Below are 57,671 nucleotides of genomic sequence, written 5' to 3' on the forward strand. Positions count from 1 at the left end.
TCCGCGTCTGCTGGAATTTGCCGATCAGGAAATCGTAGAAGCACTCAGCTATCATCTGCGAGACAGTCGCGTTACGATGCGCCTCAATGAAGAGGTGGAAAGCGTCGAAGAGCTTCCCGACGGAACCGTCATCGCAAATCTCGAAAGCCGGAAACGCGTTTCCGGCGATGCACTGTTGTATGCGGTGGGACGCTCCGGCAATGTGGACGAGCTGAATTTAGCAGCAACCGGAATCGAAGCCGATGCGCGTGGCAGAATCCCCGTCGACAAGGATTACCGGACCAAGACGCCGAACATCTTTGCAGTCGGAGATGTCATCGGATTTCCCAGCTTGGCATCAGTGTCGATGGAGCAAGGCCGTATTGCCGTGGCACGGGCCTATGACGACCACAACATCAGCTCCAATCCGAGCTTCTATCCCTACGGCATCTACACCATCCCGGAAATATCGTTCATCGGGAAAACAGAAGAGCAGCTGACGGAAGAGGATGTTCCTTACGAAGTGGGCTTGGCCTACTATCGGGAGATCGCACGAGGGCAGATCCGCGGAGATACTACCGGACGCCTGAAAATCATCTTCCATCGCGAAAGCCGCCAGCTCTTGGGGGTTCACATCATCGGCGAAGATGCCAGTGAGTTAGTGCACATCGGACAAGCCGTGATGGTTCTCGGTGGCACGTTGAACTATTTCATTGATACCGTCTTTAATTATCCGACCCTGGCCGAGTGCTACAAGGCAGCAGCTTTCAATGGACTGGGACGGTTAACAAGATATCAGCAGGAGTAAAGAACCATATGGCCAGAACGATCGGCGTAGTCATGACGGATCGCATAGTGGCCGGGCTGGTTGACGGCAACCACATCACAGAGTCGCTGCGTCAGTTCCCGGCTGATCCGACAACAAAGAATGGTTTGGTCGAGATCCCCTCTGAACGTCTATCCGAACTGATCGGCAGCATCATCGCCGACGTCGCACGGGGTGCAAGTGAACTGCAGGCAGTCGGCGTAGCGGTACCTGGAATCGTCCGCAATGGAGTAATTGAAGATTCCCCGAACCTGCCACAGCTCAAGGGCGCCAAGCTTCGCAACAATCTCGATTCTGCACTAAAAGCCCGGAACATAAATCTGCCGGTCTGCATTTTCAACGATGCTGACGCAGTGGCAGCAGGGCTGGCTGCCACTCGCGGGCATCTTGACCGCTTAATCCACGTCTGGACAATCGGAAACGGCATCGGGTTTGGTCGTTATCCAACCACAGAGGGCCCCTGGGAAGGCGGGCACATGGTTGTTTCTCTTGACCCGAAAGAGAACTACTGCGGTTGTGGCGGTCGCGGGCACCTTGAAGGCATCATGGGATACCGCGCCATGCGGCGACGCTTCCTTGACATGGAGCCGGAGGAGATTTTCGCAGCGGCAAAGAAAGGCGATCCACGGTGCTCTGAATTCGTTCTCCTCTGGCATCGGGCACTCGCTGCAGCTACGGCAACGACCATACACATAGAGGGAGCCGGACGATTCTTCTTCACTGGGCGAAATATCCAATTCCTTCAGGAAGATCTCCTGAAGCGCTTTCTCGATGAAACGGTAATGATGAGTCCGTTGCAGAGTTACACGATCGAGATTCTGACGGAAGATCAGGAGACCGCTATCATCGGTGCAGGAACTGGAGCATCTTTATCAAAGTTGAATGCTGCAGCCTAAAAGCATTTCCCGCAAAGGTGTAGATCGAAGCAACAGAAGTTGGTACGGCTTTCCGCCAAAGAAAGCCGCTCTTCACCTTACTTGGAAAGTTCACAGTATTTCGGGAAATGCCTTAAGCTTTACCTGACCTCACCGAAGAAGAAAGGCCGCCAATTGCTGGCGGCCTTTTTGCGAAACATGCTTTGCGTCTATTTGTAGCTACGCTGATAGGTGCGGGTCAAACGGTCATGCCATCCGAGATGATCCTCATCGAATAAGGCCCAGAGGAATCCCATTCCCATTGCAGCCAATGAAAGCAAGGTTGCAGGTATGCGCTTCCGCATTTGCTCACGGCTTGGATTCTCATCATTGAAGGTACACAAGGCGATGTGGGCGTAACGCATGCCGGGTGTCCCCTCGGCGAAGGTAAAAAACAGGTACTGGTAGATCAAGTGAAAAGCAAGCCAGGTAAGTGCAACTGCTACCAAAGCACCATTGCCCGTAGGCAGGTGCGGCGTACAGGCAACAAAGGCCGCCACAAACCCCAGATATCCGAGGGAGACAAGACTCATATCCACCAGACTTGCCATGAGCCGATCTCCCAATCTGGCTGTGGATAGTGGCAGCTCATCGAGAATGCTGCTGGAAACACCGCTGGCAGGCACAGCATAGGTTGCGGGCTGTGCATCCAGTTCGATCGAGGACCACCCAGCTAAAGGCTTGGTCGGAATAGGGGGTTCCTTTTCCGCCACCACCTGCTTCTCCGAAGCGTCAACCTCAAAAATACTCAACTGCGATTGATCGGCCTCTTCGGCAGGCTTCTTCTCGCGCAGGGGACCTTCTGCTGTCCTCGGGCGGGCCTTTTGGGCCGCGACTAATGTGCGAGGGAATTCGATCAGATTTCCCGGAATAGGTTCAGCCGGTTCAACAAAAACTGCTGCCTGCGCAACCTCCGGCAGAAGCTCCTGCTGCTGTTCTGAATTTTTAGGCTTGATAATCGCTTCCGGAGCCGTCTGCCTTGGAACAAAATCCGGAGGAGGCACGATCGTCTTTGGCTCCTGCGATACCGGCGGGAGAGGAGGCTCGACAGCAGCGGCAGTAGGAGTAGTGATAACCGGAGCAGAGGCTTCCATCACAGGCTCCGGTTCAAAAGCAGGCATTGACGCAAGCTGATCCATTTCCGCAGCAGGAGCCTGCTGATGGACAATTGGCTCCTCGGTCCGAATATCGAGTCCCTGCAGAATGGCCTGTGCAGCGGCGTGAGCTTCTCTTGCAGCATCCGCAGCAGCAGAGGCCGCTCGAGCGGCATTGCGCGCTTCATGGGCCAATAGCTCGCTATAACTAGGCGCATTCGCATACCGGGCAGCAACGCGAGCGGCGACTTTCTGCGCACGCGATTCTGTCTGCTTCATGATCTGAGGAGTCATCGGCAACCCCGTTTGTCCGTTCTCGTGCTTTGCATGGCGAGTGCGGTGTGCAGCCAGGCGTTCGTTAACCTCCCTTTTCCACGACGGAACGGGGTCGCGGGGAGGTTCATACGGAAGACTGGAAGAAATACTCAATTTTCGTTTCCCTCGTATCCTTCGGTCGAGCACATCCTCTCTTGTCGTTCTGCAACGCACAGAGACAAACACAGCGTCATCTCTCCGGAAATACAGTTTCCCCTATCCACAAAGGAACCCTGTACCGGGTGGAAGAGCTGTTCTCTGACTTTCTTATCCAAGCGTCGTTGAGAGAAAAATGTTCTAGAAAGATGGATGCATGCCGCAGGATCGCGGCCTTCCAAAACGGCTGATGGCGTTGTTGCCTTCATAGCGGGAAGGACGGAGGTCGGTATAAAGACGAGTCTGCGCGCATTGGATACAGCCAATGTTTTGGAGACAGTCGCCTATATTTTCGCAGCCAGAGCAGCGGCTAACTCGTCAAAACGGAATAGCCAAGCCTTTGTTATGCTGGCATTGTCCCGGTGATGAGAACCCGCACCTTTGTGTGTATCACGGCGTTGACCCTGTGTCATCCGCAGGTTTGGTCTCAGGCAGTATCAAAGCAGTTTCCCCCGCAGGTCGTGGAACAATCGACAGGCAATGAGTGGAAGCAGCAAGTTGGAGAACCAATCGCTTCCGCGGAGCAGGAGAGTAAAAACGCCGAATTGCCTGATGCTCCCAGCATCATCGCTATACCTGTCGCTGAACCCGAACCATTGCCCAAAGTGGGAACAGATGTTCGCATTGAAGCGCACCAACAAAGAAAAGTCGGAGACGTGTACACGCTCGAAGGGGAAGTAGTCATTTACTACCGTGACTACGTCATTCGTGCCGACAAGGTGACCTACAACGAGGCCGACGATGAAGTTGAGGCAGACGGGCACCTGCAACTCGAGGGAGGCCCGGACGACGAGGTGATCACCGCAACCCACGGGACCATTCACCTTGCCAGTCAGACAGGTCGTTTCTTTGACGTGATGGGCACCATCGGAGTCAAACGTGCCGGCCATAGCACCGTTTATACGACCGCCAATCCCTTTATCTTTACCGGGCGCGTCGTTATCAAGGGTGGCCCCGATCACTACAAAGTAGTCGATGGCTCCATGACGTCCTGCCGCCTCCCTAAACCGGACTGGAGGCTGCTGGCTCATACCATTGCGGTAGACAACGATCAGGCGCGGGCTGCAAATACTACCTTTCGGCTGAAGAAGTTGCCGATTTTTTACCTGCCATACGTCACCCATCCGGTAGACACGAGCTCTCGACAATCAGGTTTCCTGATTCCGGTTATCTCCAGCTCTTCGTCGAAGGGAACAATTATCGGAGAACAGATCTACTGGGCTATCGATCGCTCAAGAGATTTACTGATTGGCGCCGAATATTTCAGCAAGCGCGGTTGGGCACCGAATGGCAGATTCCGTTATCGCGGCCGTGACCTCAATTTTCTAACGGTGCAGTGGAATGCCTTGTTGGACCGAGGTCTGGCCACGAACCACAAGAATCAGGGCGGTGTCGACCTTACGCTGAATTGGCGCCACGACTGGAGCGAATCGACCCGAACGGTGTCGAATGTCGAATATTTGAGCTCTTACATCTATCGGCAGGCGTTTACAGAGAACTTCAATCAGGCAGTCAGCTCCCAGGTCAAATCCGAAACATTCCTGACCCATAACTGGAGCGGCTTTACTTCCGAGGTCTATTTCGACCGCTTCCAGAGCTTCGAAAATGTCTCCCCGGTACAGGAAGTACGTATCCTGCACCTGCCTACAGTTGCTTTTAGTGCTGTCGATCGTCCTCTCGGGAATTCTCATCTTTACTGGGGTTTAAGTTCCTCGGTAAGCGGCTTGTCCCGCACAGAGCCTAATTTCCAAACCTCTCGTGAAGTAGGGAGAGTCGATCTTTACCCGCACATCTCGTTACCTCTGGTTCTGGATGGCTGGACCTTGCGGCCCTCAGTTGCCGTACGCAATACGTTCTATACCAAGAGCCAGTATCCCGGTCTTGGGACTCCTGTAGAACGTGGAGCTTCTCTTAATCGGAGTGACCTTGAAGCGGGAATGGAGCTTCGCCCGCCTGCAATGGAACGGGATTTCAACCTCCCGTGGGGCAATCGCGTGTTACGGCATGTGATCGAGCCGGAGATTGACTACTCGTACGTGGGAGGCATTGGAGACTTTAAATCGACGTTGCGCTTCGACACGAACGATGTTGCAAGTAATACGAATGAAGTTCAGTATTTTCTGACGCAGCGATTCTTCATTCATCCGGCCAATGCCAAACCTTGCATTGAATCGGAACAGAGCGGGCCCTGTAGCGCCAAGGAGAGGGAATGGCTCACCTGGCAAGTGGGACAAAAGTACTTCATCGATACTTCTTTCGGTGAGGCACTGAGTCCCGGACAGCGCAATGTACTGACCAGCACATTGGACTTCTCAGGCGTCTCCTTCCTTGTTAACCCGAGAGATATTTCTCCCGTAATCTCAAGGCTGCGCCTTCATGCTACGGACAACGTCAATCTGGAGTGGGATCTGGATTATGACACCCGCGCCGGACGCTTTGCGGCTAGCAATCTTTTCACAGACTACCGTCACGGCAACATCTTCACAGGTCTGACCTATGCCAATCTGGCGGCTCCGGAAGAGAGCGGCACGACAGCGTCCTTGATTAAGTTCAGCCAATTCCGCCCATTCATCGCCTGGGGGAACCCAAGCCGCAGGGGATTCAACGTTGCTGCCAATGCGGGCTACGATTTCGTGCTGAACGATCTGCAGTATGCAGGAACGCAAGTTGCATATAACTGGGACTGCTGCGGCTTCAGTGTCGAGTATCGGCGTTTCGCTCTAGGATCGACACGTAACGAGAATCTCTACCGGTTCAATTTCACTTTGGCGGGAGTCGGAACAGCCGGAAATCTGCGTCATAGCGAACGCCTCTTCTAGCTTTTTGGGAAGATTCGGCTCCATCGAGATTTAGGCCGGATCTTCCGGGATTCTGCGGTTCTTCACCTGTTAATTTCGCTATTTGGGGTAGCAAGAGATACAGTTTTCTTTCTGATTCGCCAGCTTTTCTGGTCGAATGAGATAATCAGACTGTACTAATAATGAGGATGAATTTGATCCGATCAAAGATGTTCCTTGGTGGCCTGTTGCTGCTCTGCGCAATCGGCTGCAAAGCCCAGAATCCTGCCGGTTCCAGTGCAAATTCAGCAGAGGTTAACCGCAGGATCGAAGTGCTGGTTCGTTCCCAGTTTCGAGTTCCGCCGCAGTATTCCGTTACCTTCGGAACCCGCGAAAAGAGTGATTTGAAGGGCTATGAATCGCTTCCGATCACCTTTACGCTGAATGGAAAATCCCGCACCATCAATTTTCTGATTTCCTCCGACGGAAAGACATTAGCGAAGCTCGATACCTTCGACATCTCCAAGGATCCTGCCGACGCAATTTCCGTTGCAGGACGCGCTGTCCGGGGCAATACCAATGCCAAGGTAACTTTGGTCAACTTCGACGATCTCGAATGCCCTTATTGCGCTCGGATGCACCAGGTACTCTTCCCATCTACGCTTGAGCGTTATAAGGATCTGGTTCGCTTCGTCTACAAAGACGATCCGTTGATTGAAATTCATCCCTGGGCCATGCACGCCGCAATTAATGCGAACTGCCTGGCAGGCCAGAGTAATGCAGCCTACTGGAATTACATCGATTACATCCACAGCCATGGACAGGAAGTTGACGGCGAGAAGCGCGATGTGAAGGCAAGCTTTGCCACTCTCGACCGGTTGGCGACCCAGGAAGCCGAACGCTCGAAGGTCAGTAACACCGCTGAAGTACAGGCATGTTTGGCTAAGCAGGATGAATCCGCAGTGATGGCTTCTAGAAGGGAAGCAGAGAGTTTAGGGATCGATGGTACCCCCTCCATCTTCGTCAATGGCGAACGTATGTCCGGGTTGGTTCCGGAGCAGGAACTCTGGGCGGTCATTGATCGGGCTTTGCAGGCGGCTGGGGTGACTCCTCCGCCCGCTCCAGTAACACCGGCACAAGCGGCCCCTGTGGGCAAATAAGGCTTGGTGCTATGCTTCATCCGGTTATGGCGTTTTTCCCTTCAATAAACAGGTGTACAAATGCAGCTAGGCTGATGGTCTCCGCGGAGACCATCAAGCGGCGCAGTGACTGGTATAGTCACTAAATTCGGGAAATTTCGCTTTTTCTAGTTTTTGTGAGCAGACGCGGGAAATATCCTGAAGGCTGGCATGGCATTGGCTTCTGATGAGAATCAGGGCTGAAGGTATATTTAAGCCGTACCGGTTCAGATAAGGAGAACTGGGTTGCAAGTTATTAATCGTAATTTCTTTGCTGTTGGCACTTCTTTGATGAAACGTCGTGCGACCTGCTCTGTTGTTCTTGCTGCGCTCTGTCTGGCTCCGCTTGTTGTCGGTTGCAACCGCACCCACTCACCAGACGTTATGGCTGTCGTGAATGGGAAGAAGATCATGCGCGCCGATGTCGAGAAGTACTTTCGAAACTCGTTGGGCGATTCAAAGCAGGAGCCACCCGCTGAGCAGGCAAATATCGCTCGCCTGAATATTTTGCGTCAGCTTATCGACGACGAGATCCGGATGCAGCGGGCAGCCAAACTGAATTTGACTGCAAGCGACGAAGAAGTAGACGCGAAGCTGAATGAGATCAAGTCTCCTTACACGCAAGAGGAATTCAACAATCGCCTCAAAGCGAAGAATCTGACACTTGATGATTTGAGAAGAGATCTACGCCGTCAGATCACCGGCGACAAGCTCGACAATAAGGAAATCATCTCGAAGATCAACATCACCGACGGGGACATCACCAATTACTACAACGTCCACAAGGCTGAGTTCAATCTTGTCGAGCCGCAATACCACTTGGCACAGATCATGGTGACCTCGGTACCGGCGCAACAGGCCGGCAATCTACAAAACAGCAAGGCAATGAACGATGCCGAGGCCCGCAGAAAGATTGAGGCGTTGCACAATCGCTTGGAGAATGGGGAAGATTTCGGTAACGTGGCAATGAACTTCTCCGAACAGCCGGGAACAGCCAACAATGGTGGCGATCTCGGATTTGTTCCTGAGTCTCAGTTACGGCAGGAACAAGATGTCTATAACAGTGTGACCAAGCTGAAGGATGGACAGATTACGAGCATCCTGCCTCTCCGGGACGGCAACGATCCAAAGAAGATCATGGGGTATGCCATCTACAAGCTGATCGCAAGGGATGCTGCCGGACAGAGGGAACTGAACGATCCTCGCGTACAGCAGGCAATTCGCACTCTCTTGCGCGATAGCCGTGCTCAGCTGCTCAAGAATGCGTACTATGAAATCCTTCGCGACCAGGCTAAAGTTCAGAACTATTTCGCTGAAGAGATTTTTAAGAACACAGTGCAGTGAAAAACCAGCTAAGAAGCAGGCAGCTATAACCCGGTCAGCTAAGATCCGGGCAGCTTAAAAACGGCCAGCAGGTATCATTCACCTGCTGGCCGTTTCCTTTCCTTAATCTTCTCCGTCGCTACCAAAGTAAGCGTCCGATGGTCGCCGTAGGAATGCGTGTACGTCTAGCCGGCAAGTGTGCGTAGAAATGGGCTAAACGGCTGGGCTAAGTGGATACCTGATCTCTTGGGCGTCTCTGCAAACAGCGTCCCACTCAGCTTCGGAGTTGATCTCGGAAATGAGGTCCGGCGTGAGGGGATTCTGCAGGTATAGTCGTCGAACAAGATCTAAGTTAAGGGTCTTCTCGTAGTATTCGTTTGCGAAGCTCGCGTATGTCTCAGGATCGCCATCCAGCATCCATAGTAGGTTCTCAGAGCCGTCGGGATCATCTCCGGGAGGAAACGAGACAGGACCTAATTGCCAACGTTCGTCATTGTTTGCTCGCCATATACAAAAGCTTGTGTTGCCTAGACTGAAGGCCGGTTCCGTCAAGAAGTCGCCAAAGATCGCAGGCACATGGTCGAGTACTCCTGGCCAAACCTCTTTCGGTTCTCGAGTCCATGGGCTCATGGCAGCCTCATGATCGAAGCCCTTCAGAATCCCTCCTTGCGGGCCGAAAAGTAAAAAGTATTCATCGCCCGAGCCATTCCGCATGGAAGCCATCCTCTCCTGTTTCGATGGATCCCATTTTGAATTAAAAGAAAAGTATCGATACTCCCATTCCGGCGAAATGATGGCATCCAGCATTGCAATCGATTGACTGAGCTGTTCGAGCCTAGGCAAATCTGGTAGCCCGGAGAGATCTCTCGTAGAAACTGGCATGTAGCTATGATGCACCATACGAATTTGATCCAGCGTCGCTTCAACGATGCGTCGCTTCTCCTCAGCGCTACGGTGAACACGTTTCGTAGAGTCACGGCGTGGCAACTTGAATCGTCTCGCTCACAATGCCATCGTCGGCCCACTCAGGCTTCGTATCCATACGGCGAGAAGCGGACACTTACCAACCAAATGCGGGACACGGATTAGCTACTGACATTTGGAATATTTGGGCTGCGGGATTTTCCATCTGCTTTTTATAGGGAAGCACGCAAAGAACGCTCCGTGTACTGCTGGTTCGTGTTCCATTCATCGTCCTGTGCATCCAGGAATCGTTCTTGGCTGGGATTAACTCGAACTCTGTTCCGTATATCTGGGAGGTGAGAGCAGAGAACACCCAGTCAAAGTACAGCTACGGAATACAAAGGCATTCAAGACATAACTCACGAATAGTGTCGCAACTTCATAACCTCACCGCTAAACGCGAGGGCGATGTTTAAGCTGACCGCTTTTCAGCTGGCTGGAGTTTAGCCGACCGGTCCATCGCTGCCCGCTTTATCAGCTGCCTTTCCCCAAAAACTCAGGGCCTTTGCATAGCAAAGGCCCTTCAGAAGATGGAGATTGGGAAGCACGGAGCTTGCTACTTCATTTGCCCGCTAGAATCCATTACGATACCGCCAGGCTGCTGGCTCTTCTTCTCTTCATTCTGTTTCCGGGTACCCATGGCCTTATTGCGCCAATCGTCAGCTTGCTGAATGTCTGCCTTGCGAGCAGCATCATTTCCGCATTCCAGATCGGCCTTACGGCGATAGATCAGGTTGAGGTAGGCCATGGCATCGTCGTAGTTCGGCTTGACCTCGACGGCCTGGTTGAGGAACTTCAGACCTTCTTCAACAAGAGGACCGTTTTCCTGCTGCAGTTTGGAGCATATATTCTTGGGCATCTTTGCATTGCCAGCGCCGTCATCTTGCATTCCGGCAGGCCCAAGCTCTTTCAGGACGTTCTTGTGAGCAACGCTCCAGTCGATAACGCCGATCGTGTAGGCTGCTTCCGCATCCTTGGGATCGACTTCCATAACTTTCTTCTGCCACTCCTTCGCATCGTCAAATCGCTGGATGCTGAAGTAGAGAGAGGCGACACCTTTCAAGCTGTTGGTGTCTTTAGGATCCTTTTGAAGGACTTCCTTGTAGTTATCAATGGCCTGTTGAGCAAGCTTGATATTATCCGGCGTGGTCAGGTCAGGAACAACTTGCTGAGCGTAGGCCGTTGCCAGATAGAGCTTAGCCATTGGAAGGGTTGGATCCAGTTGTACTGCTTGCTGGAAATGGCCAATCGCCTCTTCATACTTGGCGCTCTTATAGGACTGAACCCCCTTGTTCAGCTGATCGCGCGCCTTAAGGCGATTGCACCCGGTTGTAAAAGCCAGCAACGAAAGGGCTACTGCTGCCAGCACCGGAAAACGTGCGCTTCGATTCATTCTGCTTCTCATCTCCTTAAGATGCCGGGTTTTGTAGGCACCTTCCAAGCTTGCGGGCGAGAAGAGCCACAAGCACTCCGCGCTGTGATTGTAATTGGTTTCTGCCTTCTGGCAATCCCTAAACAATCGCTCCGCACCTGCGGCGGCATAATTCCGCCGCAGAAACAACGTGACTACCTTACTGTCCGGCTTCGACTTTCTTGGTCATCAATCCAACGTGGTCTACGCCCGCCTGATGGCCAATATCAATTACATCGGCAATATCCGAGAAATTGAGATTGTCGTCGCCTTTAACGAACATAATGCGTTCGGCGCGACTTGCGTAGATAGCAGTCAAGCGAGTTTGCAAATCGCCCCTGTTGCCTACGCCATCTTGATTAATCTTATAAGTCGGCCTGCCGCCGGCTCCTTCCAAAACCTGCACAACGATCGTGCGGTCGTTATTGCTATCATTCTGCGGATTCTTTGGCGGCTGGGGCACCAAAGCGTCCAACCCCTTAGGCGTAACCGGTGTGATGACCATGAAGATGATCAAGAGCACCAGCAGAACGTCGATCAGTGGGGTGACGTTGATGTCGGACGATAGTCCACCCGGTCCGCTACCACTTCCCATTGCCATAGTTGTTTCCTCGTTTCCCTGTCCGCTACACGAGTGGAGTTATTGGCCGCTCTGCTGGCCCGGGACCTGACGTTTTTCTGTTAGCAGACCAACCTGATCCACACCTGCGGTGCGCACGTTGTCGATGGCATCGGAAACAGCACCGTAGTGCGCACGGGCATCGGCGCGCACAAAGATCTGCTTCGAAGTCTTGTTCTCGAGCATGCTCGAAACCTTCGATCCGAGATCAGCCATCGGAACGCGATTCTGTCCGACATAGGTAGATCCGTCGCGCGTAATTGCAACTACGACTGAATCTTCTTTATCGGCATCCGGCATCGCGGTTGGATTGTCGGTCTTGGCCAAATCGACGGCAACCTTATTTTGGAGCATGGGAGTGATGACCATGAAGATGATCAACAGCACCAACATGACGTCCACCATAGGTGTGACATTGATATTGGAATTGACCTTTTTTCCTTCGTCTCTTCTGACAATTGACATGCTTGGCTCCGTAATACGAGCTCTTTGAGGATCTGCGACTGTCCTGGCGGTAGCCCGTTTCGTGAGTCAGACAGGATGTGTGGCCCTCAAAACCACACATCCTATCGATTCAGGATTCCCGCTGTCTCAGGCAATGCGGTGTCGCTTAGCGACGGCCACCCTGCTTGAGGAAATAGTCGATCAGTTCGCTTGAAGAGTTGTCCATTTCGACGTCGAACGACTCCACCTTGCTAGTGAAGTAGTTGAAGGTCATAACAGCCGGGATAGCAACCATCAGACCGAAAGCAGTGGTAACAAGAGCTTCCGAAATACCACCGGCGACTGCTCCGATACCGGAAGTCTTCTGTGTCGCAATCTGTTGGAATGCGTTCAAAATACCGACGACGGTTCCGAACAGTCCGATAAACGGTGCGGTAGAACCGATGGTGGCCAAACCACTCAGACCACGCTTCAGCTTGGCATGAACAATGGCTTCGGAACGCTCGAGGGCGCGCTTGGAGCTCTCGATCTGATCTTCGGTTATTGCGCCACCGCTGGCATAGTTGCGGAACTCCTGCAGACCGGCAGTAACAACCTCGGCGAGGTGAGACTTCTTGTTGCGATCTGCAACCTTGACAGCCTCATCCAGCTTGCCTTCGCGCAGAGCTCCGGCAACGCGAGGAGCAAACTCACGAGACTGCTTACGAGCAGCCGAGAAGTACAGAGCGCGATCAATGATCACAGCCAATGACCAGATCGACATAATGAAAAGGATAATAACCACGCCGCGGGCGAGGTTACCCATGTTGTGCCACAGATCCATGGGGCTGAATCCTACTGTTTGCTCTTGGAAAAAGAGGCCAAGGGTTGCCGGATGGACGGCGAGGTTTGTGAGATGAGCGAGAATCACTTGAATCTTTCCTCCTAAGGAGATACTTCTTCAAATCGTTTACCGTAAGGCTTAGACGAAGGCACCATTACGAAGGTTCGTAGAAGTGCCCAGGAAATTGTCCCTCTCAACCACCGAGGTTAAAGATCACATTCACCTGCGTCTCAACCTCAACCGGTTCGCCATTCAGCAGATAGGGTTTATAACGCCAGGACTTAACTGCGTCGAGCGCAGCTTGTTGCAACATCTGGGGACCACTGATTACGTGCAGACCTTCAATGGTTCCGGTTTTGGAGATCGTAGCAGCCAGAACGACAGTTCCCTGAATACGAGCTGCCTTGGCAATGGCCGGATACACCGGCATGGTCTTGTTGATCAGGTTACCGGCCGCAACACCAGAAGAAATTGCAATCTTCTTCGGAGGTGCTTGCTTCACTGCAGGCGGTGCAGGAGCAGTACCCATTCCACCAAAAACTCCACCCAGGACTCCTCCGCCACCAGATCCGCCTCCTTCACCGATACCACCGGCAACACCAAAGCCGGCTGATGGTGCGGGAGCAGCTTCTTCATGGACCATCTTGATCTGCTTAGGAATCTTGGTTGGGGCCGTCAGCTGATTGTTCAGCATTTCAGACACGGCCTTTATCGCTTTCACGGGCGCCGACGGCGGGGGCGGCGGTGGGGGTGGTGGTGGGGGCGGCGGTGCGACAAGCAGGGTCGCCATCGCCTGCTTGGGCAGTGCCTCAGGATAGATCAAGGGAATGAGAATCATGATGAACAGCACGGAGCCATTAAAAATAAAGGCTGCGATCGCCCACCATCTACTCTTCGTCTTGAGCTTGCCGCCTGACTCCAACAGGCTATCTTCAAACATGGCCTACCTCGGACGAGCTAACGTTAATACCTATAGACACCACGGGAGAGAAATAGGGTCCCGGATTTCCATTTAAAAACTGCATTTTTTTTGAATCTACAGCACAAACTTCCAATTGAACAGCTTTAACGATTTTCTTGCACCAAAATCTATGCTTTTGAGTAGCAATTTTCACGTCAAAAACCATCCAAAATCCGTTTCTGTTCTAGCGCTTCGCCGCAGGTAAAACCGTTGACTTGCCGCGACTGGCACGCCAATCTTGATAGGCAACCAACATTGGAGAAGCCACCGCGATAGACGAGTAGGTTCCAATCAGGATTCCCACTACAAGCGCAAAGGACATACCCCGTAGCACTTCGCCACCAAAAAGGTAGATCGATACTACGGTCAGGAATGTCAGGCCCGAGGTCAAAATGGTTCTGCTCAGCGTCTGATTAATACTGCGATTGACAACGTCGGCCAAACCTTCCCTGCGGGAGAGGCGCAGATTCTCACGGATTCGATCAAAGACGACGATCGTATCGTTCATCGAATATCCGATCAGAGTGAGAATCGCAGCGATAACCGTCAGTGAGATCTCCATATTCATCAAGCTGAAAGCGCCAAGCGTGATCAACGTGTCGTGGAAGACGGCAACGACTGCGGCTGCTCCATAGATAAATTCGAAACGGAACCAGAGATATACCAGCATGCCAGCAAGAGAGTAAATCGTCGCAAACAATGCCTTCTGACGAAGCTGAGCTCCCACCTGTGCTCCAACAGCTTCCACATTGCGGACATTGAAGCCTGACAGATAGGTATCCTGCCGGAGTTCATTCACAATTACAGGATCTGCGATGGAGCTCAATTCGTTGAGAGACCCGATCAAACCGCTTTTGGTCTTATCGCGATAATCGAGAATGGCTGTCGCCGCTTGCCGATACTTCTGGTCGGAATCTGCCGAGGACCCTATATGCAGCGGATCTTTCTGCTGCAGGAGACTTGCTAGAGTGCTCCGGCCGACATTGTCCAGATCGACCTTACCCTCCGCTTGAATTTTCGAATAATTAGTTTCCAGAGCCCGGATGATGGTTGTGCGACCGGCATCAAGTGCCGACTCGCTGGTCTCCTTCAGCGGTAGAGCAACGATTACCTCGTTGGCAGAAGGCTGACCATAACCTTGGATGCGTGCATCGTGAATTCCGATACTGTCAACCGACTTACGAAGCCTATCGAGATCTGGAGCTTGGTCGAATTTCAAATAGACCAAGGTGCCGCCGCTGAAATCAATCCCAGGCTTGATATGGTGCCAGAAGAGCATCGAAAAGATGCCGGCAATGCTGAAAATAAGCGAGAAACCCAGGAAATACCATTTTTTCCCGAGCCAATCCACGTTTGGGTTACGAAACAGTTCCACGGTCGTTAGCCTATTTCCTTGCAGACCTGGATTCCATTGCCAAGGTCCGCTCAAATTTCTTTTCTGTACGTAACCTGTCCGGTTACCTGTACATCAGTTCCTAAACTCAAAAGAACCATTGCGCAGCATCTTTTTGCTGCGCAACGTTTTAAATCGACAAGGGCTCCCCGTGCTGGTGCTTGTTCAGGTGCGAGTCGAAAATGACGCGCGAGACGAAAACCGCCGTGAACAAGTTCGCCAGTAGACCGAAGGTCAAGGTGACAGCAAAGCCACGCACCGGTCCAGTTCCGAAGAGGAAGAGAATTGCTGCCGAAACAATGGTGGTTACGTGTGTATCCACAATCGTGACCCAGGCGTGAGCAAAACCCTGATCGACTGCTGCAGATGGCGACTTGCCATTGCGCAACTCCTCTCGGATACGTTCGAAGATCAGAACGTTCGAGTCGACACCCATACCGACCGTGAGAATCACACCGGCTATTCCGGGCAACGTCAAGACCTGCTCGCTGAAGCCCATGAAACCAAGCAGAATGACTAGGTTCAGGATCAGTGCCAGATCGGCATTGATACCGGCTCCACGGTAGTAGATCAGCATGAAGGCCATGACAGCCAACATGCCGGCTACGGCAGCCGTCACACCTTGGCGGATGGAGTCAGCACCGAGGGAAGGCCCAACTGTACGTTCTTCCAAGTAAAGAATGCTTGCCGGCAAGGCTCCGGTACGAAGCATGAGCGAAAGATCAGCTGCCTGTTGTTTCGTAAATCCACCGGAGATTCGGCCCTGATCACGAATTGCCTGCTGAATGTTGGCAACCTCTTTAACGTGGTTGTCGAGAACAATCGCTAACCGTTGTCCAACGTTTGCACTGGTGAACTGATAGAAGCGCTTGCCTGCTTCACTGGTCAGAATAAAGGTTACGTCCGGTCTGCCATTCTCATCCTGCGATGGATCAGCAGAGCGGAAGTCCAGACCGCCAACCTCAGGGACCCGATCAAGTAGCCAGTACTGATCGACAGAGGTATCGGTTGTGACTTCGCCAGATCCACGGACCAGTACTTGATCCGGTGGAACAACCCCGCCCACAGACTGCAGAGCCGCAGCCTCATCGGCAAAAGGTCCGCCGAGCACATGGTGAATCTCGAGACGGGCAGTCGATTGAATGATGCTCTTTACGCGATCAAGATCGTCAACGCCAGGAAGCTCGACCAGGATCTGGTTAGCGCCCAGATTGTATTCCTGAATCACAGGCTCGCTTACACCGAGCTTATCGACTCTCTCGCGGATCGTATCGATCGCCTGAGCCAGAGTCCGGCGCTCGATCTCTGTAACCTGGGTCGGTTTCAGAGTCAGAGTCCAGGAATTGTCGGCTGCGCCGGAAACGTCATATTGGTTGCCGTACTTGGTATTCAGGGTGGAGCGGATGTCGTTCGCACGATCCGCAGCTGTTCCCAGAATTTTGATTACCTCGGGATGAACCGTCGGTTCCGGCTTGATAACGGAGCTGAAGGTGAGGTTGTTCTGCTGGAGATCCTGTTCAACTCGCCGGGTCATGCTATCTGTTTCAGCATTGACCGCATCCTTCACCTGCACCTGCAAAATGAGGTGGGCTCCACCTTTCAGGTCGAGACCGAGATGGATGTGGTTAGCGAGAGCGTCTTTCCAAGCGGCACTATTTACCCCTTTGGGAATACCAAAGATGCCGAAGATAAAGACAAGGAGTACCGCAACGATAAGAGCAATTTTGCCGCGAAGATTCTTACGCATGGGATTCAGTCTTGGTTGGCCTGCCGACAGAGATAACTTAAAGACGTCTCCGCCGGTCTTGGCATAGTTACTTCGTTTCCTCTTGCGTGGTAACGGAGGCGATAGCTGTCTTGACAACCTCAATCTTCAGGTTGTCCGGTGGAATCCGAAGTTGGATTGCATCGTCTTTGAGCGAGAGGATGGTTCCGCGAATACCGCCTGTTGTTGTAACTCTATCTCCCGGTTTCAGATTGTTCAGCATCTCCTGCCACTGCTTCTGGCGCTTTTGATTCGGCCGGATCAGCAGGAAATAAAAGACAACAATAATCAAAACGAAAGGGAGGAAGGACATAAATGCCCCCCCGGGGGGCACGGCAGCGGCAAAAAAAGCAAAGGTGTTTAACACACGCATCCTTAATTACGGACCCAGCCTGACATTCAGGCGAGAATCCTTTCAGAATTCAAGTTTTCTCCCGCGGAAGGCCCTACCTTAAGCATTGCTCCTGGCTCCCACAGATGAGACTGGATTCATTCCTTATAACCAGTCTTTGGCGAGGAGCCACTCTCCATGAGCTCTCTGCCTTACATCCTAGAAAAAGACCAAGAGACGACTATAGGCCATCAGGGCTCGGAAGGAGGGCGATATCCGCCCAACTGCCTGCTGCTTCCTTGCGACAAGTAATCGAACGGAAGTTTGCCGCCAAGCATGTTCCTAACAGGCTCCACTGGCTACAAAATCCGAACGGGTACCTATCGCAATAGAATACGCGCCGAGGGCCTAGTGTCAAGGATTTGGCGTACCGGTTTTGGGGCAATCCGCGAAAATTGCAGTCTATTCGGATAATTTTGCTGGTTGAACGGTAATTGGAAGAGGCGTCAGCTTCTTGAACCGACGCCTGTTATTACGCTTTACTTCCTTTACTTTCAGCAATTTCCTTCCGGACTTTGCTCATCGTTTCCAGATAAAACGCCAGATTGTGCCACGTATTCAAAACGGCGGATAGAGGTTCCTGTGCAGTCATCAGATGCCGCAGGTAGGCACGAGAGTAGCGGCCGCAGACCATGCAACCGCATTCGGGATCGAGAGGACCCTGATCCTCGGCATAGCTGCGGTTTTTGATATTGATTCGCCCTTGGGAAGTGAAGAGCAATCCATGCCGCGCAGCACGGGTGGGAAGGACACAATCCATCATGTCGATACCCATTCTGGCGTAATCCGCGATTTCATCCGGATACCCCACCCCCATGACATAACGAGGCTTGTCCTTGGGGAGGTAGGGCAGCGTTTCCGCGATGATTTCGCGTGTCAGCTCCCTCGGCTCCCCCACACTCAGGCCGCCAATCGCATAACCGGGAAGATCCATTTCGACCAGACGCTCAGCCGATTCCCGGCGCATCTCCGGGTACATTCCGCCTTGGACAATTCCGAAGAGATTTTGCGTCTGCCCGCCCAGCTCCTCATACCAGGGAACCTTTTGTTTATTGGCTTCGAAATGCTGCTTGGAACGTTCGGCCCAACGCAGGGTAAGGTCCAGAGACTGCCTCGTCCGGCGTTCGTCCGCAGGATATTCCGTGCATTCGTCAAAGACCATCATGATGTCCGCACCAAGGGCAATCTGGACATCCATCGAATGCTCAGGAGAAAAGAAATGAGAGGAGCCGTCCAGATGAGAACGGAAGCGAACCCCTTCCTCTGTGACCTTGCGCAACTCATTCAAACTGAAGACCTGAAAACCGCCAGAGTCGGTCAGCATGGCGCGAGGCCAGCTTATGAACTTGTGCAGGCCACCAAGCCGACGAATCAGTTCGTGGCCCGGCCGTAGATACAGGTGGTAGGTATTGCCGAGGATGATTCTGGCATCCAGCTCCTCGATCATATGCTGGGGCATCGCCTTCACTGAGCCTGCGGTTCCAACCGGCATAAAAACCGGAGTCTCCACCACCTGGTGAGGCAGGGTCATCGTGGCACGACGTCCGCCCTGTTCGGTAACGTTATGGATTTGAAATTTGAGTGACACTGATTGTGATTCTAGAGCCTGTCCTCATTTTGTAGAGTTCACATGAGTTTCAGAGTCCATAGGGAAGGGCATCGTGCTTACAACCGCACCTAAAGCCGTTCCACCGCCTCCACCCCATTCTCGCCTTCGAGAGGGAGCCTTTTTAGTAATTCCGTTACCGAACAGCCAAGGACAGGATGCTGTAAATCTGGAGCAATCTCCGCCATTGGAGCAAGGACGAATCGTCGCTTTGCCAACTCCGGATGGGGAAGTATCAATGTGGATGTCGACATTTGAAGGTGGTCTACCAGGAGAAGATCGAGGTCAAGAGTCCGTGGCCCCTTCAGAGGAACAATCTGACGATCACGGCCAAAATCAAGCTCGATTTGGAGTAAGGATGCAAGGAGTATCTCAGGCTCTAATGTCGTCTCCAGTTCGACAACGGCATTCGTAAAAGAAGGTTGTTCCACATCCGAGATTGGACGCGTACGATAGTACGCGGATTTCTTTTGAACTCTCCCAAGCTCACTTAGTCGTTGGATAGCCGCTCGAAGGGTGTCTTCTGGCGACCCGACGGTGGAGGGTAGATTCGCGCCGAGTCCGATGTACGATCTGTGCAACATTCATATCCAGCTTAAATCTCTCGATTGTTCTCCCCCTTAAACGGTGTTACAAAAATCTGAAATAAAACCATTAAAGTTTTCTGAATATTCACCGATATAGCCCGATGAGGCTATTTAGATTTGTTTGCTGAACGAGGAAACAATGACAGAAACCAAACAAGCAGTCAGCAAAGATACCTGGAAAGGACCGGGAGATCGCAGACGCAGTCCACGTTTGGAATGCTTGGGAAATGCACAGCTGCGCATATTGGACTTTGAATCCGCTCATACGGTACAGGTTCAGGGCAAAATCCTGAATTTGAGTTTGATTGGCTGCTGTATTGAAGCAGAAAGACCTGTTTGTTTGCGCGTCTTGGACAAATTGGAGGTCTACTTTCATCTGAATGGGACCCCGATTTTGGTAATGGGAGTAGCCAGGGCGATTCACTCGAAGACACGGATCGGCATTGAATTCGTGGATGTAAGCTCACGCAAAGAGGAGCAGATTCGCTTCATCATGAACGATCTCCTGGAAACCCTGAAGGAGAAGGCAAAGAACAAGAATAAGGAGCTCGATGACGACTTCTAAGTAAATCCGTTGTGGCGTTTGTGCTAGGGCAGAGAGTTGTAGCCTTTTGCCCTGCCCCCAACACTTCGCTCGCGGATGCAAGATGGTTGTTTCATGTTCTCTGTTTCGAAACATAGATTTCGTCCGTCCATCCGATTTACCTCTCTCAAAAGAACTGGGACCAAGAGCGCTCTATACGCCTCTGGGGACTAACTGGCTGTTGAATATCCTGCGCCCCCGCCTGCTGCCAGTTGATCGATTCCTCTTTACCTGAACAGTCCTGGACAAGGATGTTGGTACCGGTACTGCGATTTCCCATGATTTCACTCTTGTTACCGTCTGCCTGTAGCATCAGAAGGGTGTTCTCTTTGGAGAACGCCGAAGATGAGAGCTGAACTCAGCCTCGATTCAGGGAAAGGCCATAGCATAGCGACGTATGAGGGTTGCCTTATTTGGTGGAAGCTTTGATCCCCCGCATTGCGGCCATATCAAGATAGCAAGAGCTGCCCAGGCTGCTCTCAATCTGGACAAGATTCTAATGGCGCCAGTAGGCAAACAGCCCCTGAAGGCCCCCTTTCACAACGCCAGCTTTCAGGATCGCCTGCAGATGGTCGCGTTGGCTGTAGCCGGGGAAGAGAAAATGGAGGCTTGCGACATCGACGCGCCCCGGCAAGATGACCAGCCAAACTACACCGTTGACACGCTAAAGAAACTCCGCGAGAAACTTGAACCCGCAACCAAGCTCTTTTTCTTGATGGGAGCCGATTCTCTCCACTCTTTTCGGAAATGGCAGCAAGCTGAGGAGCTCCTCTTTACAGCGGAATTCGTAATAGCTGCCCGCCCCGGGTTTTCGCTTTCCGATCTGGCCGCAGCGCTCCCAGCGGAGATAGAGATTTCCGAGTCTCAGAAGGAATCCTGCATGCACACATTGCTTCTGGCTAACGATTCCGGAGCACAATCGCATCTTTACCTCCTGCCGGACCTTCACGAAGATATTTCGGCAACGGAAGTTCGCACAGCCCTTCGGGAAGGCAACGAGGAGCAAATAGTAGTCCCTAAGCCGGTTCTGGAGTACATCAGGGCGAAGAGGCTCTATAGGTAAACAGCATTTCTTCTTAATGCCTGTGGGCCCCCTTCAAGGAAGAGGAAAGAGTGATTTTGACGCAGTATCCCGTTTCCGGTAAGTACCGGATTGCGTTTTTAAGGCAACTCAAACACACTGTTATTTGCTCTGATCAAGCCGGAATGTAAAACCCTATAGCTTTGCACCTCGAGTCCACGCTACGATGGTGCGTCAACCATAAGGAGCAGTGCCCAGACGAATGGCCTCAAAAGAAACTCACCGCATGGTCTTAGCTGCAACCGCAGCTTGTGAAGACAAAAAAGCAGAAGACACAAGAATTTTGGAACTGGATCCTATGGATTCCGGGTTCACTGATTTTTTTGTGATCACCAGCGGTACGAATGAACGGCAGACACAAGCTATTGCAGATGAAATTGAGCTTCGTCTGAAGCGCGAATTCGGAACCTATCCCAACTCCGTAGAAGGCAGAAGACAAGGGGAATGGGTCTTGATGGATTACGTCGATTTCGTAGTCCACATCTTCCTCGCAGAACGTCGCGCCTACTATGACATTGAACGCTTGAGAAAATCTGCAAAGGCGGTCGACATCGCTAGCCTGAAGGCCGCTCTTACCGAAAAGACGAAGGCAGTACGGCAAAAAGCCTCCGCTAAGAAGAAAGCAGCACCACCAGCAGCCAAGAAGGCTCCCGCAAAGAAGGTTGCAGCAAAAAAGGCAGCAGCCCCGGCCAAGAAGGCGGTCAAAGCGGCGGCAAAACCTACAGCGGTAAAAACCGCCAAGAAGAAAACCGCAGCAAAGAAAGCGGCGGCAAAATCCAGCCGCAAAAAATAGCAGCAGTATTACAGCTCAAACTCAAAGGGGACGAATGCCAAAAGCATCCGTCCCCTTTTTCTGTCCTAGACTGGGCGACTTTAGAAATTGAATTTTGCCCAAAACCGGATCTGGCGACCATCCGTTTCTCTGGCAGAACTTTTATTCATAAAAGCCGTGCTTACAAGATGCTGAAGGTTTATATCGAGGGCACCTACGTTGTTGTGATTGCCTACGTCCTGAGCCTCACAACGAAACTGCAGAGCACCCCCCTCCAGGTGTTTTCCATGTAGAGGTACACTTTTTTGCAGCGAGAGGTTCCAGTATTGGACTCCCGGATTCTTGAAGGAATTCCGGCTTACGTTCCCTTGTTGTCCGGAAGGAATGAGGAAGCGCTGTTTTGCCGGGTCCACTACGCTACAAGCCTTTGTAACCTTGCAGCTATAGAAATCGTAGTAGGTTCCACCTTTGCCGCCTACAAGCGCTCCGTCGATTCCAACCGCGGTATAAGGGGCATTGCGGTTGCGTTCGATAGGCCGGTCATTGTTCGTAATACCGTCGCCGTTACTATCGATGCCATTGAAATTCCAGCTGCTATATGGCCCCGATTGAAATTGAGTAATCCCGGAAATTGTCCAGTGTCGAGTAACACCCGATAGCAGACCATCCACCCATTTATCTTGGGCGTGAAGTCCGGGAATGGCCCATACATACAAAAATGAGGCGTAGTGGCGATGATCGTAGGATGAGGGCCCCCACTCTCCGGACTGTCCCCCAGGAGCAGGATTGGCAGCAAACAGGCTGGGCTGGCTGAAGGTGACATAAACCTCAGAGCCGGTATCCAGGTTCTTGCTGTAGGTATAGGTCGCATTCACAGTGACTCCATGTGCGAAGTTATGAAGTACTTGTGTTTGCAATCCGTGATAGATGGAATCGCCAAAGTTGCCGCGTGCGACGATCTGTCCGTAACTTGGATTGATACGATTCCCTGATGGCGCAATGTTGTAGTTGTACGTTTGATTCAGGTAAAGCTTCTCGCCTCGCGTCCCTACATAATTCAGAGTCCACTTGATATCGCCGGGCAAGGAACGCTCGATTCCGAGGTTCCATTGCTGAGTCATGGGATTTACCAAGTTATTGACCACCGAAGTTACAGAAGAATTGAGCTTGAGCTGTGGACTAATCTGCGATATCAGTCCGGTTGCATTTGCAAGCCCTCGACCCTGTGTGGCTGTAAGTAACCCGGAGGTCACATTGGGAGCAGTAGCCGCTGCGTTTCCAACGATTGCGGAGAATAAGAAATCGTAGAAGACTCCGTAGCCGGCGTGATATACAGTTTTTCCATCCGCTAAAAATCTGTGGCCCTCATGCGGGTTATAAGCGATACCGACACGAGGGCCGAAGTTGTTCCTGTCTTCCTTAACCTTAAAGACATTGCCGACTACTGTACCGTCGCTCTTAAGGCTCAGAATTCCGAAGGGATTATTAGGGTCGATCGATGGATAGCGAAGAGAGTTCTCCGGACTGCGCTGATACTCATAGCGTAGTCCTACGCTTACAGCCAGATCGGCCGTGACCTTGAAGTCATCCTGAACAAAATAGGCGTGGCGAGTCGCATGGGGATCGAAACGTTGATTCCCGAATACCCTGGCGGCTGTTCCAGAGGGACCAAGATAGTTGTCGATGAAATTGGCAAAGGCTGAATTGTTACCGGTGGATGGTCCGGCAAAGGCCAGCGTGCCATAGCGATTGAAGGGAATAAGCTCAATCTCAATCTGTCGGCTGATGTCGAAGCCAGTCCTCAGATTGTGACGCCCTTTCGTCCAACTGAGTGTGTCTTGCAGCTGGTAGAGATCGTCCGTTCTGCCTTGAGGAAACCGTGAAAGGCTGCCGAGAGGAGCCAAACCGGCAATTCCAGAGATTGTGATCCCAGGAATTTTCGTAAGGGGATTTGCCTTAGCCTCGGGAGTCAGATCCCAAAAGAAAGAGACACGAGTCTCGGTAGCCCGAAACTCATTGAGTAGATTGTTCCTGAAAATATGCGTCCAGGTTCCCGATCCAATTTCACCGGGGCCACCTTCGTTAGTGTCGAATCCCGGCAACTGATAGGGATTACTGCCCAGGTCCGGCGTAACCAGCTGGCGATCATGAAAGTAGCGGAACGAAAACGTATCTGCAGTACTGGCAAGATAGTCCACGCGATAGAGCCACTGTGTATCCGGGCTTTTTAGATTGGGAGCCTGGCGATAGAAGTATCCGAACTCGACAGAACAATTCGGAGTAGCTGCCGGACAGTCCGCTGGATTTACGGTGCCGACACCAGGAGAACCTGCCTTTGTATTTGGCTGATAGCTGCTGAGATAGGAACCATTGCCAAGTATCTGCTGGAGCAGTTGAGAATTAGCTGTCGTTATCGATTGAAGCGTCGCAAAGCCTTGCTTAGTTGGCAAGGAAACCATGCCGGGCTGCACTTTGCCGTAGTAGCGGCTCCATTGCGCTGAGCCAAAAGCAAAGAGCTTGTCCTTGATAATCGGACCACCCACGCTAAATCCAAACTGGTGCTGGTTATATCGCGCCTTCTGGCCGCTGGACGATTGGCGTATCTGTCCATTCAGGGCATTCAGACCGGAACCGCTATAGAGCTCCCAGACAGATCCGTGGAATTTATTCGTTCCACTCCTTGTGATCAGGTTGACCACAGCACCACCAGCTCCACCGTATTCCGCAGAATAAGCATTGGTCAGCGCAGTAACAGACGAAAAGATCTCAGGTATTTGAATAGGAAACGCCTGACCGCTCTGCGTCACGTCGTTGATATTGGCGCCGTCCATCATGAAAGTGTTAGCTCGTGCCCGTGCTCCGTTTACCTGAATGTTTACGCCATCGGCAAACGCATAGTTAGGCAGCTTTGTATCGACGATCTGCACGCCTGGAATGGTGGTGGTCAATTCAACAGGATTTAGTGAGTAGATAGGCACATCGCGCAGCTCGGAAAGATCTACGACACCGGCAAGCTGGCTGTTCTCCGTATTGATGCCATTACTATTTGCCTTTACTTCAATCGTGCTGGAAGCAGCACCCACATGTAAGACAGGATCGTATGACGTTACGACGGAGGGAGCTATTTTCAGTTTTTTGACATTGAGCGTCTGAAAATCCTTTGCTTCCACTCGAATGGAGTAGACTCCTGGCGCAATCGCATCGATGCGATATTCACCACTCCCATTGGTAGTTGTCTTACGGGTCTCCGATGTCTGTTCGTTGGTTAGGGCGATACGGGTATACGCAATCAATGCACCGGATTCATCTCGAACTGTTCCGGACAGCATACCCTTACTGGTTTGAGAATAGGCAGAGGGAATAAATACGGGTGCATTCGCTCCCGTAAAAAGGGACGCGGCGAGAAGCAGCGCTCCTAAAAGATATTTTGGTCTCATTTTTTTTGATGGGCCTTTGCAATTGCTCTGTTCGGTATTAAAGCACCTATACAGCTACAGAATGTGTCAATCTGCCATCCGCACCAACGACTGTCCCAAAAATCTACGTGCCTCTTCGCATTTCCCACTTTTCCGCTGCTTTTCATCACATTTCGATACTTGGCTATAAAGGATGTGCATTGCTATAGGGCTATAGATTTTTATGCCGTATGGAAGAGGAAGGCACTCTATGCCAAACGAAGAAGATACAGCCGATCTTGGCTGCTTTTGCTGCAATGGTATTGAACCGGATGCTCATGATTTGAGATTTGTTTGACATGCCTGGGTAAAAGCTGAAATTCCGCCAGGTCATAGATGGGAAAATAGATAAGCTGCAGATTTATGAAGATCAGTTTGTGCTCTATCGCTAATCGGTCCCGCGGGGATGAATTCCAGTCCCTGGCGAATCTCTATGTTGAGAGATCAACTCCTTACGCAAATCTCGAATTGGAGTTTTTCCGGAGCGTGGAGCAATTTTTTACGATGCTCGAAAAACTTCGCGGTCGAACTACGCCATTTTCGATACTCCTCGACAGCAGGGGGAAGCAACTCTCTTCCGAAAGCTTTGCACAGTGGATTGCGACTCGCCGAGACGAAGGATTACAGCATCTGATCTTTGCGATTGGACCTCCTGACGGGTGGTCGGAAGAAGCGAGGAAGAAGGCAGCACTCCTGCTTTCCCTTGGTTCCATGACGCTCCCTCATGAGCTCGCTCGAGTGGTTTTAGCGGAACAGATCTACCGGGCATTTACAATTCTCGCTGGGCATCCGTATCACACCGGACATTCGGTATGATTCTCAGCCAGGAGCTGTATCCCCCGGTTTCGAGCTATCGATCTTTGCTTTCATAGGGATACGCCGGAAGAGGAAGAATCCGGCAATTTATGCTCAGATCGACGGTAGAGAATTACGAGTGCCTTTGAGTGAGCGAACGGCCAGTCGCTGTTCCTAGCCAGAAGAAAGGTTTTTCAGAATGACCTGGTTCAAACGGGTAGAGAGCGAAATTGAAAGCAACGCGGAAAAGCGAGTCAAGACCGAAGGTCTTTGGATCAAGTGCGAAAAGTGCCGACAGATCATCTGGAAAGCCGATCTAGAGTCGAACATGAACGTCTGTCCGAAGTGCGATCGCCATTTCCGCATCGGCGCCCGCCAGAGGATAGAACAACTTCTGGATCCGGGCTACGAGTTCGTCGATGGGGACCTCAAATCGACCGACCCCCTTTCGTTCGTTGACATTAAGCCCTACAAAGAGCGGCTTGAGAAGGCGCAGCGTGAAACCGGACTGAATGATGCCATCATCAATGCCGTAGGCTCGATCGGGAAGCATCGCGTCGTCCTCAGCGTGATGGAGTATTCCTTCATCGGGGGAAGTATGGGTTGCGTGGTCGGAGAAACCATTACAAGAGCTATCGACCGCTCCCGCGAAACCCGGAATCCTTTGGTCATCGTAGCGGCATCCGGCGGTGCGCGCATGATGGAAGGTGTCGCCAGTTTGATGCAACTGGCAAAGATTTCTTCAAGTTTGGCTCTTTTGGACCAGGAGGGGGTTCCCTTCATCTCGGTTCTCACCGACCCGACTACGGGAGGCGTAACCGCAAGCTTCGCAATGCTGGGAGACTTGAATATTGCGGAGCCCGGAGCCCTGATCGGCTTTGCCGGACCACGAGTCATTGAGCAGACTATCCGTCAAAAGCTGCCTGAGGGCTTTCAGCGCTCGGAATTCTTGGTGGAACACGGAATGCTCGATGCTGTCGTGCATAGACGGGACCTCAAGGGCTATCTGGCTCGCGCCTTCGATTTCCTGAAAAAGTAGATCTCAAATCCAGCGAAGAAAGGCGTCCCCAGTAGGATGCCTTTCTTTATTTAGGTCTTTGAAAATGTGTTCGGAAGAGCCGGATTATCGCCCTATCGACGATTTTTCCTAAAACAATAGGAAATTTGTTACCACTGTACCGTAACTACCTTGGCTCCCCCCGTTACAACCCGGGCAACCTGGTTTAGTATCCAGTAAATTCTTCAAACAATCGAGGATCTGACGCCAACGTCGGATCAGGAAGACGCCAGGGGGAAAGAGGGTCTAGAGCTCCCGGGAGAGCCGGTGCTGGCCTATCTTTGCAAGCCCTCCTGCGGAAGAGAGACTCTCTTCAAGGCTCCTCGATAGCCCTGGTATGAAGGCAGATTCGGGCGAGAGTCCGCCGGGGCACCACACCGCCTTCGCAACGCATAAAATAAATACATGTCTTACAGTGCGGCGATACAGAGTCTCTATGGGCTCGGTGCCGAGTTACACAGTAAATCTGGCTCTGCCCGGCATAAATTTCGCCTGGAGGATATGCGAGCCTTAGTCGCCGGGCTCGGAGATCCGCAGACGCGCTTTCCCGCAGTTTTGATTGCCGGAACAAACGGCAAGGGCTCTACCAGCGCGACCCTGTCTAGCATTCTTATTGCCGCGGGCTACCGGACCGGCCTGTATACCTCTCCTCATCTGATTCGTACGAATGAACGCATTCGCATTCAAGGAGAGGAGATTTCCGACGACGATTTCGCACGCTTGTACTTCGTTGTTGAAGCACGGGCACGTGAGCTGGTTGCAGCCGGCACCTTACCCACAACACCCAGCTTTTTCGAGACAATGACGGCCATCGCCTTTCTGTACTTTGCAGAAAAGAAAGTCGAAATTGCGGTTCTCGAAGTTGGCATGGGAGGACGGCTGGACGCTACAAACATTGTCGAACCACTCGTTTCGGTCATTACCGATATCTCTCTGGACCATACCGAGTGGCTGGGAAACACAATCGGAGAAATTGCCAAAGAAAAGGCCGGCATTCTGCGGAAACAGGGAATCATGGTGACGCTTCCGCAACATCCCGAGGCCAATCAGGCATTGGGGGAAGTCGCTATTCCATTGGAGGTTCAGGCAGTAAGTGCAGCCGAATATGTACCTGCACATTCGCCGGAACACGGCTCGGCATACCCGATTACCGTTCTCGGTGAAGGAATTACAGTGGACTCTCCCTTGGTGGGAGCGCATCAGCAGCGCAACATCGCATTGGCCGTTGCGGCTGCCGTCGAATTACGTAACAAAAAAAGTTACAATATCACGACAGGCAACATTGAAGCGGGTATTCGCCAAACTCGCTGGCCGGGAAGAATGGAAAAAATAGCCGCTAATCTTTGGATGGATGTGGCGCACAATCCTGCCGGTGCCTGGGCATTGCGTTCTGCTATTTCCCAATTCATCAAAAATCCGACCACGCTGATCTTCGGCTGCTTGGCAGATAAGGCCGTCCAGGAGATGGCTCAAATTCTCTTTCCGGTCTTCGAGCAGGTGGTGCTGGTAGAGGTAAATTCCCCTCGGGCTGCAAAGATGGAGCAGATGCTGGCTGCAGCCAAACTGACAGGAGCCAAAACCTACGTAGCCGAAGATGTGAAGTCGGCTTTGGTAAGGGCTCGTGAGCTAACTCCGGCGAATGGTGACATGATCATTTGCGGATCGGTTTATCTTGTTGGCGAGGCACGGCAAGTTTTGCAAGAAGAGGTTTCGTTACGATGAGAAGACCGTCCCCATTACCCAGACTTTGTCGCTGGCGTACAAACCTCATTCAAGCCCCTGCATTTTTTGCTGCAACCGCCTTCTTCGGCAGCCTGTCTCTGGCAGCCTCGCTCTTCGACAAGAGCGGGCGCCTGCAGCATCGGATTGCCCAGACATGGGCTAAGGTGTCGGTTCGTGCCAGTCTGTCTCCCCTTACGGTTCTCGGAGCGGAGAATCTGAAGAAGCACGCCGTAGCCGTATATGCCGCCAACCACACCTCCTACATGGATACACCGGTCATCTTCAGCTCCTTGCCCTTTCAGTTCAGAATCCTGGCAAGGAAAGACCTCTGGCAGATTCCATTTATCGGCTGGCACCTGAACAGATCAGGGCAGATCCCTATCGACATGGAGAACCCACGAGCATCGATTGCCAGTCTCAGCGCGGGAGTGCGCGCGCTCAAGTCTGGGATGCCGCTCTTTGTTTTTCCTGAGGGAGGACGTACGCATACCGGCCATGTCAACGACTTCCTGGGCGGAGCTGCTTACCTTGCAATTCGTGCGCAGGTTCCCCTGGTCCCTATGGCTCTGGTTGGCGTTTATGAGTTGCTGCCTATCCATGCCCGGCATTTCTATCCGCAGCCACTGACTCTTGCGGTAGGGGAGCCTATCGATAGCGGCATTTACACACTCAGGCAGGTCGATCAACTGACAAAAAGACTGCGTGACGAGATTACAAAGCTTTATTACCAGCATTCCGAGTTCAAGCAGTCTTCAGATGAGCGCCCGGAGCCCGAACCGGTCTCCTAGATCTTCAGCAGTTCTTCGCGCGGCAATTTCGGATTTACTGTACTCTTTTCGAGATCACAGCAGATGGCATTCTCTTGTACGGAATTTCATCTGCTGTTTCGGTCTACACTGAATCCGAAAACTCTATAGAGACCATGACTGCCCGTATCGCGATACCCGAGCCTACGAGTTTTGACACCGCTTACAACCAACGCACCTTTCCGCATTACTTAGCTGCACTGCAATCTGCTGGAGCCATAGCCTTACCGATTCCGCTACACGAGTCGCAGGCTAGCGTGGCTCGTCTACTTAGTCGCTGTAATGGAATCCTCCTCCCGGGAAGCAAGGCAGATATTAATCCCCAAGCCTACGGAGAAGAGGCAATTCCCGAATGTGCACCTCCTGATCCTGCCCGACAAGCTGCAGACGAACTCCTGCTACAAGACGCCTTTAATCTCCATAAGCCGGTTTTAGCTATCTGTTACGGCATTCAGGCCCTCAGTGTTTGGCGTAACGGCAGCCTGGTGCAGCATCTGGAGACCGCAAAGGAGCACGAATCTGGGGGAAATCCCACACACAGCCACGAGATTGATGTCACAAATGGATCTCGTCTCTGGAAGCTCCTCCAACAAGCTTCCGATTTCGATTCCGGTACAGGGAAAGTATCGGTAAACACCAGCCATCATCAGGCAGTTGCAGTTCCGGGCGGGGGGATGCAGGTTTCAGCTCGCTCTATTCCGGACGGAGTTATCGAAGCGATTGAGCTGGCTTCGTCTGAGCACTTTGTGCTTGGGGTTCAATGGCATCCCGAGCGCACCTATACCTCCAGCGCCTCCACCCGGGCACTCTTTGCTGCCTTCGTTAATGCTGCTGCGAGCTGGAGACCCCGGTTCGCAACGGTTTAGAGCCATTTCCGGCATAGATACAGCGGCCAGTGACGAAAGATGCGGCTTCCTTTTAAAAGGGGAAGCCGCCGAAGCCTTTATGCCTCCGATAGGCATCGGTGTAAAAGAGAAGAGATGAGTAATCTCGATCTCCTGAACCAGATGCTTTTGCAAGGCGGATTTTCGGGCCTCTCCCCGGAGGAGGGCCAGGCTTTCGATAGTTATCTCTCTTTGTTGCTGAAATGGAATGCGAAGCTGAACCTCACAGCTATCCGCAACATCGACGGTATCCTGCGGCGTCATTTTTTTGAGTGCATCGTCTGTGCCCGAAGCCTTCCCCCTGGAATTGAGACGCTGCTGGACTTCGGCTCCGGAGGCGGCTTCCCGGGCGTTCCCATCGCTATCTGCAGGCCGGAGATACAGGTGACTCTCGGAGAGTCGCAGAACAAGAAGGCGGTGTTCCTGAGAGAGGTTGTCAGGACGTTAGGACTGAAGGCCAAAGTTGAACAAGGGCGCACCGAGGATCTCAGTTCTTTATTTCACGTGGTTACTCTCCGGGCAGTCGACAAGATGGAGCAGGTGATTCCCATGGCGACAGCGAAGCTGCTTGCCGAGGGATTGCTGGTCATGATGGCAAGCAGGAGGGACGATCAGCGCTTCCGCGATTTAGCCCCAGGCCTGCAGTGGTTCAGCCCCATAGCAATTCCAGGGACCCAAGATGAGCTCATCCTCTTGGGGAAGAAGCTGGGCTGAGTGTTTCACGTGGAACATAGAGTGTTTCTTCTAAGCTATTGAATTTACATATCCAAATCTGCAAACTTCATGTTCCACGTGGAACATGAAGCCCAGACAAACCCCTGTTCCACAGATAACGCTTCCTTGCCGTACAGATCCCGCAAACTTTTTGCTCTTCTTGCCAAAGTTTTCCACCGCTAAGGCCCACGAAATGCACCGTTTCCGGTACCCGGGAAATCCGTCATAACCAGCAGTAAATCAACAATTTCCGTGACTACCGACTTACCTGCAGAAGAAGTTCTCCACAGGGTGACCGGGGTTCTGCACAGGCTTTTTCCTATTTACCCCTAGATTTCCCGCCTTTAGTCTTGAAGCTGACATGAGCAGGGTCATAGCAGTCGTGAATCAAAAGGGCGGAGTTGGTAAAACCACGACCGCTATCAACTTATCCGCCGCGCTCGCACTCGAAGGTCTCTCGGTTCTCCTGGTTGACTGCGATCCCCAGGCGAACTCCACCGGAGGACTGGGCTTCACTAAGGACGAAAATCGAAGCTCTATTTACGACATCCTCATCGGAGAAGCTACCTTAAAGGACGTCGTCCAGCCGACAGATATCGAGACACTGAAGGTCATTCCCGGATCAAAAAATCTGATTGGGGCGAATGTCGAGTTAGCATCGGCCGAGCGCAGAGCCTTTCGTCTCCGGGATGCTTTGACTGATTATCGGGAGGTGTACGACTATATCCTCCTCGATTGCCCTCCGGCTCTCGATCTCTTAACCTTGAATGCCCTCGTCGCGGCAGACAAGCTCATTGTCCCTATGCAAGCCGAATACTTTGCCCTCGAGGGCATCAGCGAGCTCGTCAGTACTCTGCAACGAGTCAAAGCCGCTCTGAATCCCGATCTGGAGATCCATGGTGTACTTCTGACCATGTACGACGACCGCACCAACCTTGCGCAACAGGTTACGGAAAACCTGCGTACCTATTTCGGCGAGACTCTCTTTAAGACCGTCATTCCGCGCAATATTCGCCTGGCAGAGGCTCCAAGTCATGGAAAGCCCGTTCTACTCTACGATCCCCGCTCTCGTGGCGCTGAAAGCTACTTTGAAGTCGCACAAGAGCTTCTGAATCGAGATGGAGTGGAAAGCCCGAAGGCACAGGAACGGAAGGCTGCCGCCTCCCAGCGCGGAGATGTCAAGATTCGTTTCTGGCCCTACGCCTAAGCGGTAGCGCTCTCACATCTATTTTTCATCTGAAATAAGGATCAGCTGTTCGCCATGTCTATTTCGACCGATCAAAATAAAGACTCCGCCAAGCGACGTGCTCTCGGCAAAGGTCTCGATATCTTACTGCCACGTGTCCCGGCTCCCCAGACGGCAGCTTCCGCCGCGGATAGCGAAGCAGGAAAACCGCGTGAGATTTCGCTAGATCAGATCGACCGCAATCCCTATCAGACACGCTCACACTTTGGCGAAGCCGAAATGGCTGAACTTGCAGCCTCCATCGAGGCCTCCGGCGTCATCCAGCCTATTCTTGTCCGCTCACTCCCCAATGGCCGCTTTCAGCTGATTGCCGGAGAACGGCGCTGGCTCGCCTCGCAACGTGCTGGGAAAACCACAATTCCGGCGATCCTGCGCAATGTCTCCGACGAACAGGCCATGGAAATGACCATCGTCGAGAATCTACAACGCGCCGACCTTAACCCCATGGAGCAGGCACGCGCTTACGACCGTCTCTCTCGAGACTTCAAGATGACTCAGGAGCAGATGGCCAAGCGCACCGGCAAGGATCGCGCCTCGGTTGCCAACTTCCTTCGCCTTCTGCGCCTGCCTGAGGTCGTCCAGAAGAAAGTGGAAGCCGGTGAACTCTCGTTTGGACACGCTCGTGCACTCCTGGCACTGGACTCCGCAGAAGAGATCCTCAAGGCTTCACAAAAGGTCATAGCTCTCTCCATGTCGGTCCGTCAGACCGAGAGCTACGTTCAGGGCATTCTCAATCCCGAAAAGGCAGCTAAAGGCAAAAAGCAAGAAGAACAGCCGCAGCTCGATCCCAATGTTCGCGAGGCCCAGGACCGCCTCCAGCGCTCACTGGGACTACGAGTTCACATCGAAGACAAGAATGGCCGCGGAAAAGTGATTATCGAATACGGCCGTCTGGAGGACTTCGACGCTTTGATGGAGCGTATTGTTGGAGAGTAAACCCTATTTGTAACAGTATTAGTTACTTTAAAGACAAGAGCCACGGGTAGCCCGTGGCTCTTGTCTTTTTATCGATAGAAGCAAGCTACTGCCGTCAGCAAAGCGCTCCGCACTGGGGTAAACCGAGACACAAAAATTGGCGGCCTTCGTAAAAAAAGCTGCACTTCATCATCGCTGGCGAATCTATATCTGTGCGGGAACACCCTAACGCCTACCGCAAGGATCAAGGAACCCCCTAATGCAAGCCAGCTCCTTTGAACGCCGCTTTCATGTACCACTCATCGTTGCCATTTATGCTCTGGGTCTCTATTCCCCGTGGGAGAGATATTGGGGCACGGGCCGTATGGAACCAGCATGGCTTTCTGTTGCCTCGCTGCTTACACGTACCGGAAGCACTCTAGGAAATGCGGTATTCGGTATTACCGTAGCAAGCCTGCTGATTGCAGCTGTAGGCCTGAGTCTGAGGTTGTGGAGTGCGGCGGCCATTTACGATCTTCGGCGAACAGCCTCGACGGAAGCTACAGACTACGGATATCCCCGTTATCTCGGATCATGGCTCTTTCACTTTTCACTCGTGATCCTTATGCCGCCGACCGGAGCACTCTTCGCTCTGCTGGCTCACGGGATACTGGCTTGGCGTTTAATGCATGCCAAGGAAAGCACAATTTCGTCCTCCGTCATGGTCACGAAGAGCGGCCCTGTGTGGTTAAAAACGTTGCTATCGGAGTCTTACTTTGTCGGCTATTTCGTCTGCTTTGCGCTGTTCTCGTGGCGTTACGATGCATTCCTGCTGACGCGCTGTGTGATTCTCTGCTTTGGAGCCTGGCTTGTACTGAAGGCCATTTCTTTCCCAAAGTAAGAGCTCTGGTTGCCGGAGAAGAAGAAGCAGCATCGTTGGCATCTCAACACCCACGCAAGAAATCCCCCAGAAAAGCTGAGGGAGGGCAAAAGCCCTCCCTCAAAGACAACCTCGAACGCTGGCTCTCGAAACCACTCCGGCCAGTCGTTTTACTGCAGATAACTACTTCTTCGGCGGAGCGATGACGTCCTTTGCAGCCTTGGCTACACGGAACTTAACAACGGTCTTCGCCTTGATCTTGATGGCTTCACCAGTCTGCGGATTGCGGCCCATGCGGGCTTTCCGCTCTGCCTTAACCAAACGGCCGAGGCCAGGGATTACAAACACGCCATTCTTCTTGGTCTCTTTTACGGCGGTTTCCGCCAGCAGATCCAGGAAGGCCGCTGCCTGTTTGTTTGTCAGTTGAAGCTTCTCTGCCATGTGCCGCACGAGTGCGGTCTTCGTCATACCTGCTGCCATTTTTGTAATTCCTCCTGTTGGTGATCTTTCGTCTACACCAGCTCTGCACATAGACTTCACGAGCTGATGCGCCTTACGGCGTATTCCCGAACCTCGCGTGACCGCCTGGCTCTTTACAGGATGGCGTCATCCACAGGAAAAACCGCCATTGGACTGCATCCAAGCCCGATCTCATCGAAGAGGGAAAACGCTATAGTCCCTCGGGTCCCTTTCTCCGCTGGACATCACCGCTTATAAGCCTGTGATCTCCTGTATTCATGCGGGTAAAACGAACCCTACCGCCGTTTACCTTGCGGCTTTCTGAAATCTTTGTCAATGGGAAAAGTCCTATTTCCACAGGTTTTTTACCGATTTCGCCCAGTTTTGCCTGTATTTGTCCTTTTTTAGGCAACTTTTAGGCTAAAAACCGATTTCTTCTGGCGTCTAGTACAAGCCAAACAGAACCTTTCGCCGAGCCGTATTTCGAGCTGTTAGTGGAGTATTTAACGCCCGAATCAACGGTGTAGCCAAGCGAAAAGAATCGGCAAGAAAGATTGGGAACCTAGGTTTCAACGCTATATCGGATGGCAAGGTCGCGGAGACGCCCCACTGCTGACAACGCAGAAGGTCTATTGCCGGATGATCTTTTGGAAAACCCTTTGGAGGACGAGTTAAGGAAACCCCCTCAAAATCAGGGAAAACCTTACGCAGCTTCTTATCCGTAAGCAGTTTTCGAAACTCTTCGTGATTCTCCAGCAGCCAGGTACGAATGGCCAAGAGCTGCTCCCGTTGCGGCATAAAGACACCTGCCGCAATCACCACTTCCTTTGGAGAGACGTGGAAATAGAAGCCTCCGCCTGAGGTCTTCTCCATCCCCTCGCAAGCCCACCATGCGGCAATATGCTTCTTATAGGGAGTTTTGTCCGACGAGAAGCGCGTATCGCGATAAATACGCAGCATGCACTTTTCCGGAGCGCGTAGATGTTCAGGCGAGAACTCAGCCAACGCATCGGTAACACGACGCACAATCTCCAGCATTGGAGCCTTCAATTCGCGTTCGTATATATCACGCCGTGCTTGAAACCACTCCCGCCGGTTGTTCCGTACCAAGCCGGACAGGAACTTAAGCCCCTCCGCACGGAAGTAGGGAGGAGCCTTCTCAGTAACAACAGGAATTTTCTTGGAGTTCTTTTTAGCTGGAATGGACACGTAACAATTGTAGCGAGATCCGGCGCGGAGAATAGCTGGAGCGGCCCTCCCCACCTCTGAGGGAACGAAGCTCCGCGTATCCGGAGCAGAGCCTGGTCCCAATAATTCAGCGGTGCGCTTCTTAGCTGCCTTTTACCTGATCATCTGTAGTGACAAGCGGAAGAGCTCATCGAAGTCTTTCCCCGCTGCAGCATGCTTTGCAACGGCCATCTCGATTGCCTTCTGGGCGGCAGGACGTTGATAACCGAGATTTACCAAAGCGGAAAGTACGTCATCGGCTGCAGGACCGGCACTCGCGGCAACCGGAGCTGTCGCCATATCTTCGAGCTTGTCTTTCAACTCGACAACCAGCCGCTCTGCCAGCTTTTTGCCGACACCCGGAATCCGCGTAAGTGTCGCATGATCCTGAGAACGAATTGCCGAAATTGTGCGCTCCGGACTCAAGCCGCCCAGAATTGTGATGGCTAACTTTGGACCTACTCCACTAACCGTAATCAGTCGCTCGAATAGGCGCTTCTCTTCGAGGCTGAGAAAGCCGAATAACGCAAGCGCGTCCTCGCGCACGACCGTGTAGATATGTAACGATACCTGTCCGCCTTCCGCAGGCAAAACCGTAAACGCCGGGATACTTAGAGCAACGTCATAACCTACGCCACCGGCCTCGACAATTGCCTGGCCAGGGCGCTTCGAAAGAAGAGTACCGCGTAGATGCGCAATCATCGCTTGGAGTCCTTATTCGGCTATTGATTCCAGTACTACAGTTGTAACTGAGTCGGGAAGGGCACGGCTAAAGTCGCCCTTCCTAACCATATTTCTCGATTACTGCCGTAAAACTAGAGAGCAATTCCAGCGTCCCTATACCTAATCCAATATTGGTGAAATGCCGCTTTCCTTCGCGGAAAGCGGCCCAGAATTCCAAAGGTAAATTCGCTTTGTTTTGTGTCAGTCCTGCACCGGGGTAGCCGACCCGCGATAAATGAAACGGGAGGTCGGATTGTGATGTTTCTTATTAGGGCAGGCCTTCAGGCCTGCCGAAAGCTGTCTTCTTTTGGGGGATGAAACATTCTCGGTAACGAATGTTGAAGAAAGATATAGAAGCCCTGAACCTATACCAATCCACGCGTTTTGTCATTGCTTCCTCCCCTCCAAGACTGCTCAAGCGGTGTCTTGCAACTGCTCGCGCGGCCCTGCCTCCCACTGCATTCGTTACCGAGAATGTCTATCCACAGTTATAAGAATTGCAGCGGCTGGCCTGAAGACCAGCCCTGTCACAAGGCCACAAATCTAGCTCCGACGACGATACCGGATTTCAAACTCGTAGCCATTATTTGGAGGGAAGAGTCCTGCCACATGGCGCAACCGTTCAGCCAAGGCAGGGGGCGCAAGCATGGGATACTCTCTTTCGCGAAGATCCACATAATCGAAATCAATGGTCAGCGCGAGCATGTAGATGGCTAGAGCATCAGCAAAAGCAGCTTCCAGAAAGGCCGTCTTTGCACGTTCGTCTATGCCCTTACCTTCCACCCCCTTGCCGTCGAGAGCACGACGCCGGTTCTCCCAGCCATCTTGGCTGGTCTCACCACGCACCTCAGCCTCTGCCTGTGCCCAGGCCAAATCGCTGAAGCTCTGCGGCACTCCGACTGCTTCGATGAAGTGATGAGCGGTATTGATGAAGAACTCGAAGGAAAGACCAAAACGATCCTGCATCAAACGAGCGGAGATAAAAACACAATCGGACTCGCCAAAGCGCACGTTCCGGTGACAGATTGCCCGATCTGCCAAACTGATGGAGTAATCCGGAGCTACCATGATGTGCTCAGCCTCGGGAATCGTCAGAGGCACAAAGTAATAAGCACATTTTTTGATAGCGGAAGCAATGGTTTGTGGGACGGCCTCAACCAACCGCTCTAGCTCGTTGTGCGGCAATTGAGTCTGGCCGAAGGTTGCATAGCAAATCCCATTTTGTGCTTGCTCTACGGGAGTTTGCTGGGCGACGGTTTGAGCTGATAACAACTCGATCTGTGCTACTCCTGACATTCCTTGTATTCTATCTGAGGGCAGCCAGTTAGGACCCACTCACGACAATGAGCCTTCCCCGCACTCAAGAGACAAGACTTTTCGGTTTCCCCATCAGTGATTTTGGCTTCTTTTCCAGCCTTCTTTTGGCGTTATCTTCCGGTTTTCTGGCATTCTTTGCCACGGCATTTTTGGGGATTGTTGCACTCCTGATCTATAACCTCGCCGGACATCATTCTGTCGACTACGCCCTTGCATACAAAGACGTGGCCTTCCCGGTGGGTTGCGTTTTTCTCGCCTTAGGCTTTCTCGTATTTGGGACGTTATGGATCCGCGCAAAAACCACAGGGAAATAGTCTCTATCGATCATGGCCGTCATTTCAATTCCGCTCGAAGCACTCGTTGAAAACCGTCCACCCACTCCAGAACAAGCTCGAACGTGGTGTAGTCAATTGGAAGCAGGCAACATCCTCTACTTTCCACGTTCCCCTATAGCTATCGCTTCCGAAGACCAGACCTTCCTACTCAATCAGCAGCAAACCGACAGCAGCCTTCACAAAAACATCGCCTACAAACCCAATAAAGACCAGCTGAGTGGAATCAATCGAAAAGATGTGGATGCTGCCACTCTCGCTCGCGTCCATCAGATTCTTAGAACTTATTCGACTTCGGTCACGAACTTTCTCACAAAATTCCTTTCACCGTATCAACAACGCTGGCAACTGGACTACGCCAGCTATCGTCCCATGGAAGAACAAGGGCGCGATTTGCCTCTCCGCCGCCGCAACGATCTGCTGCACACAGATGCTTTCCCTACCAGACCTACCCACGGCGCCCGCATATTACGTTTCTTCAATAACATTCATCCCACCCGCACACGCGATTGGGTAGTAGGTACGCCGTTTCCCGACCTTGTCCGCCACTTTGTCCCGATGCAGATTGCTCCTCCCAAGCCGGACAGTGCAAGTAAACGGCTGTTGAAGCAGACGCTCACCACATGCGGAATTGGCCGGATCATTCCGGAACTGAAGCGTTCTCCCTATGACGACTTCATGATGCATTTTCATAATTTTCTGAAAGAGCACGCGGAATTTCAGACATCTCACCCTAAACTTCGAATCTCCTTCCCTCCAGGATCGAGCTGGATGGTTTATACCGAGACTGTCCCTCATGCCGTGTTAGCCGGACAATACGCGATCGAACAAACCTTTCTCGTTTCACCAAATGCTATGGTGGACCCCAAAACAACGCCACTCCACGTCCTGGAGCAGATCACGGGTTCACGCCTCGTCTAGGAGATATGCCAAAGAAACAAGCTTACGGACGTTGATATCTGATATCTGTAGAACAAGAAATCTATTGGTGAGAGTCTGCAGTCTCCGCCGGTTCGTATGGAGCCTAAATCATGTATCGAAAGCGCAATTGCGCACTTTTGGCCGCCAGCCTTCTCGTAACTCTTCCCATCTTCTCTGCTGTTAAGCCAAAAACGCCTGCCGCTACGGAAGCCTCCGCTTCTACTACCCAGGGTCAGCCCGCAGTAGAAAACGTAGATCTCAATATGTATCAGCGGATTCGTGAAGAGGGAATCAATCACTCTCATGTGATGGAGTTTGCCTCCGCCCTTACGGACGCCATTGGTCCCCGCCTGACAGCATCGCCCAATATGAAAAAAGCCAACGAGTGGACGAGAGACCAACTGACGACTCTGGGCTGTGTAAACGCACATCTCGAGGATTGGGGTGCATTCGGTATCGGATGGCAACAGCTCAATACCTGGGCGCGTATGACCTCTCCGGACACGGCTGTCTTCATCGCTCAGGCTACACCATGGTCCCCATCGACCAATGGCCCGGTCAACGGACAAGCCGTACTGGTCAATATCCAGGAAGAGAAAGATATCGATCAGTACAAGGGAAAGCTCGCCGGCAAAATCGTGTTCCTTGGCGAGATGCGCGAGGTAGCTCCCGTCGATCAGCCGCTCTTCTTCCGTCCCACGGAGAAGCAGCTCGCGGACATGACAAAGTACCCGCTCGACAGTCCCAATTACAACGCTGCCTTGGCAGAACGTAAGAAAAGGGCACAGCTACAGGACAAGATCGTTCAATTCCTGACCGAAGAAAAAGTCGCGGTGGTAGTTCGTCCCAGCCGCGACGGCAAGAACTCCGGAGGCTCGGGCGGAACCATCTTTGATGACAATGGAGCGGCAATGGTAAGCCGTCCCTATCTTCCGGAAAAAGCTGTAAAGATTCCGGTAATCGTAATAGCTATTGAGAACTATGGTCGTGTCTACCGCCTGCTAAAGGCCAATGTCCCTGTTTCGCTCGAGGTAGATGTCGAAACCAAGGTTACGGGCGATCAGGAGCATGCTTTCAATACCATTGCCGAAATCCCGGGCACCGATCCCAAGCTTAAGGACGAAGTGGTAATGGTCGGCGGCCACCTGGACAGCTGGGCTTCCGCTACCGGCGCCACAGACAACGGAGCAGGCGCAGCTGCCGCAATGGAAGTTATCCGGATCCTTAAGGCGCTCGACGTACACCCGCGCCGCACCATCCGCATAGGCCTCTGGAGTGGAGAGGAGCAGGGGATTCTGGGTTCGCGTGCCTACGTCCGGCAGCATTTCGGTGGGGCACCGCTTTCAACCGATCCCGAACAACAAAAGCTCCCTGAATATGCACGTCAGAGCAAGGGAGCACTAGAGCTGAAGTCCGAGCAGAAGCTTATTTCATCCTATTTCAACATCGATAACGGAACCGGACGCCTGCGTGGTGTTTATCTCCAGGGAAATGCAGCCGTCGAGCCGATCTTTTCCCAATGGATCGCTCCGCTCAAAGATTTGGGAGTAACGACGCTCACCATGCGTAATACCGGGGGAACAGATCATCTTTCCTTCGACGCCATTGGCATTCCGGGCTTCCAGTTCATTCAGGATGAAATGGACTACTCCAGCCGAACCCACCACACCAACATGGATACCTACGAGCGTCTTCAAGCAGAGGATCTGAAACAGGCAGCCACCGTAGAGGCCATCTTTGTCTATAACGCAGCCATGCGCGATCAGATGCTCCCACGGAAGCCTCTCCCACATCCTGAACTGGACGATCAAAAAAATCAGCCACTTCCCAATCTCTTCCCGGGAGCCGTTTCGCCGGAAAAGAAGTAGATTCCCATTCCAGAACCCAATGGCACAGAGCACGTTTCTCTGTGCCATTTCTGTTTTTGGACCATCTTCCGTACACCTGCAAAACCTCCCACAGCTCGACGGATGCCGCCAAGAGTCATATCCTGGAGGAGATTTCCTCAAGTAAGTCAGACATCTTATGAGTGCAACGCAAAGTTCTATCCAGGTTCATCTTCCCGACGGCTCCGTGAAAACGCTGCCCTCCGGCACGACTCCGTTCGATGTCGCGCAGGGCATTTCGCCGCGGCTGGCTTCAGCCGCTGTTGTTGCCCGCATTAAACCGGTCAACTCCACTACCACGGCCACTACCGGTGACACTTCTGCAGAGGATTCCATGTATGCAGCGGCTGATCCGAATGCCGAACGCCTGGTCGACCTGGCCACTCCTCTGACTGAGGATGTCCAGCTTCAGCTCCTTACGGAGAAAGATCCAGACGCCCTGCGAGTCGTCCGGCACTCGGCCGCCCATGTATTGGCTACAGCAGTTCTCGAGCTCTTTCCCGAGACCAAGCTGGGGCACGGTCCTGCAACCGATTCGGGCTTCTTCTACGATTTCTACCGGCCAACCCCGTTCACGCCGGAAGATCTGAAGGCTATCGAAGCCAAGATGGCCGATGTCGTGGCCCGGGATGAAAAGTTCGTTCGTGAATCGGAGCCCCGCGAAAAAGGGCTCGAAGAGTTCAAGCACGACAACGATTTCATGAAGGTCCACTTCATTGAAAAATTCACCAAGGCGGGCGAAGAGATCTCGCTCTACCGCAATGGCAAGTTCGTGGACTTTTGCCGCGGACCTCACGTTCCTTCTACCGGAAGGGTGAAGGCTTTCAAGGTTACAAATCTTGCCGGCGCCTATTGGCTGGGCGATGAGAAGAACCCGCAACTGCAGAGAATCTACGGTACGGCCTTCTTCTCAAAGAAGGAGATGGAAGAGCACTTCGCTCGCCTGGAAGAGGCGGCCAAGCGCGATCACCGCGTCCTCGGTAAACAGTTGGACCTCTTCAGCATTCAGGAGCTCGCCGGTGCCGGCTTAATCTTCTGGCATCCTAAGGGCGCTATGATCCGCAAGGTCATGGAAGACTGGATGCGCGACGAATGTCTCCGCCGTGGCTACCAGCTTGTCTACACGCCACATGTCGCTCGCGTGAACCTATGGCAGACCAGCGGACACGAAGGCTTCTACTCGCAGAACATGTTCACCCCTATGGAATTGGACGATGCGTACTATCGCATGAAGCCGATGAACTGTCCGTTCCATATTCTCATCTACAAGAATTCGCCCAAGAGCTATCGCGACCTGCCGGCTCGCTATGCTGAATTGGGCAATGTCTATCGCTATGAGCGCTCCGGAACCATGCACGGACTCCTCCGCGTTCGCGGCTTTACGCAGGATGACGCCCACATCTTCTGCACTCCGCAGCAGATCGAAGATGAGGTCGTGGCCTGTATCGATTTCGCAGAGGCCGTACTGAAAACCTTCGGCTTCATGGAATTCAAAGTCGAGCTCTCGACCTGGGATCCGAACGACCGTGCCCACTACGCAGGCTCGGACGAAAACTGGAACCTCGCCATTCATTCGCTCGAACGGGCTCTGACGAGAAAGAATATCCCGTTCAAAACGATTCCCGGAGAGGCTGCCTTCTATGGGCCAAAGATCGACGTTAAATTGGTCGACGTACTAGGCCGTCTATGGCAGCTCTCTACCGTGCAGTTCGATTTCAACCTGCCGGCTCGCTTTGAGCTGGAGTACGTTGGAGAAGACGGAGAGCGACACCAGCCGGTCATGGTGCACCGCGCACTCTTCGGCTCGGTTGAGCGCTTCTTTGGCGTATTGATCGAGCACTATGCCGGAGCTTTCCCGCTTTGGCTGGCACCGGTACAGATCGGTCTTGTGCCCATCAGCGAACGTCATGTCGAGTACGCGAAAAAGATCGAGGCTCAGCTGAAGGAAGCTGGTTTGCGTGTCGAGCTCGACGCTCGCAACGAAAAGATGAATGCCAAGATCCGCGACCTGACAATGCAGAAGATTCCTTATGTCCTCATCATGGGCGATAAGGAGGCTGCAGGAAACTCCGTCAGCCTGAGAACTCGTGGTAAAGGAGATCAGGGAACCGTCAACTTTAGCGAGTTCCTCTCCCGCGCCAAATGGCTCGTACAATCCCAATCCACCGAGCTCTAGAGCAATTTCAGTGTTACTATGTCCGGTCGGATACTCGTTAAGTGCCGCTTTCTTTGGCGGAAAGCGGCATCGGATTTTGCGGTTCCAGGATACAGCTACCCTGAAATTGCTATAGCCAATTCTTGAAACCTGAAGGGGCACTTTTCGTGCCCCTCAATTTTTTTCACGAAGGAGATCCCTGTCTTTATGCCCAAACAACACCTCCAAGCCGTCTTTCTCGATTGGGCGGGGACGACCGTAGACCACGGCAGCATCGCTCCAATACAGGCCATCGCCAATGTCTTTGCTACGCATGGCATTCCCTTGGAGCTGCCCGTAGTTCGCCGTTATATGGGTCTATCGAAACAGGAACATGTGCGGCAGCTGTTGCTATCGGCAGAAGCACGTCAGCCCTGGGTCGAGAAGTATCATCGAGAGCCCAACGATGCCGATGCCCAACAGCTCTATTCGGAGTTGGGAGCTGAATTTCTCCAGGTGGTCCGCAATCATTCTGCCGTAATCGGGGGAGTTCCTGAGGCAATTGAAATCATGCGGAGCCGTGGGCTCAAAATTGGCGGAACAACCGGCTATACACGCCAGATGCTCGAAGCCGTCGCAGCTTCTGCAAAACCACAGGGCTATTACACAGACCTCAGCTTTTGCCCCGACGATGTCGGCGCAGGACGACCCTTCCCGTGGATGTGCTACCGTCTCGCCCTGGAGCTGCGCGTCTATCCACTCTGGGCCATAGTGAAAATAGGAGACACCGAAGCAGATATCACCGAAGGTCTTAATGCCGGGATGTGGACTATCGGGCTTACCCGCTGCGGGAATCTTGTCGGCCTCGCGGAAGAGGAATGGCATCGGCTCAAACCGGAAGAACAGAAGACCCGCCTCAAGCCCGCTGAGGAGACGCTGAAACGTGCTGGCGCGCACTATATGGCAGAATCGGTAGCTGACTGCCTGCCAATCCTCGATGAGATCGAAACTCGCCTAAGTAAAGGAGATAGACCCTCCTAGAGGGGCCTATCTCCCGATCAGTCAGACCCCCTTCAAAACACTCTCTCCGCCCAATTCCTCATCGATTCTCAGCAAATCTCATCGTCGACAGCAAAGGACAATTGCATCTGGCAGCAAGCCTGCATATCATGAGGCCGTCACCCTAATCGAGAACTTTTGGCATCTGTACGGCTTTGCCTCAGGACAGCTCTCCATTTGTTCTATAGGGATTTAATTCGAAGTTTGATCAAAATGCAGGAAAGATAAACCCGTTTATGGATCTACCTATGAGAACCAGACTGAATCCGCCTTGCCGGCAGCTATTATCAGCCATTCGAGCCCTTCCAATACTTCTTTTTGTTTTTCTCACTTATACGAGCTCAACAGTCCTCGCGGAGAAGACCGGACAGCACACTCCTACCCTTCTCACGGACATTGATCACCGGCAAACGATCAGCCTGAACGGGCCCTGGCACTTCATGGTCGATCCCTATCAAACCGGACTCTTCAGTTTTCACAATGACATCCGGAAGGATGGGTATTTTAAAAATGCGCATTCCGTTCCCGGCGGACCCCTTGTCGAATACGACTTCGACAAGGAGCCTACGATCCAAGTACCTGGAGACTGGAATACACAGCGGCCAGACCTCTTTAACTACGAGGGGTTGCTCTGGTATCAACGTTATTTCGATTTTCAACCGGATGCGGGCAAGCGGACCTTCCTCCATGTAGGAGCGGCCAACTACCGTTCGCATGTCTGGGTGAACGGCGAATACCTCTGCGAACATGAGGGCGGATTTACCCCCTTTGACTGCGAAGCAACCGAAGCCCTTCATCCCGGACGGAACTTTGTTGTGATCGCGGTTGATGATACCCGGATTGCCGATGGTATCCCAACCACTCAAACCGATTGGTTCAATTATGGCGGCCTTACCAGAGATGTTTCTCTCGTCTCCGTCCCGAAGACATTTATCGATAGCTACGACCTCCACCTGAAGAGGGGCACAGAGAACACCATCGAAGGCTGGATTCATGTCGAAGGAGCGCAGCCGGGGCAGGAAGTCAGCATCGCCATTCCAGAAACAAAGGCTCGCACTTCAGCAAAACTGGATAACGAGGCCAAGGCAGTTATCAGCCTCCAAGCTCCGGGACTTCAATTGTGGTCGCCAGCAACACCTAAGCTCTATCGTGTCGAACTCCAGGCAGGGAACGACACACTTACCGACGAAATAGGTTTCCGCACTATCGAAGTCAAGGGAGACCAGATCTTCCTTAATGGAAAGTCCATCGCCATGCGCGGCATGAGCGTTCATGCGGAGGCACCCTACCGGACGGGCCGCGCATACAGCGACAAAGATGCAGAGACGCTACTTGGCTGGGCAAAGGATCTTGGAGCAAATTATCTACGTCTGGCGCACTATCCCCACGACGAGCGCATGACACGCCTCGCAGATCGCAAAGGCATCATGATCTGGTCTGAGATCCCCGTCTATTGGGCCTGCCAGTTTGGGAATCCTCAGGTATATGAGAAAGCCAAACAACAACTCACGGAGATGATCCGCCGCGACCGCAACAAGGCTTCGGTTGTCCTTTGGTCCGTTGCGAATGAAACACCCTCAACAGAAGACCGTACCCGTTTCCTGAAATCCCTCGTTTCGGTGGCTCATGAACTCGACTCTACGCGCCCCGTCACGGCAGCCCTACTGGTTCACGGAGCCGCAGGACAAACGAAGGTCGTAGACGATCCTCTAGGCGAATATCTCGATGTCATTGGAATTAACGAATACATCGGATGGTACGAAGGAAAGCCACAAGACGCAGATATCACCCGCTGGGATATTCGCTACAACAAGCCGCTCTTCGTTAGTGAGTTTGGTGCAGAAGCTAAATCCGGACTGCATGGAACACCTGATAGCCGCTGGACGGAAGAGTACCAAGCCAACGTCTACAGCCACCAACTGACAATGCTTCGTAAGATGCCACATCTTCGCGGCATGAGTCCCTGGATCTTGATGGACTTCCGTTCACCCCGGCGTCCTTTGCCTGGGATTCAGGACGGTTTCAATCGCAAGGGATTGGTCTCCGATCAGGGCGAAAAGAAACAGGCATTTTCAATCCTGCAAAAGGCCTACCAACAAGAGGATGTCCCCTCGGCGGATCCGCAGAAATAGAACTCTTTCTGTTGCCGATATACAGTCGAAAGGGCTGCCGGATTGGGCAGCCCTTTCGATTGCACACTAGATAAAGCAATCTCTGTCGGGCCACAATAGATAAGTCATATAGAGAAGGTAACCTAAAGCCTTACCTATCAGTAATCACGCCCTTCACCCTAAAGAGACCTCAAATTCAACGCTGTAGGCAACACCTTTACCTATCCAGCCCTTTCGCTCTGCAACTTGTTTCACATACCAGCCATTCAACACTGAATCCAACAAACTCCATCAATAAAGCTTAGTAGACTTTACAAAGTCGAGATAGGATGCAGATATGTGGGCACTCCATCCGATCTCGCGGACACTGCTGTTTGTAACCATGGCAGTTCTGACTTGCCGGTATGTCGAGGCGCAGCACTATACCTTCAAACAATATGGACAGCCCGAGGGGCTGCACAATCTGAATGTAACCAGCATTCTTCAAGATCGAGCCGGTTTCATATGGGCTGGGACAGAAAATGGGCTCTATCGCTATGATGGCGCGCGCTTCTCCCGCTTACAAACTATTGAGGGAATTGACGATCACGATATTTCTGCAATCCATCAAGACGGACGCGGGAGAATCTGGATCACTACACTCCACGACGTACTCTTTGCAGATCACGGCCCCTTTCACCGGGTTAGCTCGCCGCGGAATCTTCAGATGGATCTGCGCTCCGCGTTGACGTCATTTCCCGACGATCCCAACCATATCTTTCTACTCAACAACCATACCGTCGCTGTGGCAGAAAGCTCCGACTTAGGAAGCTCCTGGAAGCTCGCACCGTACTTTAGTCCTCAACAACTGACTCAATATCCCCAACTGCTCAACATTTCCGGATTGCTGGCAACTCCAGAAGACCGCCTCTGGATGGGTTGCAGCAACAACCTGTGTGCATCCTCTCCAGGAAAGATACAGGTCTTTACCCCGGCTCGGGGACTACCCGAAGATAGATGGAGACCCATCCTTGTCGACCATACAGGCAAGCTCTGGGCACGCGGACTTCACCACATTGCCGCTTGCACTTTATCCGGCTGCTCCCTTCAAGACGGCGATCTTACGCAACAGCTCACCGGAACAAAGGACGGCACCCTGGCGGAAGATGCCAATGGACGAATCCTGGCCAACCTGCCCTTAGGCTTAGCCAGATTTGAAAACGGCCATTGGAAAATATTCGCGACCAGCAACGGAATTCCAGCTTTCCCTGTCGGACATATCCTTGTCGACCAACAGGGATCACCATGGCTCGCTCTTACAGGACATGGTCTTGCACGCTGGAAAGGTTATGACACCTGGGAATCCTATACAACGGATGAGGGCTTGGCCGATAACCAAATATGGGGCATCTATCAAGATGCTCATGGCGTCTGGGCAGGGACCCAAACCGATCTGCGTTTTCTACCGAAGGGAAGTAATCGGTTCGAGAAAAGAGCGGGAAATTATCCCCATAATCTACCGGCTGTCCAAACACTTACAAAGTCGAAGGACGACCATATCTGGGGCGGGGAAAACGATGGAGACTTGATCGAATATGATCCCATCAAAAAGACATCCCGTATAGTTACAAATCTTCACTCCGTTATCTCTCTGCTGGTGGATTCTACAGATCGTTTATGGATCTGCTCTCAGATTGGGCTTTACTTTCTAGATCTGCAGCAGGGAAATAAAGCACAGCCAACTCTGGTGCAAGAGGTCCCCAGAGTACGTATCTATAAGGCCGTCCAGGATCGTTCCGGTGATCTTTGGTTCATGTCGAATGCCGGATTGTATAAGTACGAGAACCATCACCATTGGGTCCATATCCCTCTGCCTTCCGATTTCACCCCGCAATTCGCAGAACATGTTGCGGTCCAGGCCGATGGATCTTTCTGGCTAAATGGGGTAGAACCGCTCTCGCTACTACACGCACGCATGGATGGGAATAAGCTGCGGATACTCGACCGCATCCCTTCCAGCAGCTTGGCTTCCAGTGAAATCGTTGAACTCGATATCGACTCGCGAGGTTGGTTATGGGTCGGAACTGACGCCGGTGTAGATGTATTTAACGGCAAGCAGTGGCGCAGAGTTACAGAAGAAAACGGCCTCATCTGGAATGATGTTGACGGAGCATCTTTCTTCTCCGCACCCGATGGCACGGTGTGGATCGGCACCAGCGCTGGCTTAGCACATCTCGTCCATCCCGAGAATCTCTTCCGCTCGGAGCCGCTCTCTGCATGGATTACTGAAGCCAAACGTGGAAACATCGCCTTTGCCTCTCTCGATCAAGACCAGACAAAAGAATTACCGTGGGCCCGCCTCCCAATCACCTTTCATCTAGCGGCATCGAACTTTGCCAACGCAAATGCGATCAACTTCCGGTATCGCCTTGCCCAGGTAGAAGACTGGACAGAAACCAGTGAACACGAGCTTCGGTATCCACCGCTATCTCCGGGCCACTACCGATTGGAAGTAGTCGCCGAAGATACCGGTACGCATGACCTATCTCCCGTAGAAACCCTCTCCTTTACGATCCTTGCGCCATGGTGGCAGACAAAAGCCTTCTATGTCTCTATTGCCATCGTCATCCTGGCATTTGTATGGCTGATCTGGCGTTGGAATGTGCGGCTACTCCTGGTTCGCCAGCGCTATCTGGAGCGCTTAGTTTCGGAGCGGACAGAAGAGCTACGAATGATTGCCACCCGGGACTCTCTTACCGGGCTTCTTAACCGCGCAGCCATCTTCGAGCAGTTAGAACGGGAGATCCATCGGTGCCAGAGAGAGGGAACAACTCTCGCCGTCGCCATTGCCGACCTCGATCACTTCAAAGATATCAACGACACCTACGGACATCTGGTGGGCGATGCCTTCTTGCAGGAATACGCAAACCGAATCCTCTCAGCAGTCCGTTCTTATGACTATGTTGGACGATATGGAGGCGAAGAGCTTCTGATCATTCTGCCCAGCCTCGATCCGGAGATCGCACTCAAGCGCCTTGAGGAACTTCGGCTCTCGGTTTGCGGCAACCCATTCCGCAGCGGTGAAATCTCCGCGCCTGTTACATGCAGTTTCGGCCTGGCTTGGTTCGATTGCTCAATCCACGATTCCAGCTCGCTTGTCGATCAGGCAGATCAAGCTCTCTATCGGGCAAAAATGAATGGACGCAATCGAGTTGAATACTATCCGGCATACCCTTCCAGCTACTAGAGCAATTTCGCTTTCACTGTAGACCCGGAACAAATGACCGCGTGGCCGTTCCGTCAAAGAACGGCCACACTGCACTGAATTCCGCTGGACCATACTAAAAGCGAAAATGCTCTATAGCGGAATCAGGGTAGATGTATCCGCAAGCCACAGCGGACTGCGCGGCTTTCCGTCAAGAAAAGCTGCACTTAACCCTTGCTGAATAGCACACAATAACCCTGACTCCGCTCTAGAGAACCTTGGTTTCGAAGTAGGAGGAAAACTGATATCTGTGCGGGCATTCCGTTAATCTTTCTCGCGGTCTCATATTGCAACACATTTGCATACTCTCGCTATTACGATTTCCCTGAAAGTCATGGGATTTTCGGCTGTTGCATCTCCAGATGCAACAGAAAACGCGCACAATCGTTGATCTAGGACTGGATTTGTCGTATTTTAATCAGGAACCAAAAATTCAAATCTAGTCGAACATCTATTTTTAGATGCAACTTGGTTGCATCTAAAAAACAACTTGATCCAGGAAGGTCCTCGTGGAGTCTTTTGGCGAAGCGCCGCGAGGACCTTGAGATCGACAACCGAAAGGCTGGCGGCAGGCTCCAGAGTATAGGACAAGTCAGCCTTCGGTACACGAAAGGTATTTTTCTATGGCTGGCCGCTCCTCTCTTCGGCACAGAGTATGGCTTTCTGCCTGTAGCTTTGTGTTCCTTGCATCTACACTCGTTGTGCAACTGCTTCCGGCTCAGTCTTTCTTCCTTTCGCCACCGCCACATACTCAAACGATTTCAGGAATCGTGCTAGATCCCAGCGGTGCTGCGGTCTCTTCCTCTTCCATCCTTTTTGTCTGTGGCAATACGCGTAGAAACACAACCTCCGCGGCCAATGGTGAATTTTCCCTGGCTCTCCCTGAAGGAAAATGCAGAGTAGCAATCCACGCTGCGGGCTTCTCCACATACGAACAAGAGATCGAAGTGCCATATGACCGCCCTCAAGATCCGCTGACATTTCGGCTCCTGTTGGGAGCGGAGCAAAGTACAGTTACGGTTACAGCGAACCAGGACTACGTTGGAGATGAAACGCAAACAGGTACAAAGACCAGTACACCCCTGATTGAAACGCCACAGACCATCTCTGTCATCACACTCGATCAGCTCCAGCAACAAAACGTCCAGACTGTGATGGACGCACTCCGCTACACTCCCGGCGTCAATGCCGAAACATATGGAAGCGACACACGCTATGACTGGGTAAGAATTCGCGGCTTCGACGCCGGAACTTATGGGATGTTCCGTGATGGCATGCGCTGGCAAAGTGGACAAATCGCAGGCCGTACTGAGCCCTATGGGCTCGAAGAACTGGATGTCCTAAAGGGACCGGCATCTGTTCTCTATGGACAGAGCCAGCCGGGAGGCCTGGTAAACATGGTCTCCAAGCGACCTCTCTCCACGCCCTTTCACCAGATTGAATGGAACAGTGGCAGCTACAATCGTCGTCAGTTCAAGGCCGATTTGAGTGGACCGCTCGATAGCAGAGGCCACCTTCTTTATCGGATTACAACCTTAATCCGCAACAGCGATAACCAAGTAGACTATGTGCCGGATAATCGCCGTTATGTAGCTCCATCCCTGACGTGGATTCCAGACAATAAAGGGTCTCTCACACTGCTCGCCGAGTATCAACACGACCATGCAGGCTTCGGGCAGTTCCTGCCCGCCTACGGTACGCTTTTACCGAATCCCTACGGTGTTGTCCCGGTTTATCGATACATGGGAGAACCGACCTTCGATTACTTTCTCCGCAATCAATATCACTGCGGTTGGGCATTTGAGAGACATCTCGATAAGCGCTGGTCTATTCGGCAAACGACACGCTATTCCAACATTGGCTGGGAAGGAAACGACATCTACGGGTATGCACTCGAACGTGATTACCGAACTCTCGATCGCATCGCCTTTTCGGGTCACTTTGATTCTCATCTCTACACAACAGATACCCAGGCACACGCAAGCTGGAACAGCAGCAACATTTCACAAACACTCCTCGCCGGAGTGGACTACTCCAATGGAGTTATGGACCAGCCGACCTTCTGGACGATAGGACCGTCGATAGACATCTTCAAACCTGTTTATGGAGTCAAAATGCCGTTGTTACCACCGGCGTCTTCGTCTCACCAGCCCTCACATCAAACAGGTGTATATCTGCAAGACCAACTTAAGATCCGCCAGCATCTTATTTTCACCTTCGGAGGCAGGGAAGACTGGGCTTACATTGATACGCAAGATCTCCTCGCAAAGAGCTCAGCAAAGCAAAATCCAAGCAGGTTCACGGAACGCGCCGGAGTCACCTATCTTACAAACTTTGGACTCGCCCCATATTTCAGCTATTCCACAAGCTTCCTTCCTACGACCGGAACAGACCTCTTCGGCAAAGCCTTCAAACCAACCACAGGCCGCCAATATGAAGCAGGACTCAAATATCAGCCGCATGGTTGGAGAGGGTTCTTTACCGCCTCCTTCTACAACATCACGCAGCAGAATGTACAGACGCCCGATGGGCTCAATACCATACAAACCGGAGAGATTCGCTCGCGTGGCGTGGAACTCGAGGCCGTAACCAAGCTCCTCTCCACGCTTACCCTTCACACGGGTTATATGTATGACGATGTCAAAGTAACTCGAACAACCATCGAATCCGAACTCGGCAAACGTGCCATCCTTGCTCCTGAGCAATCTGCATCCTTGCTTGCCGACTACACGGTACCGCGTGGAAAGTTGAGAGGACTGGGGCTCGGCGCGGGAGCACGCTATACGGGCATCAGCGCAGGGAGTTCAACAAACGAATTTATCGTGCCCGGATATACGCTCTTTGATACAAATCTCCGCTACGACTTCGGAGCCTTTCGCCTTTCCGTCAACGCTACAAACATTGCAGACAAACGTTACGTATCGGTTTGTACAGGACTCAGCTATTGCAACTACGGATCGACGCGAAATGTAATCGGCGGCATCCGTTGGAATCTTCCTGGTGGAGAACGGACGAAGAAATAAACACTGCGGGTCTACGCGACAGAAATACGCGTAGACCTACTTTAATTACTTCGTGAACAGCCTATGCGACTACTAGCTAAATCGTGCTCTCTATTTCTGCATACACCCAGAAAGACCTGGCTTCGTCGCGCTTTCTTTCAGCTCCATCTCTGGATAGGAATCGCCGTAGGACTGATAAGTACGATCGTTGGTATCAGTGGAAGTGCGATTGTCTACAAAGATGCACTCGAACACAAGCTGACTCCTCGCTTCTTCCACACCAATCGAGGCCAGAGACTCAGCGCCGACAAACTAATCGAGCAAGCTAGAAGGCTCCATCCTTCGTGGTCAATCCAATACATTTCAACGGAAGAACAATCGGATGGATCGCCTGAGCCATGGGTCTTCTATATGACCCCGGACCTGGCCAAGGGCTCCGTGCAGAAACTTATATATCTCGATCCATCCACGGGGAAGTTGCTTGGAGAACAAGGCCGTACACAAGGACTGATTAACTGGACAGCTGAGCTACACTATCGGCTTCTCGCTGGACAGACGGGAACCATCGTCAATGGTATTGGAGCTATTCTTCTCTTTTTTCTCTGCCTGACCGGTATGGTTATCTGGTGGCCGGGACGCGACCGATGGCGCTCCGGACTGCATATTCACTGGAAAGCCAGATGGCCACGTTTGAATTGGGATCTTCACAACGTATTTGGATTCTGGCTCGCAATACCACTCGCTATCGAAGCCTTTACAGGGATCTACTACTGCTTCTTTCTACCGATGGCAGGAGCCTTGGTCTTCATGATGGGAGGAGATATCCAGGAGGTCCAGCGCATTCTGGTTCCACCACGGTCAGAAGTAAAACGTGGTGTACCTTCTCATCCTCTTGAACCACTCATACTGGAGAGCCTCCGTCTCCATCCCGATTGCACCTTACGTGGCTTGACGATACCTGAGCAGCTAACCGCCCCGGTTGTCGTATCGCTCAACCCACCCCACGCAGAAGATCGTGGGCAATATGCGCGCGTAGCCTTCGACCGATATACAGGAAGGAACCTAAGCGACATCGATTCCCGCAGCGAAAGCTTTGCCATCCGCATGTTGCTATTTTTTGGTCCCCTGCACTTCGGAACCTTTGCTGGAAGCTATTCTCGAATCGCCTGGATCTTACTGGGTATAAGTCCAGGGCTACTCTTCTTTACCGGCTTCCTGATGTGGTGGAGAAGAGTGGTGTCTAGAAGGATGAGACAGCATCGGAACAAAGACGAAACAGCCACAGCGACAACGAATCTCCTATCTTCTTTCTACTCTTGATGTATCCAACCTTTGGAGCTCATCAATAAGTCTCTGATTATTACTCTTTAGTAAATCGATCTCCACCTTCATTTGTTTGATCTCATCCAGCTCCTTATTAACCTCATGTATATGATGCGCGGTGAGATAAACTTCTAGACCAGCAACTAAAGTCACTAATATCAAAACAAGCCATGTAAGACGCCAACCGTTCTTCTCTTTCCAGATCGGTCGTACCCAAGCCATCAGTGCAAGAACTGTCGTTACAGCACATAAAAGAAAAATATTCGGTTCCCACCAGTAATTTGTTCCGCTTGGCTTCGTAGCAATCAGCGTAACTGCCGTAGTAAGTACCCCAAGAGCAGTAAACATGATGCTAGTGACTGTGTCTATTCTTACCTGGCTTTCTTTTAGCTGTTCGCGAAAGTTCTTATTGGCCCCAACTGCTTCATTAACAAGATCAACTAAACCACTTCTTGGCTTATTGTAATCTTCAAATATGAAGCGACTACGCTCATCCCATTGCGGCTCGCGATTCGAGCACTTAGTTGGTGGGCTGGTCACTACAAAATCCATCACAGCTAAAGCATGACCACATTTAATTTTGAAGTCTTTGTTAGATAGGTTCCAAATCGGAGCCATCAACAATCCACGATAACCAGGATTAACTTGAGGGCCTCCCACCCATACCAAACCTTCGTATGCCCAACGAGTACGGATGTTCCACCGGCCAATGAGAAAGTCTGGCATATTTATCGTCTCGAAGAACTCAATGACCGCAACCTCGAACTTCGGAATAGTGAGTATCTCTCCTGGCTTTAGATCGAAATGTTGTCCTCCTACAGAATATTTGAGCCCTACTCGAAGTTCATAACTAGCCGCCATAATATTCTCAGGCGTATACGGAGTGAGAAGATCGTAGTGCTTACAGTAATATTCGATTTGCTCACTAAGCAACACACCCGAGGGCATTCCAATACCTTCGATGGAGGATCTAACTGAATACGGAGCAAACCGAAGTTTTGAAAGTCTCTTCTTTTCCTCTTCCTTCGCTAGCTCAGTAGAGTCCTTTTGATTAAGCATTTCGTCACGATTCATCAATTCCTCGATCGGCCCGCTTAACGTATGGCCAAGATACCTTTTGGGGCAACGAGTGTTTGTGTTAACCTCGGACCTGTGCCCAATAAGCACACCGGAACCTTGAGATGCTCCTCGATTTGCATAATTGTTGCGAGTGTATTGTGAGTCAAACCATTCACGCTATCTGCAGCCTGATTGTGATAAGAAATATAATCTACAAAATTTAGGGCAATCTCAGTCGGACGGTTAACCGCTATAGCTCGCTTCGCCAAATCATAGTCAAACCTACCAACTCGCCGAAGCATGCCAGTCACAGTCGTGTACTCCGCAAGTGGATTAGGATATCCACTTTCCCGCTGCACTGTATTCCAATCAATTTCTTCAAAAATTGGACCGGCTTGATTTCCTGCAACACGTATTGGGAATGTCCGTAGAACCAAGATAATATTTGTGACTGCTAATGGACTAATCCCACATTCACTAATACAACCTGCGGCTGAGGTATCACGAGACGTCGTTTTCGGATACGCTTCAGAATGATAGAGAGAAAGGCCGAATCCTTGGGTACCCTCAACTAATATCTTTTTCCCGGCATTCAACCCATGATTGATTTCCTTCGATACATCCACTAGGTAGGGCTTAAGCCAAGTGGCACCAACAGCAGCATCTTCGGCTAAACGCACATTTTCACCGCGTAACACTCTGCGCGCAACGGCCGAGCCCACACCACATAATGTGGAACTAAGTCTCTCTCGCAAAGAGAGACTTCGCTCGTTCTGACGATCATCATCCTCTATGACCATAGACCGAGAATCAATGCCGACACGATCTGGACCGAGTTTCAAGGAATTAAGCTCTCTCTGGAGAACAGCAAGATCAATCAATCCGCCCGGAGGAATGAGGAGGCGTGTCGCTGGTCGCACATAACCAGTAGGAATCTGCCTCAATACTTGCAACTCACCGGAATCATCGACAAAGCAATGACCGGAATTTGGCCCACCACAACGCACACATATATCTATTTTTTCCTTCAATGTGATAAAGGCAGATATCTTTCCCTTACCTTCTGACCCATACTGGCCGCCTACTACTACCCAAACACTCATTTACTAATCCTCTGCCTAAACATCTCTGTCAGCTGTTGTAACTCCAAAAGCAATTGGTCTACCGATAGGTTTCCAGAAATGCTAGCTGCTGCAAGCGGTTTTAAAGACTCGATATTCGACTCTACAGGCCGAAAATCGGCATCTTGAAATTGTTCGTAACTATGAAATCTCTTTTGAAGACGCTCAAACCTGATTTGTAAGGAAGTATCCACAAAAATCAGAAAAAACCGTCTTCCAAACGCTTCTTTGAGGCTTTCATAGTCAATCTGATGACGCAAACCATCGACAACGACATCACGTGCCTTGTTAATCTGTGCTAGGAGGCGGGAATTTAGTTCCTTCTGTCCTGTGCCAGCCATCACATCACCACCAACCTCTTGAAGTCGGGCCTTATCTGCAGGATCTGTCTGAAACCATTCCGCTAAAATCAGGCTGTATCTAAGATATTGGAAACCGAATTTTTCCTCTAAACATCGGGCGAGTACAGTTTTTCCTGAGCCAATCCGCCCTGCTACGCCAACGATGATTCGAGAATGACCGGACATGCTGACCATTCTAACCGCCAGCTAGATGGCATCGAGCCCTGTAGCATCAATGATTTCCGCCAGCTTTCGGTAATTAATGCTGGGGGAACGAGGAACGATGAGGTAATCCTCGGTGGGCGTCCCCAAGGCTATGTAATCATCTGCCAGATAAAAAAGGCCGACTAGAGCAGAGGTGATGGCATCAACCTCATCATGCGTCACGTGACCAGTGAGGAATGCTCCGTTAATTCCAATCCGTCCCATTCCTTGTTTGAGCTCTTCGAGGCTGGAACCTTTGCGAGGAATCCCCAATAGATCTTGAGCTGCCCCTGGATAGCTCTCAATTACCTTCAAACCACGCTTCCGCATCTCTGCCGCCAAATGCATACCTCTTCTCGTGAGACACTTCATCGTAGGCAACAAGCACCAGAAGACGGAGATTCCCATGCGTTTTAGAGCTAGCTCGCACTTCCTGTAAATGGGAGAATCCCCCAGAGAATCGCAGTCTATGACCCCTTCCGGGAGAGAAAGAGGAGAGTCTATCGACACCAGATCGGGCTGCGCTGTAACTGTTTCGCGAATCAATTCCTCATCTGTTCGCAAAGACAAGGTGGAGGCATTACAACCGTCTAAGAGAGCCCAGCCGGTCGCTCTGCGTTCGCTTCCCGTAAGATCGATACCTACAATTTTCGGTCCGGAATCACCACCAACCTTTTTCACAAGATTCGCGACAATTTCACGACCGGAGGCTTGGCTAGCAAGCTTCCGCATAGTCGCCAATTTTTTCCTCTTGGGAAGCTCTGACACACCGGTAAAGATTGGAGCAATTGAAG

At 52.0% G+C, this 57,671-nt stretch carries 48 protein-coding genes (2 of these 48 running past the window's edge); 26 read left to right on the forward strand and 22 right to left on the reverse strand.

Translation table 11 applies throughout. The annotated features are described in order from the left end of the window. On the forward strand, positions 1 to 787 hold the 3' portion of the coding sequence (sthA, locus tag AC6I7T_RS16030) for a Si-specific NAD(P)(+) transhydrogenase (RefSeq protein ID WP_497794508.1). 614 nt of this gene lie to the left of the window's left edge; the window shows 787 of its 1,401 coding nt (coding positions 615-1,401); its start codon lies beyond the left edge, outside the window; its stop codon occupies positions 785 to 787. A gap of 8 nt (positions 788 to 795) precedes the next feature. Next, positions 796 to 1,701, forward strand: coding sequence for an ROK family protein (locus tag AC6I7T_RS16035; RefSeq protein ID WP_497794509.1), 906 nt, complete (start codon positions 796 to 798; stop codon positions 1,699 to 1,701). A gap of 188 nt (positions 1,702 to 1,889) precedes the next feature. On the opposite strand, the gene AC6I7T_RS16040 is transcribed toward AC6I7T_RS16035, so the two are convergent. Then, a complete protein-coding gene (locus AC6I7T_RS16040; RefSeq protein ID WP_497794510.1) occupies positions 1,890 to 3,242 on the reverse strand; it encodes an RDD family protein in 1,353 nt (450 codons plus the stop codon). A gap of 425 nt (positions 3,243 to 3,667) precedes the next feature. Here AC6I7T_RS16040 and AC6I7T_RS16045 point away from each other — a divergent pair, with 425 nt between their 5' ends. The 3 genes from AC6I7T_RS16045 to AC6I7T_RS16055 all read left to right on the forward strand — a co-directional run bounded on the left by AC6I7T_RS16045 (position 3,668) and on the right by AC6I7T_RS16055 (position 8,583). After that, positions 3,668 to 6,103 carry an LPS-assembly protein LptD gene (locus AC6I7T_RS16045; protein ID WP_497794511.1) on the forward strand — a complete coding sequence of 812 codons (2,436 nt, stop codon included), beginning with the start codon at positions 3,668 to 3,670 and terminating at the stop codon, positions 6,101 to 6,103. 173 nt (positions 6,104 to 6,276) lie between these two features. Continuing rightward, on the forward strand, positions 6,277 to 7,221 hold the full coding sequence (locus AC6I7T_RS16050) for a DsbA family protein (RefSeq protein ID WP_497794512.1): 945 nt from the start codon (positions 6,277 to 6,279) through the stop codon (positions 7,219 to 7,221). Between the two features lie 264 nt (positions 7,222 to 7,485). Further along, positions 7,486 to 8,583: a SurA N-terminal domain-containing protein gene (locus tag AC6I7T_RS16055; RefSeq protein WP_497794513.1), complete on the forward strand. Its 1,098-nt coding sequence runs from the start codon at positions 7,486 to 7,488 to the stop codon at positions 8,581 to 8,583. Positions 8,584 to 8,775: 192 nt separating this feature from the next. Here the strand turns inward: AC6I7T_RS16055 and AC6I7T_RS16060 are convergent, their stop codons facing one another. The 11 genes from AC6I7T_RS16060 to folK all read right to left on the reverse strand — a co-directional run bounded on the left by AC6I7T_RS16060 (position 8,776) and on the right by folK (position 19,522). Then, positions 8,776 to 9,549: a hypothetical protein gene (locus AC6I7T_RS16060; RefSeq protein ID WP_497794514.1), complete on the reverse strand. Its 774-nt coding sequence runs from the start codon at positions 9,547 to 9,549 to the stop codon at positions 8,776 to 8,778. 532 nt (positions 9,550 to 10,081) lie between these two features. Beyond that, entirely contained in the window at positions 10,082 to 10,918 is an 837-nt protein-coding gene (locus AC6I7T_RS16065) for a tetratricopeptide repeat protein (RefSeq protein ID WP_497794515.1), read from the reverse strand. A 178-nt stretch (positions 10,919 to 11,096) separates the two neighbouring features. Beyond that, a complete protein-coding gene (locus AC6I7T_RS16070) occupies positions 11,097 to 11,537 on the reverse strand; it encodes an ExbD/TolR family protein (RefSeq protein WP_497794516.1) in 441 nt (146 codons plus the stop codon). Positions 11,538 to 11,576: 39 nt separating this feature from the next. Then, a complete protein-coding gene (locus AC6I7T_RS16075) occupies positions 11,577 to 12,020 on the reverse strand; it encodes an ExbD/TolR family protein (RefSeq protein WP_497794517.1) in 444 nt (147 codons plus the stop codon). Positions 12,021 to 12,165: 145 nt separating this feature from the next. Continuing rightward, positions 12,166 to 12,909, reverse strand: a complete 744-nt coding sequence (locus tag AC6I7T_RS16080) for a MotA/TolQ/ExbB proton channel family protein (protein WP_497794518.1) — start codon at positions 12,907 to 12,909, stop codon at positions 12,166 to 12,168. A 106-nt stretch (positions 12,910 to 13,015) separates the two neighbouring features. Beyond that, positions 13,016 to 13,762: an energy transducer TonB gene (locus AC6I7T_RS16085; RefSeq protein ID WP_497794519.1), complete on the reverse strand. Its 747-nt coding sequence runs from the start codon at positions 13,760 to 13,762 to the stop codon at positions 13,016 to 13,018. A gap of 205 nt (positions 13,763 to 13,967) precedes the next feature. Then, positions 13,968 to 15,158 carry a protein translocase subunit SecF gene (gene secF / locus AC6I7T_RS16090; protein WP_497794520.1) on the reverse strand — a complete coding sequence of 397 codons (1,191 nt, stop codon included), beginning with the start codon at positions 15,156 to 15,158 and terminating at the stop codon, positions 13,968 to 13,970. Positions 15,159 to 15,306: 148 nt separating this feature from the next. Next, positions 15,307 to 16,923 carry a protein translocase subunit SecD gene (gene secD / locus AC6I7T_RS16095; RefSeq protein ID WP_497794521.1) on the reverse strand — a complete coding sequence of 539 codons (1,617 nt, stop codon included), beginning with the start codon at positions 16,921 to 16,923 and terminating at the stop codon, positions 15,307 to 15,309. Positions 16,924 to 16,990: 67 nt separating this feature from the next. Continuing rightward, a complete protein-coding gene (gene yajC, locus AC6I7T_RS16100) occupies positions 16,991 to 17,254 on the reverse strand; it encodes a preprotein translocase subunit YajC (protein ID WP_497794522.1) in 264 nt (87 codons plus the stop codon). A 550-nt stretch (positions 17,255 to 17,804) separates the two neighbouring features. Further along, positions 17,805 to 18,920 carry a tRNA guanosine(34) transglycosylase Tgt gene (tgt, locus tag AC6I7T_RS16105; RefSeq protein ID WP_497794523.1) on the reverse strand — a complete coding sequence of 372 codons (1,116 nt, stop codon included), beginning with the start codon at positions 18,918 to 18,920 and terminating at the stop codon, positions 17,805 to 17,807. 89 nt (positions 18,921 to 19,009) lie between these two features. Beyond that, a complete protein-coding gene (gene folK / locus AC6I7T_RS16110; protein ID WP_497794524.1) occupies positions 19,010 to 19,522 on the reverse strand; it encodes a 2-amino-4-hydroxy-6-hydroxymethyldihydropteridine diphosphokinase in 513 nt (170 codons plus the stop codon). A 142-nt stretch (positions 19,523 to 19,664) separates the two neighbouring features. Here folK and AC6I7T_RS16115 point away from each other — a divergent pair, with 142 nt between their 5' ends. Beyond that, positions 19,665 to 20,090 (forward strand): PilZ domain-containing protein, encoded by a 426-nt coding sequence (locus AC6I7T_RS16115; protein WP_497794525.1) that lies wholly within the window; start codon positions 19,665 to 19,667, stop codon positions 20,088 to 20,090. Positions 20,091 to 20,235: 145 nt separating this feature from the next. On the opposite strand, the gene AC6I7T_RS16120 is transcribed toward AC6I7T_RS16115, so the two are convergent. Next, positions 20,236 to 20,421 carry a hypothetical protein gene (locus AC6I7T_RS16120; RefSeq protein ID WP_497794526.1) on the reverse strand — a complete coding sequence of 62 codons (186 nt, stop codon included), beginning with the start codon at positions 20,419 to 20,421 and terminating at the stop codon, positions 20,236 to 20,238. A gap of 84 nt (positions 20,422 to 20,505) precedes the next feature. On the opposite strand from AC6I7T_RS16120, the gene nadD reads away from it, so the two are divergent. Beyond that, entirely contained in the window at positions 20,506 to 21,171 is a 666-nt protein-coding gene (gene nadD, locus AC6I7T_RS16125) for a nicotinate (nicotinamide) nucleotide adenylyltransferase (RefSeq protein WP_497794527.1), read from the forward strand. A gap of 220 nt (positions 21,172 to 21,391) precedes the next feature. Further along, positions 21,392 to 21,982 (forward strand): ribosome silencing factor, encoded by a 591-nt coding sequence (gene rsfS / locus AC6I7T_RS16130; RefSeq protein WP_497794528.1) that lies wholly within the window; start codon positions 21,392 to 21,394, stop codon positions 21,980 to 21,982. A gap of 80 nt (positions 21,983 to 22,062) precedes the next feature. On the opposite strand, the gene AC6I7T_RS16135 is transcribed toward rsfS, so the two are convergent. After that, entirely contained in the window at positions 22,063 to 25,398 is a 3,336-nt protein-coding gene (locus tag AC6I7T_RS16135; RefSeq protein WP_497794529.1) for an outer membrane beta-barrel protein, read from the reverse strand. 381 nt (positions 25,399 to 25,779) lie between these two features. Here AC6I7T_RS16135 and AC6I7T_RS16140 point away from each other — a divergent pair, with 381 nt between their 5' ends. From AC6I7T_RS16140 to AC6I7T_RS16180, 9 genes are all read left to right on the forward strand, one after another. Next, the gene (locus AC6I7T_RS16140) at positions 25,780 to 26,232 is read left to right on the forward strand and encodes a 23S rRNA (pseudouridine(1915)-N(3))-methyltransferase RlmH (protein WP_497794530.1); all 453 of its coding nucleotides are present in this window, start codon (positions 25,780 to 25,782) and stop codon (positions 26,230 to 26,232) included. A 178-nt stretch (positions 26,233 to 26,410) separates the two neighbouring features. Next, the gene (gene accD, locus AC6I7T_RS16145) at positions 26,411 to 27,250 is read left to right on the forward strand and encodes an acetyl-CoA carboxylase, carboxyltransferase subunit beta (RefSeq protein ID WP_497794531.1); all 840 of its coding nucleotides are present in this window, start codon (positions 26,411 to 26,413) and stop codon (positions 27,248 to 27,250) included. A 423-nt stretch (positions 27,251 to 27,673) separates the two neighbouring features. Continuing rightward, positions 27,674 to 28,990 (forward strand): bifunctional folylpolyglutamate synthase/dihydrofolate synthase, encoded by a 1,317-nt coding sequence (locus AC6I7T_RS16150; protein WP_497794532.1) that lies wholly within the window; start codon positions 27,674 to 27,676, stop codon positions 28,988 to 28,990. Beyond that, a complete protein-coding gene (locus AC6I7T_RS16155; protein ID WP_497794533.1) occupies positions 28,987 to 29,778 on the forward strand; it encodes a lysophospholipid acyltransferase family protein in 792 nt (263 codons plus the stop codon). The genes AC6I7T_RS16150 and AC6I7T_RS16155 overlap by 4 nt, the downstream gene beginning before the upstream one ends. A gap of 134 nt (positions 29,779 to 29,912) precedes the next feature. Further along, positions 29,913 to 30,662 (forward strand): gamma-glutamyl-gamma-aminobutyrate hydrolase family protein, encoded by a 750-nt coding sequence (locus AC6I7T_RS16160; protein WP_497794534.1) that lies wholly within the window; start codon positions 29,913 to 29,915, stop codon positions 30,660 to 30,662. Between the two features lie 114 nt (positions 30,663 to 30,776). Next, on the forward strand, positions 30,777 to 31,394 hold the full coding sequence (gene rsmG, locus AC6I7T_RS16165) for a 16S rRNA (guanine(527)-N(7))-methyltransferase RsmG (RefSeq protein ID WP_497794535.1): 618 nt from the start codon (positions 30,777 to 30,779) through the stop codon (positions 31,392 to 31,394). Positions 31,395 to 31,755: 361 nt separating this feature from the next. Further along, positions 31,756 to 32,601 (forward strand): ParA family protein, encoded by an 846-nt coding sequence (locus tag AC6I7T_RS16170; RefSeq protein WP_497794536.1) that lies wholly within the window; start codon positions 31,756 to 31,758, stop codon positions 32,599 to 32,601. Between the two features lie 54 nt (positions 32,602 to 32,655). Continuing rightward, positions 32,656 to 33,576 (forward strand): ParB/RepB/Spo0J family partition protein, encoded by a 921-nt coding sequence (locus AC6I7T_RS16175; protein WP_497794537.1) that lies wholly within the window; start codon positions 32,656 to 32,658, stop codon positions 33,574 to 33,576. A 238-nt stretch (positions 33,577 to 33,814) separates the two neighbouring features. Then, positions 33,815 to 34,435, forward strand: coding sequence for a hypothetical protein (locus AC6I7T_RS16180; protein ID WP_497794538.1), 621 nt, complete (start codon positions 33,815 to 33,817; stop codon positions 34,433 to 34,435). 162 nt (positions 34,436 to 34,597) lie between these two features. Here the strand turns inward: AC6I7T_RS16180 and AC6I7T_RS16185 are convergent, their stop codons facing one another. From AC6I7T_RS16185 to AC6I7T_RS16200, 4 genes are all read right to left on the reverse strand, one after another. Beyond that, on the reverse strand, positions 34,598 to 34,894 hold the full coding sequence (locus tag AC6I7T_RS16185; protein ID WP_497794539.1) for an HU family DNA-binding protein: 297 nt from the start codon (positions 34,892 to 34,894) through the stop codon (positions 34,598 to 34,600). A gap of 423 nt (positions 34,895 to 35,317) precedes the next feature. Beyond that, a complete protein-coding gene (locus tag AC6I7T_RS16190) occupies positions 35,318 to 36,136 on the reverse strand; it encodes a DUF2461 domain-containing protein (RefSeq protein ID WP_497794540.1) in 819 nt (272 codons plus the stop codon). Between the two features lie 78 nt (positions 36,137 to 36,214). Next, positions 36,215 to 36,802, reverse strand: a complete 588-nt coding sequence (ruvA, locus tag AC6I7T_RS16195) for a Holliday junction branch migration protein RuvA (RefSeq protein WP_497794541.1) — start codon at positions 36,800 to 36,802, stop codon at positions 36,215 to 36,217. Positions 36,803 to 37,366: 564 nt separating this feature from the next. Then, positions 37,367 to 38,119, reverse strand: a complete 753-nt coding sequence (locus tag AC6I7T_RS16200; RefSeq protein WP_497794542.1) for a hypothetical protein — start codon at positions 38,117 to 38,119, stop codon at positions 37,367 to 37,369. A 47-nt stretch (positions 38,120 to 38,166) separates the two neighbouring features. On the opposite strand from AC6I7T_RS16200, the gene AC6I7T_RS16205 reads away from it, so the two are divergent. From AC6I7T_RS16205 to AC6I7T_RS16245, 9 genes are all read left to right on the forward strand, one after another. Beyond that, positions 38,167 to 38,454, forward strand: coding sequence for a hypothetical protein (locus tag AC6I7T_RS16205; protein ID WP_497794543.1), 288 nt, complete (start codon positions 38,167 to 38,169; stop codon positions 38,452 to 38,454). A gap of 12 nt (positions 38,455 to 38,466) precedes the next feature. After that, entirely contained in the window at positions 38,467 to 39,393 is a 927-nt protein-coding gene (locus AC6I7T_RS16210; RefSeq protein WP_497794544.1) for a Kdo hydroxylase family protein, read from the forward strand. Positions 39,394 to 39,503: 110 nt separating this feature from the next. Next, positions 39,504 to 41,261, forward strand: coding sequence for a M20/M25/M40 family metallo-hydrolase (locus AC6I7T_RS16215; RefSeq protein WP_497794545.1), 1,758 nt, complete (start codon positions 39,504 to 39,506; stop codon positions 41,259 to 41,261). A 157-nt stretch (positions 41,262 to 41,418) separates the two neighbouring features. After that, positions 41,419 to 43,455, forward strand: coding sequence for a threonine--tRNA ligase (gene thrS / locus AC6I7T_RS16220; protein ID WP_497794546.1), 2,037 nt, complete (start codon positions 41,419 to 41,421; stop codon positions 43,453 to 43,455). Positions 43,456 to 43,641: 186 nt separating this feature from the next. After that, positions 43,642 to 44,454 carry a phosphonoacetaldehyde hydrolase gene (phnX, locus tag AC6I7T_RS16225; RefSeq protein WP_497794547.1) on the forward strand — a complete coding sequence of 271 codons (813 nt, stop codon included), beginning with the start codon at positions 43,642 to 43,644 and terminating at the stop codon, positions 44,452 to 44,454. Positions 44,455 to 44,720: 266 nt separating this feature from the next. Beyond that, complete coding sequence (locus AC6I7T_RS16230; protein ID WP_497794548.1) at positions 44,721 to 46,604, forward strand: glycoside hydrolase family 2 protein; 1,884 nt, start codon at positions 44,721 to 44,723, stop codon at positions 46,602 to 46,604. Between the two features lie 316 nt (positions 46,605 to 46,920). Next, positions 46,921 to 49,809, forward strand: a complete 2,889-nt coding sequence (locus AC6I7T_RS16235; protein WP_497794549.1) for a ligand-binding sensor domain-containing diguanylate cyclase — start codon at positions 46,921 to 46,923, stop codon at positions 49,807 to 49,809. A 695-nt stretch (positions 49,810 to 50,504) separates the two neighbouring features. Further along, a complete protein-coding gene (locus AC6I7T_RS16240) occupies positions 50,505 to 52,850 on the forward strand; it encodes a TonB-dependent siderophore receptor (protein WP_497788349.1) in 2,346 nt (781 codons plus the stop codon). Between the two features lie 63 nt (positions 52,851 to 52,913). Beyond that, positions 52,914 to 54,149 (forward strand): PepSY-associated TM helix domain-containing protein, encoded by a 1,236-nt coding sequence (locus AC6I7T_RS16245; protein ID WP_497788351.1) that lies wholly within the window; start codon positions 52,914 to 52,916, stop codon positions 54,147 to 54,149. Here the strand turns inward: AC6I7T_RS16245 and AC6I7T_RS16250 are convergent. The 4 genes in view from AC6I7T_RS16250 to AC6I7T_RS16265 are tightly spaced (at most 21 nt apart) and all read right to left on the reverse strand, a layout consistent with a single transcriptional unit that may run on beyond the window. Continuing rightward, positions 54,129 to 55,226 carry a hypothetical protein gene (locus AC6I7T_RS16250; protein WP_497788352.1) on the reverse strand — a complete coding sequence of 366 codons (1,098 nt, stop codon included), beginning with the start codon at positions 55,224 to 55,226 and terminating at the stop codon, positions 54,129 to 54,131. The two genes, AC6I7T_RS16245 and AC6I7T_RS16250, sit on opposite strands and share 21 nt — an antisense overlap. 20 nt (positions 55,227 to 55,246) lie before the next feature. Continuing rightward, the gene (locus AC6I7T_RS16255) at positions 55,247 to 56,314 is read right to left on the reverse strand and encodes an adenylosuccinate synthetase (protein WP_497788353.1); all 1,068 of its coding nucleotides are present in this window, start codon (positions 56,312 to 56,314) and stop codon (positions 55,247 to 55,249) included. After that, positions 56,311 to 56,859: an AAA family ATPase gene (locus AC6I7T_RS16260; RefSeq protein ID WP_497788354.1), complete on the reverse strand. Its 549-nt coding sequence runs from the start codon at positions 56,857 to 56,859 to the stop codon at positions 56,311 to 56,313. The genes AC6I7T_RS16255 and AC6I7T_RS16260 overlap by 4 nt, the downstream gene beginning before the upstream one ends. Before the next feature lie 21 nt (positions 56,860 to 56,880). Then, positions 56,881 to 57,671 carry the 3' portion of a ribonuclease H-like domain-containing protein gene (locus AC6I7T_RS16265; RefSeq protein WP_497788355.1) on the reverse strand. 757 nt of this gene lie beyond the right edge of the window, so only the last 791 of its 1,548 coding nucleotides appear in the window; the start codon falls outside the window, past its right edge — the gene reads right to left on this strand; it ends in the stop codon at positions 56,881 to 56,883.

This window comes from Humiphilus diazotrophicus (assembly GCF_059726315.1).

Coding starts and splice junctions, on each gene's coding strand:
- AC6I7T_RS16205 (WP_497794543.1), top strand. CDS start 38,167: ATGAGCCTTCCCCGCACTCAAGAGACAAGACTTTTCGGTTTCCCCATC.
- secD (WP_497794521.1), bottom strand. CDS start 16,923: ATGCGTAAGAATCTTCGCGGCAAAATTGCTCTTATCGTTGCGGTACTC.
- AC6I7T_RS16200 (WP_497794542.1), bottom strand. CDS start 38,119: ATGTCAGGAGTAGCACAGATCGAGTTGTTATCAGCTCAAACCGTCGCC.
- AC6I7T_RS16260 (WP_497788354.1), bottom strand. CDS start 56,859: ATGTCCGGTCATTCTCGAATCATCGTTGGCGTAGCAGGGCGGATTGGC.
- AC6I7T_RS16230 (WP_497794548.1), top strand. CDS start 44,721: ATGAGAACCAGACTGAATCCGCCTTGCCGGCAGCTATTATCAGCCATT.
- AC6I7T_RS16185 (WP_497794539.1), bottom strand. CDS start 34,894: ATGGCAGCAGGTATGACGAAGACCGCACTCGTGCGGCACATGGCAGAG.
- folK (WP_497794524.1), bottom strand. CDS start 19,522: ATGTTGCACAGATCGTACATCGGACTCGGCGCGAATCTACCCTCCACC.
- rsfS (WP_497794528.1), top strand. CDS start 21,392: ATGGCCTCAAAAGAAACTCACCGCATGGTCTTAGCTGCAACCGCAGCT.
- nadD (WP_497794527.1), top strand. CDS start 20,506: ATGAGGGTTGCCTTATTTGGTGGAAGCTTTGATCCCCCGCATTGCGGC.
- yajC (WP_497794522.1), bottom strand. CDS start 17,254: ATGTCCTTCCTCCCTTTCGTTTTGATTATTGTTGTCTTTTATTTCCTG.
- AC6I7T_RS16210 (WP_497794544.1), top strand. CDS start 38,467: ATGGCCGTCATTTCAATTCCGCTCGAAGCACTCGTTGAAAACCGTCCA.
- AC6I7T_RS16075 (WP_497794517.1), bottom strand. CDS start 12,020: ATGTCAATTGTCAGAAGAGACGAAGGAAAAAAGGTCAATTCCAATATC.
- accD (WP_497794531.1), top strand. CDS start 26,411: ATGACCTGGTTCAAACGGGTAGAGAGCGAAATTGAAAGCAACGCGGAA.
- AC6I7T_RS16245 (WP_497788351.1), top strand. CDS start 52,914: ATGCGACTACTAGCTAAATCGTGCTCTCTATTTCTGCATACACCCAGA.
- AC6I7T_RS16215 (WP_497794545.1), top strand. CDS start 39,504: ATGTATCGAAAGCGCAATTGCGCACTTTTGGCCGCCAGCCTTCTCGTA.
- thrS (WP_497794546.1), top strand. CDS start 41,419: ATGAGTGCAACGCAAAGTTCTATCCAGGTTCATCTTCCCGACGGCTCC.
- AC6I7T_RS16155 (WP_497794533.1), top strand. CDS start 28,987: ATGAGAAGACCGTCCCCATTACCCAGACTTTGTCGCTGGCGTACAAAC.
- AC6I7T_RS16135 (WP_497794529.1), bottom strand. CDS start 25,398: ATGAGACCAAAATATCTTTTAGGAGCGCTGCTTCTCGCCGCGTCCCTT.
- AC6I7T_RS16250 (WP_497788352.1), bottom strand. CDS start 55,226: ATGAATCGTGACGAAATGCTTAATCAAAAGGACTCTACTGAGCTAGCG.
- AC6I7T_RS16085 (WP_497794519.1), bottom strand. CDS start 13,762: ATGTTTGAAGATAGCCTGTTGGAGTCAGGCGGCAAGCTCAAGACGAAG.
- AC6I7T_RS16180 (WP_497794538.1), top strand. CDS start 33,815: ATGCAAGCCAGCTCCTTTGAACGCCGCTTTCATGTACCACTCATCGTT.
- AC6I7T_RS16065 (WP_497794515.1), bottom strand. CDS start 10,918: ATGAATCGAAGCGCACGTTTTCCGGTGCTGGCAGCAGTAGCCCTTTCG.
- AC6I7T_RS16140 (WP_497794530.1), top strand. CDS start 25,780: ATGAAGATCAGTTTGTGCTCTATCGCTAATCGGTCCCGCGGGGATGAA.
- AC6I7T_RS16235 (WP_497794549.1), top strand. CDS start 46,921: ATGTGGGCACTCCATCCGATCTCGCGGACACTGCTGTTTGTAACCATG.
- AC6I7T_RS16150 (WP_497794532.1), top strand. CDS start 27,674: ATGTCTTACAGTGCGGCGATACAGAGTCTCTATGGGCTCGGTGCCGAG.
- rsmG (WP_497794535.1), top strand. CDS start 30,777: ATGAGTAATCTCGATCTCCTGAACCAGATGCTTTTGCAAGGCGGATTT.
- AC6I7T_RS16115 (WP_497794525.1), top strand. CDS start 19,665: ATGACAGAAACCAAACAAGCAGTCAGCAAAGATACCTGGAAAGGACCG.
- ruvA (WP_497794541.1), bottom strand. CDS start 36,802: ATGATTGCGCATCTACGCGGTACTCTTCTTTCGAAGCGCCCTGGCCAG.
- AC6I7T_RS16175 (WP_497794537.1), top strand. CDS start 32,656: ATGTCTATTTCGACCGATCAAAATAAAGACTCCGCCAAGCGACGTGCT.
- AC6I7T_RS16120 (WP_497794526.1), bottom strand. CDS start 20,421: ATGCTACAGGCAGACGGTAACAAGAGTGAAATCATGGGAAATCGCAGT.
- AC6I7T_RS16035 (WP_497794509.1), top strand. CDS start 796: ATGGCCAGAACGATCGGCGTAGTCATGACGGATCGCATAGTGGCCGGG.
- AC6I7T_RS16255 (WP_497788353.1), bottom strand. CDS start 56,314: ATGAGTGTTTGGGTAGTAGTAGGCGGCCAGTATGGGTCAGAAGGTAAG.
- AC6I7T_RS16170 (WP_497794536.1), top strand. CDS start 31,756: ATGAGCAGGGTCATAGCAGTCGTGAATCAAAAGGGCGGAGTTGGTAAA.
- AC6I7T_RS16160 (WP_497794534.1), top strand. CDS start 29,913: ATGACTGCCCGTATCGCGATACCCGAGCCTACGAGTTTTGACACCGCT.
- phnX (WP_497794547.1), top strand. CDS start 43,642: ATGCCCAAACAACACCTCCAAGCCGTCTTTCTCGATTGGGCGGGGACG.
- AC6I7T_RS16070 (WP_497794516.1), bottom strand. CDS start 11,537: ATGGCAATGGGAAGTGGTAGCGGACCGGGTGGACTATCGTCCGACATC.